At 70.2% G+C, this 52733-nt stretch carries 47 protein-coding genes; 23 read left to right on the top strand and 24 right to left on the bottom strand.

The window, feature by feature from the left end; genetic code table 11:
* Nucleotides 1-55: 55 nt before the first annotated feature.
* The gene (manD, locus tag HZZ10_RS11700; RefSeq protein WP_179913645.1) at nucleotides 56-1264 is read right to left on the bottom strand and encodes a D-mannonate dehydratase ManD; all 1209 of its coding nucleotides are present in this window, start codon (nucleotides 1262-1264) and stop codon (nucleotides 56-58) included.
* Between the two features lie 136 nt (nucleotides 1265-1400).
* On the opposite strand from manD, the gene HZZ10_RS11705 reads away from it, so the two are divergent.
* The 3 genes from HZZ10_RS11705 (at nucleotide 1401) to HZZ10_RS11715 (ending at nucleotide 3617) form a co-directional block, all read left to right on the top strand.
* Nucleotides 1401-2114 (top strand): GntR family transcriptional regulator, encoded by a 714-nt coding sequence (locus HZZ10_RS11705; protein ID WP_179913646.1) that lies wholly within the window; start codon nucleotides 1401-1403, stop codon nucleotides 2112-2114.
* Between the two features lie 337 nt (nucleotides 2115-2451).
* On the top strand, nucleotides 2452-3018 hold the full coding sequence (locus HZZ10_RS11710) for a manganese efflux pump MntP (RefSeq protein ID WP_179913647.1): 567 nt from the start codon (nucleotides 2452-2454) through the stop codon (nucleotides 3016-3018).
* Nucleotides 3019-3107: 89 nt separating this feature from the next.
* Entirely contained in the window at nucleotides 3108-3617 is a 510-nt protein-coding gene (locus HZZ10_RS11715; protein ID WP_179913648.1) for a mycothiol transferase, read from the top strand.
* Nucleotides 3618-3907: 290 nt separating this feature from the next.
* Here HZZ10_RS11715 and HZZ10_RS11720 read toward each other — a convergent pair whose 3' ends face one another.
* The 6 genes from HZZ10_RS11720 to HZZ10_RS11745 all read right to left on the bottom strand — a co-directional run bounded on the left by HZZ10_RS11720 (nucleotide 3908) and on the right by HZZ10_RS11745 (nucleotide 11816).
* A complete protein-coding gene (locus HZZ10_RS11720) occupies nucleotides 3908-4684 on the bottom strand; it encodes a class I SAM-dependent DNA methyltransferase (protein WP_179913649.1) in 777 nt (258 codons plus the stop codon).
* Nucleotides 4685-4811: 127 nt separating this feature from the next.
* Nucleotides 4812-5012: a hypothetical protein gene (locus HZZ10_RS11725; RefSeq protein ID WP_179913650.1), complete on the bottom strand. Its 201-nt coding sequence runs from the start codon at nucleotides 5010-5012 to the stop codon at nucleotides 4812-4814.
* Between the two features lie 313 nt (nucleotides 5013-5325).
* Nucleotides 5326-5529 carry a cold-shock protein gene (locus HZZ10_RS11730; protein WP_012865286.1) on the bottom strand — a complete coding sequence of 68 codons (204 nt, stop codon included), beginning with the start codon at nucleotides 5527-5529 and terminating at the stop codon, nucleotides 5326-5328.
* Nucleotides 5530-5842: 313 nt separating this feature from the next.
* Complete coding sequence (locus HZZ10_RS11735) at nucleotides 5843-7351, bottom strand: carboxylesterase/lipase family protein (protein ID WP_179913651.1); 1509 nt, start codon at nucleotides 7349-7351, stop codon at nucleotides 5843-5845.
* 322 nt (nucleotides 7352-7673) lie between these two features.
* Nucleotides 7674-7877 (bottom strand): cold-shock protein, encoded by a 204-nt coding sequence (locus tag HZZ10_RS11740; RefSeq protein ID WP_042437666.1) that lies wholly within the window; start codon nucleotides 7875-7877, stop codon nucleotides 7674-7676.
* A gap of 153 nt (nucleotides 7878-8030) precedes the next feature.
* Nucleotides 8031-11816 carry a TM0106 family RecB-like putative nuclease gene (locus tag HZZ10_RS11745; RefSeq protein WP_308507563.1) on the bottom strand — a complete coding sequence of 1262 codons (3786 nt, stop codon included), beginning with the start codon at nucleotides 11814-11816 and terminating at the stop codon, nucleotides 8031-8033.
* Nucleotides 11817-11901: 85 nt separating this feature from the next.
* Between HZZ10_RS11745 and HZZ10_RS11750 the strand changes: the two genes are divergently transcribed.
* On the top strand, nucleotides 11902-12321 hold the full coding sequence (locus HZZ10_RS11750) for a hypothetical protein (protein ID WP_179913652.1): 420 nt from the start codon (nucleotides 11902-11904) through the stop codon (nucleotides 12319-12321).
* 82 nt (nucleotides 12322-12403) lie between these two features.
* Here the strand turns inward: HZZ10_RS11750 and HZZ10_RS11755 are convergent, their stop codons facing one another.
* Nucleotides 12404-13063 carry a GNAT family N-acetyltransferase gene (locus HZZ10_RS11755; protein ID WP_308507564.1) on the bottom strand — a complete coding sequence of 220 codons (660 nt, stop codon included), beginning with the start codon at nucleotides 13061-13063 and terminating at the stop codon, nucleotides 12404-12406.
* Nucleotides 13064-13186: 123 nt separating this feature from the next.
* On the opposite strand from HZZ10_RS11755, the gene HZZ10_RS11760 reads away from it, so the two are divergent.
* Nucleotides 13187-14026 (top strand): aldo/keto reductase, encoded by an 840-nt coding sequence (locus HZZ10_RS11760; RefSeq protein WP_179913654.1) that lies wholly within the window; start codon nucleotides 13187-13189, stop codon nucleotides 14024-14026.
* A gap of 276 nt (nucleotides 14027-14302) precedes the next feature.
* Complete coding sequence (locus HZZ10_RS11765) at nucleotides 14303-16831, top strand: helix-turn-helix transcriptional regulator (RefSeq protein ID WP_179913655.1); 2529 nt, start codon at nucleotides 14303-14305, stop codon at nucleotides 16829-16831.
* Here HZZ10_RS11765 and HZZ10_RS11770 read toward each other — a convergent pair.
* Nucleotides 16791-18053, bottom strand: a complete 1263-nt coding sequence (locus HZZ10_RS11770) for an MFS transporter (protein WP_308507565.1) — start codon at nucleotides 18051-18053, stop codon at nucleotides 16791-16793. The two genes, HZZ10_RS11765 and HZZ10_RS11770, sit on opposite strands and share 41 nt — an antisense overlap.
* 71 nt (nucleotides 18054-18124) lie before the next feature.
* Between HZZ10_RS11770 and HZZ10_RS11775 the strand changes: the two genes are divergently transcribed.
* Nucleotides 18125-19036, top strand: coding sequence for a LysR family transcriptional regulator (locus tag HZZ10_RS11775; protein WP_179913656.1), 912 nt, complete (start codon nucleotides 18125-18127; stop codon nucleotides 19034-19036).
* Between the two features lie 85 nt (nucleotides 19037-19121).
* Here HZZ10_RS11775 and HZZ10_RS11780 read toward each other — a convergent pair whose 3' ends face one another.
* Nucleotides 19122-20123, bottom strand: a complete 1002-nt coding sequence (locus tag HZZ10_RS11780; protein ID WP_179913657.1) for a glycoside hydrolase family 43 protein — start codon at nucleotides 20121-20123, stop codon at nucleotides 19122-19124.
* Between the two features lie 336 nt (nucleotides 20124-20459).
* On the opposite strand from HZZ10_RS11780, the gene HZZ10_RS11785 reads away from it, so the two are divergent.
* Both HZZ10_RS11785 and HZZ10_RS11790 read left to right on the top strand, forming a co-directional pair.
* Nucleotides 20460-21479: an ATP-binding cassette domain-containing protein gene (locus HZZ10_RS11785; RefSeq protein ID WP_179913658.1), complete on the top strand. Its 1020-nt coding sequence runs from the start codon at nucleotides 20460-20462 to the stop codon at nucleotides 21477-21479.
* Complete coding sequence (locus tag HZZ10_RS11790; protein WP_179913659.1) at nucleotides 21476-22462, top strand: ABC-2 family transporter permease; 987 nt, start codon at nucleotides 21476-21478, stop codon at nucleotides 22460-22462. Before HZZ10_RS11785 ends, HZZ10_RS11790 begins: the two co-directional genes overlap by 4 nt.
* A 107-nt stretch (nucleotides 22463-22569) precedes the next feature.
* On the opposite strand, the gene HZZ10_RS11795 is transcribed toward HZZ10_RS11790, so the two are convergent.
* Nucleotides 22570-23718: a GmrSD restriction endonuclease domain-containing protein gene (locus tag HZZ10_RS11795; RefSeq protein ID WP_179913660.1), complete on the bottom strand. Its 1149-nt coding sequence runs from the start codon at nucleotides 23716-23718 to the stop codon at nucleotides 22570-22572.
* A gap of 131 nt (nucleotides 23719-23849) precedes the next feature.
* Between HZZ10_RS11795 and HZZ10_RS11800 the strand changes: the two genes are divergently transcribed.
* The gene (locus HZZ10_RS11800; RefSeq protein ID WP_179913661.1) at nucleotides 23850-24002 is read left to right on the top strand and encodes a hypothetical protein; all 153 of its coding nucleotides are present in this window, start codon (nucleotides 23850-23852) and stop codon (nucleotides 24000-24002) included.
* Here HZZ10_RS11800 and HZZ10_RS11805 read toward each other — a convergent pair.
* The 4 genes from HZZ10_RS11805 to HZZ10_RS11820 are packed head-to-tail and all read right to left on the bottom strand — an operon-like array spanning nucleotide 23954 to nucleotide 27675.
* On the bottom strand, nucleotides 23954-24979 hold the full coding sequence (locus HZZ10_RS11805; RefSeq protein ID WP_056135315.1) for a sensor histidine kinase: 1026 nt from the start codon (nucleotides 24977-24979) through the stop codon (nucleotides 23954-23956). The genes HZZ10_RS11800 and HZZ10_RS11805 overlap by 49 nt on opposite strands.
* Nucleotides 24976-25692, bottom strand: a complete 717-nt coding sequence (locus HZZ10_RS11810; RefSeq protein ID WP_179913662.1) for a response regulator transcription factor — start codon at nucleotides 25690-25692, stop codon at nucleotides 24976-24978. Before HZZ10_RS11810 ends, HZZ10_RS11805 begins: the two co-directional genes overlap by 4 nt.
* Complete coding sequence (locus HZZ10_RS11815) at nucleotides 25689-26357, bottom strand: DUF3060 domain-containing protein (protein ID WP_056135321.1); 669 nt, start codon at nucleotides 26355-26357, stop codon at nucleotides 25689-25691. Before HZZ10_RS11815 ends, HZZ10_RS11810 begins: the two co-directional genes overlap by 4 nt.
* Nucleotides 26358-26415: 58 nt before the next feature.
* Nucleotides 26416-27675 carry an OmpA family protein gene (locus HZZ10_RS11820; protein ID WP_179913663.1) on the bottom strand — a complete coding sequence of 420 codons (1260 nt, stop codon included), beginning with the start codon at nucleotides 27673-27675 and terminating at the stop codon, nucleotides 26416-26418.
* A gap of 191 nt (nucleotides 27676-27866) precedes the next feature.
* On the opposite strand from HZZ10_RS11820, the gene HZZ10_RS11825 reads away from it, so the two are divergent.
* The 3 genes from HZZ10_RS11825 (at nucleotide 27867) to HZZ10_RS11835 (ending at nucleotide 30663) form a co-directional block, all read left to right on the top strand.
* A complete protein-coding gene (locus HZZ10_RS11825) occupies nucleotides 27867-28451 on the top strand; it encodes a DUF2231 domain-containing protein (RefSeq protein ID WP_308507566.1) in 585 nt (194 codons plus the stop codon).
* 244 nt (nucleotides 28452-28695) lie between these two features.
* Nucleotides 28696-29730 (top strand): LLM class flavin-dependent oxidoreductase, encoded by a 1035-nt coding sequence (locus HZZ10_RS11830; protein ID WP_179913664.1) that lies wholly within the window; start codon nucleotides 28696-28698, stop codon nucleotides 29728-29730.
* A 96-nt stretch (nucleotides 29731-29826) separates the two neighbouring features.
* On the top strand, nucleotides 29827-30663 hold the full coding sequence (locus HZZ10_RS11835; RefSeq protein ID WP_218928708.1) for a hypothetical protein: 837 nt from the start codon (nucleotides 29827-29829) through the stop codon (nucleotides 30661-30663).
* 18 nt (nucleotides 30664-30681) lie between these two features.
* Here the strand turns inward: HZZ10_RS11835 and HZZ10_RS11840 are convergent, their stop codons facing one another.
* Together HZZ10_RS11840 and HZZ10_RS11845 are read right to left on the bottom strand one after the other, a co-directional pair.
* Complete coding sequence (locus tag HZZ10_RS11840; protein WP_179913665.1) at nucleotides 30682-31431, bottom strand: hypothetical protein; 750 nt, start codon at nucleotides 31429-31431, stop codon at nucleotides 30682-30684.
* A 73-nt stretch (nucleotides 31432-31504) separates the two neighbouring features.
* Entirely contained in the window at nucleotides 31505-32443 is a 939-nt protein-coding gene (locus HZZ10_RS11845) for a type IV toxin-antitoxin system AbiEi family antitoxin (RefSeq protein WP_179913666.1), read from the bottom strand.
* 160 nt (nucleotides 32444-32603) lie between these two features.
* Here HZZ10_RS11845 and HZZ10_RS11850 point away from each other — a divergent pair, with 160 nt between their 5' ends.
* Entirely contained in the window at nucleotides 32604-32765 is a 162-nt protein-coding gene (locus HZZ10_RS11850) for a hypothetical protein (RefSeq protein WP_218928709.1), read from the top strand.
* 109 nt (nucleotides 32766-32874) lie between these two features.
* Here HZZ10_RS11850 and HZZ10_RS11855 read toward each other — a convergent pair whose 3' ends face one another.
* Together HZZ10_RS11855 and HZZ10_RS11860 are read right to left on the bottom strand one after the other, a co-directional pair.
* On the bottom strand, nucleotides 32875-35058 hold the full coding sequence (locus HZZ10_RS11855; protein ID WP_228087496.1) for a GmrSD restriction endonuclease domain-containing protein: 2184 nt from the start codon (nucleotides 35056-35058) through the stop codon (nucleotides 32875-32877).
* A gap of 161 nt (nucleotides 35059-35219) precedes the next feature.
* A complete protein-coding gene (locus tag HZZ10_RS11860; protein WP_179913669.1) occupies nucleotides 35220-36602 on the bottom strand; it encodes a glycoside hydrolase family 27 protein in 1383 nt (460 codons plus the stop codon).
* A gap of 226 nt (nucleotides 36603-36828) precedes the next feature.
* Here HZZ10_RS11860 and HZZ10_RS11865 point away from each other — a divergent pair, with 226 nt between their 5' ends.
* The 8 genes from HZZ10_RS11865 (at nucleotide 36829) to HZZ10_RS11900 (ending at nucleotide 47328) form a co-directional block, all read left to right on the top strand.
* Nucleotides 36829-37824: a LacI family DNA-binding transcriptional regulator gene (locus HZZ10_RS11865; RefSeq protein ID WP_179913670.1), complete on the top strand. Its 996-nt coding sequence runs from the start codon at nucleotides 36829-36831 to the stop codon at nucleotides 37822-37824.
* On the top strand, nucleotides 37821-38825 hold the full coding sequence (locus HZZ10_RS11870; protein WP_179913671.1) for a LacI family DNA-binding transcriptional regulator: 1005 nt from the start codon (nucleotides 37821-37823) through the stop codon (nucleotides 38823-38825). The genes HZZ10_RS11865 and HZZ10_RS11870 overlap by 4 nt, the downstream gene beginning before the upstream one ends.
* A 127-nt stretch (nucleotides 38826-38952) precedes the next feature.
* Nucleotides 38953-40887, top strand: coding sequence for a glycoside hydrolase family 127 protein (locus HZZ10_RS11875; protein ID WP_179913672.1), 1935 nt, complete (start codon nucleotides 38953-38955; stop codon nucleotides 40885-40887).
* Nucleotides 40888-41081: 194 nt separating this feature from the next.
* Nucleotides 41082-42698 carry an ABC transporter substrate-binding protein gene (locus tag HZZ10_RS11880; RefSeq protein ID WP_179913673.1) on the top strand — a complete coding sequence of 539 codons (1617 nt, stop codon included), beginning with the start codon at nucleotides 41082-41084 and terminating at the stop codon, nucleotides 42696-42698.
* A gap of 9 nt (nucleotides 42699-42707) precedes the next feature.
* Nucleotides 42708-43682: an ABC transporter permease gene (locus HZZ10_RS11885; RefSeq protein WP_056135347.1), complete on the top strand. Its 975-nt coding sequence runs from the start codon at nucleotides 42708-42710 to the stop codon at nucleotides 43680-43682.
* 10 nt (nucleotides 43683-43692) lie between these two features.
* Nucleotides 43693-44601 (top strand): carbohydrate ABC transporter permease, encoded by a 909-nt coding sequence (locus tag HZZ10_RS11890; protein ID WP_179913674.1) that lies wholly within the window; start codon nucleotides 43693-43695, stop codon nucleotides 44599-44601.
* Nucleotides 44598-45308, top strand: coding sequence for a YesL family protein (locus tag HZZ10_RS11895; RefSeq protein ID WP_179913675.1), 711 nt, complete (start codon nucleotides 44598-44600; stop codon nucleotides 45306-45308). Before HZZ10_RS11890 ends, HZZ10_RS11895 begins: the two co-directional genes overlap by 4 nt.
* Nucleotides 45301-47328 carry a glycoside hydrolase family 31 protein gene (locus HZZ10_RS11900; protein ID WP_179913676.1) on the top strand — a complete coding sequence of 676 codons (2028 nt, stop codon included), beginning with the start codon at nucleotides 45301-45303 and terminating at the stop codon, nucleotides 47326-47328. The genes HZZ10_RS11895 and HZZ10_RS11900 overlap by 8 nt, the downstream gene beginning before the upstream one ends.
* A 592-nt stretch (nucleotides 47329-47920) precedes the next feature.
* On the opposite strand, the gene HZZ10_RS11905 is transcribed toward HZZ10_RS11900, so the two are convergent.
* Nucleotides 47921-48304: a hypothetical protein gene (locus tag HZZ10_RS11905; protein WP_218928710.1), complete on the bottom strand. Its 384-nt coding sequence runs from the start codon at nucleotides 48302-48304 to the stop codon at nucleotides 47921-47923.
* A gap of 290 nt (nucleotides 48305-48594) precedes the next feature.
* On the opposite strand from HZZ10_RS11905, the gene HZZ10_RS11910 reads away from it, so the two are divergent.
* Nucleotides 48595-49182 carry a TetR/AcrR family transcriptional regulator gene (locus HZZ10_RS11910; protein ID WP_179913677.1) on the top strand — a complete coding sequence of 196 codons (588 nt, stop codon included), beginning with the start codon at nucleotides 48595-48597 and terminating at the stop codon, nucleotides 49180-49182.
* Nucleotides 49183-49327: 145 nt separating this feature from the next.
* Here the strand turns inward: HZZ10_RS11910 and HZZ10_RS11915 are convergent, their stop codons facing one another.
* From HZZ10_RS11915 to HZZ10_RS11930, 4 genes are all read right to left on the bottom strand, one after another.
* Nucleotides 49328-50023: an ABC transporter ATP-binding protein gene (locus HZZ10_RS11915; RefSeq protein ID WP_179913678.1), complete on the bottom strand. Its 696-nt coding sequence runs from the start codon at nucleotides 50021-50023 to the stop codon at nucleotides 49328-49330.
* 11 nt (nucleotides 50024-50034) lie between these two features.
* Nucleotides 50035-51165 carry an ABC transporter permease gene (locus HZZ10_RS11920; protein WP_179913679.1) on the bottom strand — a complete coding sequence of 377 codons (1131 nt, stop codon included), beginning with the start codon at nucleotides 51163-51165 and terminating at the stop codon, nucleotides 50035-50037.
* Between the two features lie 202 nt (nucleotides 51166-51367).
* Nucleotides 51368-52495 (bottom strand): glycosyltransferase family 2 protein, encoded by a 1128-nt coding sequence (locus HZZ10_RS11925; RefSeq protein ID WP_179913680.1) that lies wholly within the window; start codon nucleotides 52493-52495, stop codon nucleotides 51368-51370.
* Nucleotides 52492-52653: a hypothetical protein gene (locus HZZ10_RS11930; protein WP_179913681.1), complete on the bottom strand. Its 162-nt coding sequence runs from the start codon at nucleotides 52651-52653 to the stop codon at nucleotides 52492-52494. Before HZZ10_RS11930 ends, HZZ10_RS11925 begins: the two co-directional genes overlap by 4 nt.
* Nucleotides 52654-52733 lie beyond the last annotated feature (80 nt).

Genomic DNA, 52733 nt, shown 5'->3' on the forward strand with positions numbered 1-52733 from the left:
GGGGGGCCCAGGGTCTGCGTCGACCCGGGGTGCCGAGGGGTTCAGGCGGAGGTGGTCACCAGTCGTGGACGGAGCCGTCGAGGCGCCGGGCCACGGGCAGGTAGCGGGGGTCGTAGGGGAAGCGCGCTGCGGCCTTCTCGTCGTACTCGACGCCGAGGCCGGGCGCCTCGCTCGGGTTGAGCATGCCGTCGGCGAGGGTGACGCCGCTGCGGAACACCTCCATGGTCTCGGGGGCGTGCTCCATGTACTCCTGGATGCCGAAGTTGGGCACCGTGAGGTCGAGGTGGACGGCTGCTGCGAGGGTCACCGGCGAGAGGTCCGTCGCGCCGTGGGAGCCCGTGCGCACCTGGTAGAGGGCGGCGAGGTCGAAGATCCGCCGCAGGTGGCTGATGCCGCCGGCGTGCACGACCGTCGTCCGCACGTAGTCGACGAGCTGGTTCGTGATGAGGTCCTTGACGTCCCAGATGCTGTTGAGCACCTCGCCCACGGCGATCGGGGTCGTCGTGTGCTGGCGGATGAGTCTGAAGGCGTCCTGGTTCTCGGCAGGTGTCGGGTCTTCCATCCAGAACAGGCGGACAGCCTCGACGCTCTTGCCGAAGGCCGCAGCCTCGATCGGCGTGAGGCGGTGGTGCACGTCGTGCAGCAGGTGCAGCTCGGGTCCGGCGTGCTCGCGGACTGCCTCGAGATAGGTCGGGGCGAAGCGCAGGTAGGCCTCGGTCGACCACGGCTGCTCGTCGGGGAGCGAGGTCGCGGCGGGCTCGTAGATCGCACCCTTGCGGACCCCGTAGGAGCCGCCGACGCCGGGGACCGCCGCCTGGGCGCGGATCGCCTTGTAGCCGAGCTCCTGGAACCGGGTGACGTCGTCGAGCAGCTCGGCGGTGTCGCGGCCGCTCGCGTGGCTGTAGACCATGACGCCGTCGCGGGAGCGCCCGCCGAGCAGCTGGTAGACCGGCATCCCGGCGACCTTGCCCTTGATGTCCCAGAGCGCCGTGTCGACCGCGGAGATCGCCGTCATGGTGACGGGGCCCCGGCGCCAGTACGCGCCACGGTAGAGGTACTGCCACATGTCGTCGATGCGCGCGGGGTCGCGGCCGACCAGCAGCGGCACGAGGTGGTCCTGGAGGTAGCTGGCGACCGAGAGCTCGCGCCCGTTGAGGGTCGCGTCTCCGATCCCGGTGACCCCGTCGGAGGTGGTGATGCGCAGGGTGACGAAGTTGCGGCCCGGTCCGGCCACGAAGACCTCGGCGCGTTCGATCGTGCTCATGGTGTGTGTCTCCTCGGACGGCGTCATCGGCGTCAGCACCGCGGAAGTCTGCGATACATCTCTTGTATGTAAGACCATGCATGCCAGAACCGTCAAGTCCCAGATGTCGACCAGCGCTGTTCACTACGATGGGTCCATGCCCGCCGCACCTCCCCGCACCTCCAGCCGCAGAGCCGTCTACGACGAGCTGCGTCGGCGCATCATCACGCTGGACCTCGCGCCCGGGGAGCCGTTGTCGGAGAACGAGCTGTCGGCCGCGCTCGGTGTCTCGCGGACCCCGGTCCGGGAGAGCCTGATCCTGCTGCAGCAGGAGGGCCTCGTGCAGGTGTTCCCCAAGGTCGGGTCCTTCGTCTCGCGGGTCGACCCGGCACGGGTCTCGGACGCGCAGTTCCTCCGCGAGGCCGTCGAGCTCGCCTCCCTCGACGACCTCCCCGGCACCCCGGACGCCGACGTCGTCGAGCGCATGCGCGCCAACCTGCAGGAGCAGCAGGAGGCCGGCGGCGACATGGACAGGTTCTTCGAGCTCGACGAGGCGTTCCACCACGACTTGCTGCGGCTCGCCGGGCACGAGCGCACCTGGCCGACGGTCTCCGCGGCCAAGGGGCACCTCGACAGGGCGCGCCACCTCGGGCTCCAGGAGAAGGCCACCACGCAGGGCTTCCTCGACGAGCACCGCGGGATCTTCGACGCCGTCCTGGAGAACCGTCACGACGAGGCCCGTGCGCTGCTCCGCGAGCACCTGCGGGGCGTGTTCGACGACATCGAGAGCGTCAGGCGGCACTCGCCCGAGCTCTTCGCGACCAACACGGGTGTCGCGCCGCGCCGCAAGAATGTCGCCGTCTGGGGCTGAACGACCGTCCGGGCGGGGCTGGGATTCGCCCGACCGAACTTCTCTTTCCGTGGTGCGGGTGCATTCTTCGGGTGCTTCCCCCGACCGCATTCTTCGGAGATCAGCCTCACACGGCTGAGCGCCTCCGGGGCCTACCCAGCGCGATAGTGTCGGTTCTCGGACGCGACGGTGCCGCACCGTCGGGAGCCGCTGGACCGTCTCCGGACCAGCGACGACGTCCGTCCTCCCCCCGATCGCCCCGCCACGGCTCGTGTCGTCCTGGGCTGCAGGCACGTTCTCGTGTCGCGCCGCAGAATGCCTGAGGACCTGCTGCGCGCCCACGAAAGGCCCCCCTCCGATGAGCTTCTGGACGCTCGTTCTCGTCGCGCTCGGCGTCTCCGCGGACGCCTTTGCGGTGGCCCTCGGAAAAGGCCTTCACATGAAGACCTTCAACCTGCGGCACGCCGTCGTGATCGCCGTCGCCTTCGGTCTGGCCCAGGCTGTCATGCCGGTGCTCGGCTGGGCGCTGGGGACCCGGTTCGCCGACTCGATCGTCAGCGTCGACCACTGGGTCGCCTTCGGTCTGCTCGCGGTCATCGGAGCCAAGATGATCTGGGAGGCAGTCCGTCCGGGTGAGGACGACGCCGTCGACACAGACTCTCTCGACCTGCGCGAGCTCGGGCTCCTCGCCGTCGCGACGAGCATCGACGCCCTCGCGGTCGGGATCAGCCTCGCCTTCCTCGACGTGCCGATCCTCGGTGCGGCGGCGCTCATCGGCGTCACCACGGCTGCGCTGGCCTTCGTCGGTGTGGTGGTGGGCCGACGCGTCGGTGCGCGGGTCGGGCGGCCTGCGGAGATCTTCGGAGGGCTGGTGCTCATCGGCATCGGTACGTCGATCGTGCTGGAGCACACCGGCGTGCTCTGAGCAGGTGCCTGTGCGAGGGTGAAGAGGACAGCGGGTGTCGTACCGGCCCGGTGCTCGACGCCCAGGACCGAACTTCTCGGAGGACCTCCATGACTGCTCTCGACGTGCTGACCGAAGGATTCGAGCGGGTCCGTGACGGTGTGCGCGAGGCCGCCGACGGGCTGTCGGCCGAGCAGCTCGAGGCGCGCCCCGACGAGGACGCGAACTCGATCGGCTGGCTGCTCTGGCACACCTCGCGCGTGCAGGACGCCCAGATGGCAGCGCTCGCCGAGTCTGAGGAGGTCTGGCTCACGGAGGGCTGGGCCGACTCCTTCGGGCTCTCCCTCGCCCCCTCCGACACGGGCTATGGTCACGACCACGACCAGGTGGCAGCCGTGCGGGGGATCACCCCGGAGCAGCTCGTCGGGTACCAGGACGCGACCTTCGAGCGGACCCGGGCGATCCTCGCAGGCCTCAGCGAGGCTGATCTCGCGCGGGTGATCGACGAGTCCTACGACCCGCCGGTGACTGTCGGCGTCCGGGTGCTGAGCATCTTGGCCGACGACCTCGAGCACGTGGGCCAGGCCGCGTACGTCCGGGGGATCGTCGAGCGGGGCTGACGCCCGGGGCTGCACGGCTGACGCACAGGGCTGGCGGCTGACGCACAGGGCTGGCGGCTGACGCACAGGGCTGGCGGCTGCCGGCTGCGGGCCTGCCGGTTGCTCGGGTCTGGCTGCAGGACTGCCGGTTGCTCGGGTCTGGCTGCGGGGCTGGCGGCTGCACGGGTGCCGGCTGCAGGACTGCCGGTTGCTCGGGTCTGGCTGCAGGACTGCCGGTTGCTCGGGTCTGGCTGCGGGGCTGGCGACTGCACGGGCGCCGGCCGCCGGATCGGCGGGTGCGGACCGGAGCGTCAGGCCTGTCGCGGTGCGGTGGCGACGACCACGAGCTCCGTGGTGCCCAGGCCCACCGGCTCTCCGGCCCAGCCGCCGTGCACGGTGACCTGCTCGAACCCCGCGCGCTCGACGGAGTCGAGCACCTCGCGCTGGTCCCGGAACCTCAGCGTGCTCGTGCTGACCCTGTCCACGCCGTCCTCGAGCACCGTGTGCCCGTCGATGGTGACGAGGCCACCGTCGACCGACGTGACCTCCACCCACGAGGTGCTCGTGCTGCCGTCGTCGGTGACCACCCGCTCGTGCGTGAGCTCGGGTGTCCACCGTTCCCAGGCCGCGGCGGCGGGGTCGCGGGTCTCGAAGGCGAGGTGACCTCCGGGGCCGAGCAGGCGGGCTGCGGCCTCGAGGACCTGCGCCCAGTCGTCGTCGGTGAGGAACACCTGCGCGACGTGGCCCGTCATGACGACGAGGTCGACCGATCCCCGCGGCACGAGCTCGACGAGGTCGTCGGCTGTCCCCTCGACCCAGGTGACGAGGTCGCCGTCAGGTCGCGCTCGGGCGACGTCGAGCATCGCGCCTGCGGGGTCGACGCCGACGACAGCCCGACCGTCGCGTGCGAGGTCGACAGCCAGGACACCGGTCCCGCACCCGATGTCGACGACGGTGCGTGCCTCGAGCTGTGCGGCGAGCCGGAGGTAGAAGTCGGTGTCGTCACGCCCCGAGTTCTCTGCGTCGTAGAGGGAGACGAGGAGGGGGTCGGTGTAGTGCGCGTCCAGCGGCACAGGTCGGGATCCCATCCAGGGAGACTAGCGGGTGGGTGCCGCAGAGCTGGGCACCGCACGACGGTGATCGAGCGCGGTGGTGTTCCGCCGCACAGCCGGCGTCGTTGACGACCGTGCGACGAGCGTGGGGGTGTGCCGGCCGTCAGGCTGTGGCGGAGGTGGAGCGGCGTGCCGAGGTGCGACGGGGGAGCGGTCCAGCGTGGGGCAGGACCAGCTGGCCCGGAGGCACCAGGGCGGCCGGGACGCGGAGCTCGGCCAGCCGGAGGCCGGCGAAGCCGGCGCGCGCGAGCGAGACGAGCGTCGCGGGTGCCGCGTCGGTGGTGGAGAGTGTCTGCCTGATCACACTGCGACAGTAGGACGACCTGTCGTGACCCTCAACGGCTGATGGGGTGGTCTGCATGGGTACTTCTACCCATGAGGGGTGACGAACGGCGGAACTTCGCGGATTCCGACCGAGATCAATATCGCGGGTGGCGTGGCCCGGGTCGTCGTGACGCTGAGCAGGGCTGCCGGGCTGCCGGGCGAGCCGAGCACGGGTCTGTCGGGTCCTGCAGGTCTGGGGCCAGACGGCTCGTGCCGGGACTGCCGAGACGGCGAAGGGCCCTCGCCGTCCCGGCGAGGGCCCCACGTCAGATGTCTAGATCACCGCGTGGCGATCAGAGCGGGCGGATGTTCTCCGCCTGCGGGCCCTTCGGGCCCTGGGTGATGTCGAACTCGACCTTCTGGTTCTCGTCGAGCGAACGGTAACCCGAGCTCTGGATCGCAGAGTAGTGGGCGAACACGTCAGCGCTGCCGTCCTCCGGTGCGATGAAGCCGAAGCCCTTTTCTGCGTTGAACCACTTCACGGTCCCAACTGCCATCTCGATACTCCTTCAAGAGTTGTCGGACGGCCTCCCCTGTGGAGGCCGCTCGTCACGGTGTTCGTCGTCCACTCCTGAAGACCAAGAACTACCCCGACTCGCGTCGGTGCAGGTAAGACGTGCGAGGCACTGCAACTTCGCGGCCTACTTTAGCCACATCTCCGGCGCGGAGGCTAGACCTTGTGGAGAACTTGTGCGGTGCTCTGAGTGGCAGTCCTTAGCACACGCTCGTCGCCCCGCCGTCCACCAGGGGGCGGCGAGCGGCGTCTGAGTGGTGTCTGCCCAGGTCAGAGGGGCGGGATTGCCCGCGCGGTCAGCGGTACAGCGCCACGCCCTCCCAGGCGCGGCGACGCTCGCGACCCGGGTCGCTGATGACGCGGTCGTGGGCGGCGAAGATCTTGGTGGGGCGGTCGTCGTCGTCGTAGGCCGGCCAGCCGGCGTCACCCGAACGGGCGAAGGCGAGCCAGTGGTCCTGCATGCGTCCGCTGAGGGCCGCGAGCTCCTCTGCTCCGCCGAGGAGGGTCGCCGAGCGGGCGCGCGAGGAGTCGAGAGAGCCCAGGACCGCGAGCATGTCGGTCCCGTGGGACGCGCCCTGCCCCTGCAGGTTGAGGATGGGCGTCGTGAAGTCGTAGCGGTACACGAAGGTCGGCGCTGTGCGGGAGTGGTGCTGCGCGGCCTGGACCGCCGGGACCCAGAACGTGGCGTCACCGACCAGCTGCGCTCGGGCGCGGTGGCTCGGGTAGCCGGGGTAGGCCGACAGCACCTTGAGCTGGGCGCCGGGGTCGGTGATCTCGAACATGAGGTTGATGGACTCTGAGCTGGTGGGCAGCAGCGAGCCGTGCGCGCCGAAGGCTGCGCCCTCGTGCTTGGTCGAGCCGACGAGCAGCGGGACCGCTGCCGCGCGCCCCGACGCGAAGACGTCGCTGGGGTGCTCGGGGATCAGGTCGCCGTCGACGACGGGGCTCATGCACAGAGCACCGGGCGCCTCTCGGTGGGAGAGGGCCACGAGGCGGGCGCCCGCGGAGACGAGCTCTTCGGGCGGTGCCGAGAGCAGCGCGTCGACGGCGAGGCTCTCGGTGGTCTTGAGCCAGGTGATGAAGTCACGGGCCCAGCCGGCCGCGCGCTCCGGGCCGTAGGCGGCGCCGAGGGCTGGGCTCTGCGCGATCGCGCGGTGGAACAGCCCGGCGGCCGACGGGATGCACATGAGCGTCGTGACCGAGGTGGCTCCGGCCGACTGCCCCGCGATGGTCACGGCGTCGGGGTCCCCACCGAAGGCTGCGATGTTCTGCTGGACCCACTCGAGGGCTGCGATCTGGTCGCGCAGGCCCAGGTTCGACTCGAAGGTCCGGGTGGGCGTCGAGAACTGGCTGAAGTCGAGGAAGCCGAGCGCCCCCAGCCTGTAGGTGACCGTGACGACCAGGACGTCCCCGCGCTCGACGAGGGAGTCGCCGGCGTAGGCGGGGGCGGAGGCCGACCCCTGGGAGAACGCGCCGCCGTGGAACCAGACGATCACGGGCCGCAGCGTGTCAGAGGGCTCGGCCGGGGCGAGCACGTTGAGGGTGAGGCAGTCTTCGGACTGGTCGGTGTCCGGACCGGCGGCCGAGAAGGCCTGCGAGACGCGCTGCGGCGCGACGGGACCGTGGTGCATCGCGTTGCGGACACCCGTCCACGGGGCAGGGGGCTGCGGCGCGCGGAAGCGCAGGTTGCCGACAGGGGGAGCCGCGTAGGGGATCGCGCGGAAGGCTCGCAGGCCTGTCGGTGTGGTCGTGCCACGGACCGTTCCCTGGGCAGTGTCGACCTGGGTGCTCACGGGGGTGGACACGGGCGGCTCCTCGCTGTGCTCGGGGACCCGCTGGTGAGCGGGTGACTCTCTCTTGACGAGGCTAGCCGCTCGGGCCCCTGTCTCGCTGGGCGTGGAGGTGGGGCCGTGGGGTGATCCGGTGCAGGTCGACGCTCCGGGCTTCGCGGGGAGGCCGGGCGGGTCAGGGACTCTCCGTCCGGCTCCAGCCGACGGCCAGCCCGCGGTGCGGTGCGGTACTCCTGACCCCGGACGCACGAGTGCCCCGGGTCCGATGGACCCGGGGCACTCGTCAAAGATTCAGGCAGCGACCGTCAGCCGAGGGCTGAGGTCAGCAGATCCAGAATCAGAGGGGGCGGATGTTCTCAGCCTGCGGGCCCTTCGGGCCCTGGGTGACGTCGAACTCGACCTTCTGGTTCTCGTCGAGCGAGCGGTAGCCGGAGGAGGCGATCGCGGAGTAGTGCGCGAACACGTCAGCCGAGCCGTCCTCGGGTGCAATGAAGCCGAAGCCCTTTTCAGCGTTGAACCACTTCACAGTTCCAACAGTCATTTCGATACTCCTTCAAGAGTTGTCGGACGCCCTCCCGTGTGGAGGACGCTCGTCACGGTGTTCCGTCGTCAACTCTTGAAAGAACAAGATCCGCGTGGGCATGTGGCCCGGTGCGGCAAAGACATGAGAGGCACTGCAACTTCAAGAACGACACTACAGGGTCGAGGGCGTCGTGGCTAGACCCAGGGTCGACGAATCTCCACCGGAGGCGCACAGACCGATGAAGGCCCCGAGCTCGCAGAGCGCCTCGGGTGTCGTCGGCACGTAGTCCGTCAGGGCGGGGGACCGCACGATCACCGCAGCCCACTGACCTCGGGAGACAGCCACGTTGACGCGGTTCCGGGACAGCAGGAACCCCATGCCGCGCGGCACCTCCTCGACCGACGAGGCGGCCATCGTCACGAGGACCACAGCGGCCTCCTGGCCCTGGAACTTGTCGACGGTCCCGACCCTGACACCCTCGATCCCCGCTCGCCGCAGGTGGGCCTCGACGAGGGCACGCTGGGCGTTGTACGCGGCGACGACGAGCAGGTCCTCGGGGGCGAGCGGACGCTCGTGGTCACCGTCGTGCCACGTCCGGCCCAGCAGACCCTGCACCTGCTCGACGACGACGGCGGCCTCCTCGACCGACGAGACAGCGTTGCCGCGGTGCTCGACCTCGACGACGTGCACGCCCGGCGCGACGCCGTCGAGCCGCCGTGCTGTCGTGGCCTCCTCCTCCGAGTGCAGGCGTCCCTCGTAGCTCAGGCGCGAGACCGGTGCGCAGAGCTCGGGGTGCAGGCGCCAGGTGCGCTCGAGGAAGTACCCGAGGTCGGCGGGGAGGGCGTCGTGGCCGTCTGCGACCCAGCCGAGGGCCGATCCGTCGACGGGCTCGGGGTGCGTGCCCTGGCTCACCTGCGGCAGCTGCTGGGGGTCACCGAGGAGCAGCAGGTTCTCCGCGGCGACGGACACCGCGACAGTGTTGGCGAGCGAGAACTGACCGGCCTCGTCGACCACGAGGAGGTCGAGCGCCCGGCGCCCGATCTTGTTCGCGTTCGCGAAGTCCCAGGCTGTCCCGCCGATCACGCAGCCGTGGTCCTTGTGCTCGCCGAGGAACTTGCCCTGCTTCTTGTCGCCGATCGCCGTCCAGGCCTTGGTGTGCTCGCCCGAGCCCTGCGGCTTCTTGCCCACGCGGTAGGCGGGGACGCCGGCCTCGACGACCTTGTCGAGCAGGTGCTCGACCACGGCGTGCGACGGCGCGACGACACCCACGTGCCACCCGCTCCGCACCAGCCGCTCGATCACGCGGGCGGCGACGTAGGTCTTGCCCGTCCCGGGCGGTCCCTGCACGGCGAGATAGGAGCGGTCGAGGCGTCGGACGGCGTCAGTGATCGCCGAGATGTACGCACCCTTGCCGCTGCCGACGGGCGGCAGGCCGAGGTCGGAGCCGTCGACGTCGGCCGAGACCTCGGCGCGCTCGTCGGCCTTGAGCTGCGGGGGTAGACGGCGCAGGACGTCGAGCGCGGGCTGGGCGGGGAAGCGTCCGGCGCCACCGTCGAGGGAACGCACGGCGTGCTCCGCGACCTCGCGCACGGCTCCCTCGACGAGTCCTGTCGGCACCGGGCTCCCCGGTCCCACACCCATCGGGACCTCGGGGTACGGCTCGAGGCCCTTCTTGAGGACCTCTTCGACGACGACCACGTCACGACCCAGCGCGTCGGTCTCGACCGACAGCACTGTCGACGTGCCGCTCACCTGGCGGACACCGCCGATCGGGGGCGTGAGCCCCTCGGGGAGAGGGGCGTCGTAGATGCACCAGACGCCCGAGCCGACGCCGAGCGCACTGCCTGTCGCGAGGGCGCCGACGAACCTCAGCTCCCGGCGCAGCGACCGTTGTGACCCCTCCTTGAACCAGTCGCGCAGCACCGTGGCCTCGTCGGCGACGAGAACGTCGCGGCTCGAGGCCCACTCGTCGGGCGGTGAGGTCAACCTGTCGAAGTGCGCCCACCAGAACGGCTTGTCCTCGCGGCGGTGGTAGCCGAGCGCCGCGGCGAGCAGCAGGACAGCCTGGTCGTCAGGACCGCGCTCACCCGCTGGGAGGTCGCGCGCGTCTCCGGCGACAGCGTGCAGGGCGTCGACGAGCGGGTCGGACGGCTCGTCCTCGACGTCAGCGAGGTCGACGAGGTCTGCAGGGTCGTCGGCCTGCCGGAGCGTGACGCCGTTCTTGGTGGCGAGGGTGCGCAGCCAGTCCCGCAATCGCAGCGTCGACTCGCAGTCGTAGCGGTTGTAGCCCTCGATGAGCTGCAGGGTCGCGGCGGCCTCGTCGCCCCGTCCCTCGTCCCGCGCGGCGCAGGCCAGCGCGTACTGCGCGATCGAGTCGGCGGCGTTGTCGAGCTCGGCGTCGCGCAGCTGGTCGCCCATGTACAACGGCTCGAGCTTCTTGAGGGAGTACGAGGGCTGCGACACCCGCACGCTCTGACGGACCGTCGCGTAGAGGTCGACGAGCACACCGTGGCGCAGCAGGTCGTCGAGCTGCTCCTCGCCCACCCCGTGCCGGCCGACCAGGCGGCCCAGCGCCGTCTTCTCGTAGGGGGCGTAGTGGTACACGTGCATGCCGGGGAACTGCGCCCGGCGGTCCCGCAGGTACGCGAAGAAGTCGAGGAGCGCCTGCTTCTCCTGCGCGCGGTCGTGCGCCCAGAAGGCGCGGAACACAGGCTCGGCTCCGGGCTCGGTCGGTGCCTCGACGACACCGAAGAGGTACTCGAGCCCCCAGTCGGTCGACCCCGGGGAGGTCCACAGCGGGTCGCCCTCGAAGTCGAAGAACACGTCACCCGGGTCCGGGACCGCGAGAGCCTCGAGGGCGACGGGCGAGACGACCGCGGCCCGCACGTCAGGGCGGCCGTCGGGCAGCGGCGGCCGGGCGTCCTGCGCCACCTGCATCGCGGCCTGGTCGCGCAGGTCCGCCAGGATGCGGTCCGGTATGCCCTCGACAGGTCCGGTGCTCGAGGCCAGCGCGTCGATCGTCGAGATGCCGGAAGCGCGCAGGCGGGTGCGCTGGGTCGTGCGGAGGCCTGCGACGAGCAGCAGGTCGCGCTGCGCGACCACGTGCCGGGTGCAGGCCGTGCAGCGCCCGCAGGCGGAGAACCTCTCGTCACCCCAGGCGACAGGTCCCTCTTCGGCGAGGTGCGCGTCTACCACCCGCTCGAGCCGGGCGCGGCGCTCGCGGTACACCGGCAGCACGTCGGCGAGCGGGTGCTCGGACTCCGACCCGTCACCGTGGACGAGGCGCAGCGACGGTGCGACGGGGACCCCCGCGCGCTCGAGCTGGTCGGCGTAGGCGGCGAGCTGCAGCAGCGCCGTGACCCGGGCGTGCCGGGCGAGCTTGGTGTCGACGACCGTGACCAGCGGGGAGGTGGTGCCGCCGGGGGAGTCCGGGCTGCCGGGCTCGTCGGTGCCGTCCTCCCCGTGTGCCTCACCGTTCAGCAGGGAGCTCTCCGCGCCGTCGGCCGGCATGGCCCGGGCGAGCGCGGCATCGTCGACGAGGAAGTCAGGACGGCCGAGGAACCGGCCGTCGAAGAGCACCCCCTGGTAGACGAGCGCGGCGCCGTCGCGCAGGGCGGCGACGGTGCGGTCGTGGGCTGCGCGCAGGTCGTCGAGCGTGGACCAGTCCTGCCCGACGAAAGAGACGTAGCCGGGGACGGCAGACGCTGTGGAGGCGTAGTCCTCTGTGCCTGCTGCATCGGCTGCGGCAGCCGCCAGGCGCGAGAGATAGCCGCTGAGCACCCGGTCTTCGTGCTCGAGCCCCAGGCTCGACGTGCGCTCCAGCATCGCGTCGGGGGCGACGGTCCGCGGAGAGCGGCCGAGCCGCTCGTCCATGTCGGTCAGCAGCGCGAGCTCGCACTCGGCGGCGACCGCCAGGTCGGTCGCGCTGCTGATGAGGACCTCGTCACGCAAGAACACAGATGGCCTTTCCGCCGGGCAGGGATGCCTGCCCCGAAACCTACCCCGCGCTCCTGACGGTCCGGCGCAGACCTACGATGACGCCATGCTCTCGATGCGCAGGCCCCAGCCGTCCACCACGCCGGTCGTCCCGTCGCGCACCGTCGCGCGCGGGCTCAGCCTGGTCGGGGCTGGCGGCGTCATCGGGTCTGTCGTCGGGTTCGTGCTCGCGCTGCTCGACTCCTCGGGCGGTTTTGCCGCCTGGGCTGTCCTGCTCTGGGGCGGGACGGGCCTGCTCGTGGGCGCCACGAGCGTGCTCGCGGCGGCGACCGTCGTGGTCTTCGCGCCCGTCCGCGGTCCTGCGAGGTCTGTCGGCGCACCGCTCGCGGCCTCGGTCGCGGGCGCGCTCACGGCAGCCGTCCTGCTCGCCGGCCTGACCCCGAGCCTGCGGGGCGCTGTGGCCGCGGGCGTCTTCGTCGCGGTCCTCGCTGCTGCGGCGACCGTCGCGCGACGCCCGTCGACGTAAGCCAGCCCAGCCCGGTTCAGCCTCACCAGACTCGACTCGACTCGGCTCAGAACAGCCCGGCCCAGCCAGACCCGGCCCAGGCTCAGCGCCGCAGGTCCAGGCCGAGCTGCCAGCCGCCGTCGCCGAGGCGGCGGAAGCCGAGGTGCTCGTAGAAGCCGATCGCGCGGGTGTTGTCGGCGCCGACGCCGAGGTGCACCCCCGGTACACCGAGGTCGCGCAGGGCGTCGAAGAGCGTCTCGAGCATGCGCCGTCCGTTGCCGCCGCCCTGCCCCTCCGGCAGGAGGTCGACGTGCAGGTGGGCGGGGAACTCCGCGACGACGGCTGGGTCCGTGCGTGACCTGTCGTGGACGCGGCTGACGATCCCGGCGTCGTAGGACCCCTCCGGCGCAGAGCCCGCCGGGTACCGCTGCTCGACCTCGGGCCACCACTCGCGCTCGAGGGTCTCCTCGAAGGCCGCGGTGTCACGGGTGCCGATCACGTAGCCGACCACGGCCTCGGGGCCTTCGACCGATCCGTCGACCAGCACGAAGGCCAGCTCGGGCTCGAGGCGCAGGTACGCACCGAGGTAGACGTCGCCCAGCAGGCGCGGTCGCTCGGACAGCGGTGACGCGTCCTCGCCCGACGCACCCGTCCGCAGGCAGATGTCGTACAGGCGGTCGACCTCGGCGGGGTCCGTGGTCTGCGCGGGGCGGATGGTGAAGCGGGGCTGCGACGTCGTCGTCGTGGGGGTGGTCTCGTTCACACGGAGCAACCTACAGCCCGGGTGGTGCCCCATGGGAGAGCGGACGGGCGGGGCGGAGCTCGACGGGCGGAGGCCCACACCGTTCCGGGTGAGAAGCCCGGCCCCCTGGGGTAGGAAAGATAGATGACACAGATCCCTGACATCACCCTCAACAACGGCGTCACCATCCCCCAGCTCGGCTTCGGCACCTTCCAGGTGGCCGAGGACGACACCCAGCGCATCGTCGAGTCCGCGATCGAGACGGGCTACCGCCACATCGACACCGCCGCTGGCTACTACAACGAGGCGGGCGTCGGTGCTGCCGTCCGCGCGAGCGGCCTGGCCCGTGAGGACGTGTTCGTCACGACCAAGCTCCGCAACGGCAACCAGGGCTACGAGGAGGCGCTCGCGGCCTTCGAGGCGTCCCGTGCCGCCCTCGACATCGACTACGTCGACCTCTACCTCATCCACTGGCCGGTCCCGAGCAAGGGCCTGTACATCGAGACGTGGCGTGCCTTCGAGAAGCTTCTCGCGGACGGAGCCGTCAGGGCGATCGGGGTGTCGAACTTCCTGCCCGAGCACCTCGAGAAGCTCCTCGCGGAGACCGACGTCGTCCCCGCCGTCAACCAGATCGAGGTGCACCCCACCTTCCAGCAGTCCGAGCTGGTCCGCGTCTCGCGGGAGGCCGGGATCGCCGTCGAGGCCTACAGCCCGCTCGGCCGCGGCGCTGACCTGGAGTCCGACGAGGTCACGACGATCGCCCAGGCTCACGGCGTGACCCCCGCGCAGGTCGTGCTCCGCTGGCACCTGCAGCAGGACACCATCGTCATCCCGAAGTCGAACAACCCTGAGCGCATCGCCGCGAACCTCGACGTCTTCGGCTTCGAGCTGAGCACCGACGAGATCGCCCAGATCGACGCTCTCGAGGCCGGGAACCGCACGGGCGCCGACCCCGCGACTGCGGACTTCACGCAGATGCGCTGAGCCCGGACCGGGGGACGGCCGGTCGTCGACGAGACCGGCGAGGTTGACGCCGGTCGTCCCCTGCCGTCCCGGCCAGGGCGCCGGGCGGGGTGACTCCGGTGCGGCGTCCACAGGCTGGCGGACGGGGCTACTCGCTGCCCCGTCGACGTGCGATGCTGTCGAGGTACGGTTCTATCCCTTTCGCGAAGTCTCGACGCGTTCGCGAGGGGTGAGGGTCACGTGTGCGACCCCGGCGACGTAGCGCCGGGGCGCACCTCGATCGACGGGGAGCACCTCATGAGCACATCGAGCTCGGCAGCGGCGCGATGGTTGGCGGTCGGCCGGGACGTCCTGCTGACCGGTGACGCCGGAGCCGGCAAGAGCTGGGCGCTGCGGGACGTCGCGACGACGGCCACTGCCCGGGGGAGCTATTCGGTCCTCTCGATCCGCGCGCAGCACACCCTGCGACCCTTCGGGCCCTTCCGCGCGCACGACTCCGCCCCCCGCGGGGAGCTCTCCGAGAAGTCCTGGGTCGCGTGGATGCGCGAAGAGCTGTCCGGTCGACGTCCGCTCCTCCTCGTCGACGACCTCGACAGGGTGGACGACGCGACGGTCGCGGTCGTCCGGACCTTCCTGTCGGTCGTCGACGCCCGGATGGTCGCGACCGTGGGGACAGACGTCCGCGCGCTGTACACGTCACCGGCGGCCCTGCTCGTCGCCGAGCGCGCACCCGCCCGGGTCCGCGTCGAGGCCATGGGGCTCTCGGAGACGTCTCGGCTGCTGACCTCGGCTCTGGGTGGGCCAGCGAGCATCGGTGTGGTCTCGGCCATCGCCACCCGGTCCGCAGGCAACCCGCGGGTCGCCCTCGCGCTCGCGGACGCCGCGAGGGTCGAGGGCGTGGTGCGGGTCGAGGGCGGTGTCTGGGTCAAGGCCGGGACGATGGACTCGATCGCGGTCGACTCGGTCGCTCACGGTCTGCTGCCGCAGGTCCCTGCCGAGCAGCTCGAGGCGCTCGTCGTGCTCGCCGAGCACGGCACCCTCGACGAGCGTGACGCCGCCCTGCTGGTGGGTGGCGACGTGCTCTCTGCGCTCGTCCGGCGCGGTCGAGTCGTCATGCACAGGTGCGACGGCACGCACACCGTCGTCGCCGTCTCCCCGCCCGCGCTGGGTCGTGCACTGCGGACAGGGACCCTCGGTCCACGTGCGCTCTCGGGCGCCTCGTCCGCGCAGAGCGAGGGCCCCGGGGTGCGCGCGACCGAGGAGGGCGCACGCTGCGCAGGCCGTGTCGCGGGGCCCGGTGCGGAGCGCCTCGACCACCTCGACCGCTCCGCTGTCCAGACCCGTGCCTCGGCCTCGCTGCCAGCGGCACCCGAGGAGTACCCGCGCTGGGCTGCGGAGATCGCCGTGCTGGTGCACGCCAGGTCCGAGGACGAGGTCGCGCGCCACCGCGCCACCTGGTTGCTGGCACCGACGGTCGACCACGCGAACGCGTTCCTCGCGGTCCTGCTGCGCCGTCCTGCCGACCCTGTCGAGGTCGAGACGATCTTCTCCGCCACCGAGCAGACCGACGGCGACACCCCTGAGTCGCGTGCCCTCTTCGACGTGCTCGCGACCCGGTGGGCTGTGTGGAGCGACAGCTCTGCCGGCTCTGACCCCACGACCCGTCCCGGCTCCGTCGCCGCCCAGCGCGCCCGGCTCGCCGCCGAGCGGGCAGCCGCACGGCCCGGCGAGGACGAGGACATCCGTGCGGCGACGCGGGAGGCAGCAGCGGGCGTCCCCGTCGCAGGCTGGGCGCGTGTCCTGGAGTCCAGCGCACTCCTCGAGGCTGGGCGGCCTGATCTGGCGCTGGCCGTGTGCGAGCAAGTCGACGGGACCGTCGAGAGCACTGAGCAGATGCACTATCTCGACGGGATCCAGAGTGAGTCCCTCCTCATGCTCGGCCGTGTCAGCGAGGCGGAGCATCACGCTCGTGCCGCTCTCGAGCGCGCCCTCGACTCCCTGGACGGGCTCGGGATCCGGGTCAACGCCTGCGCTCTCGCCGTGGTCCTGGGCACCCACGGTCAGTCTGAGGATGCCTGGCGGACGCTCACGGTGTCCCTGCGCCTCGGGAGCCCTGGTCCGCTCGAGAACACGTACTACAGGAGGTCGCTCGCCCTGGGCACCCTGCTGAGGACCCGGGTGGGAGACAGTGATCTCGCGCGGGCTCTGTCGACCGAGCTCGACCTCACGCCGAGCGGGTACAGCCCCCTGCTGCAGTCCATGGGCGAGGTGGCCCGGACGGCGCTGGACCCCGACCCTGAGAAGGTGGAGGAGCTCTGGGCGGCCGGAGAGCGGCACGTCGAGGCCGGTCTGCTGCTGCCCGCGCTCTGGTGCTGGCTCGCACATCCAGGACCGCACAGCCCAGAGCGGGTGCGCCAGGTCCGTGACCTCTACGCCAGGTGCCGTTTGCCGCTGCTCGACTCTCTCGTGAGGCTCCACGAGGCGCTCTCGGCAGGGGACCTGGCGGTGCTCGAGGTGCTGGCTGGTCCGACGACGACCATCGTCAACGACGCTCCCCGCCGGACAGCGTGGACCATGCTGGGAGGCAGGCACGGAGACGGTTCGGCGCTGGCACCTGCAGAACCCGGCGACCCGGGAGAAGGCCCACCGCTGCTCACCACCCGGGAGCGGCAGATCGCCCTGCTGGCTCGTGACGGGCTGTCCAACCGCGAGATCGCGACAGAGTTCACGCTGAGCGTGCGGACCGTGGAGAACCACATGTCGAGCCTGCTGCACAAGCTCGGTTTCACGAGCCGGCAGGACCTGACGCTGCACATGTTCGTGTGACGGTGGGCACGGACAGCACCAGCATGAGCGCCACAGCGGCCAGTGCGACGACCAGACCGACAACCCCCACCCATCCGACGAGTCCCCAGGCGTGGCCGGCCACCCAGCCGAACAGGCTGGCGCCCGCGTAGTAGACGACCGTGTAGAGGGCTGTCGCCTGCGCCCGGCCCGTCGTCGCCCGGGCACCCACCCGGCTGGCCGCGACGGCGTGCCCGACGAACAGCCCGAGTGTCAGCACGGTGACACCCGCGACGACCACGAGCAGCGGCCGGGCCAGCGTGACCACAGCGCCGACGCCCATGAGGGAGCACGCGATCACCAAGACCGTCCGAGGGCTCCATCGGTCGCTGAGCGCACCGGCGAGACGTGATCCGACGGTCCCTGCGAGATAGGTGAGGAACACGAGAGAGACGACGGTTGGGGCGAGCCCGTAGGGTGGGGCCTCCAGCCGGAAGGGCAGATAGTTGAAGATGGCGGCCAGCCCACCGACCAGCAGACCGCCGACGCAGAATAGCGCGACGAGGGTCCTGTCGCGCAGGTGCGCCCGCAGGTGGGTCAGCTGGCTCGGGCGTCGCGCGCCGACCTCCAGGTGCGGACGCCGACCACGAGGGGACCCGGGTGGGAGCAGGAACACCAGCAGGGCCATCACCGCGGTAAGGCACGCACCGACGGCGACGAGCCCGAGCCGCCAGCCCAGGTGCTGCGCCACAGGGACCGAGACGAGCCGGCCGACAAGGCCCCCGACCGAGGTCGCCGCGACGTAGGAGCCGGCCAGCGCACCGGCTCTGGCCGGGAGCGACCAGTCGTGCACGAGGGCGATCGCGAGGGCCGGGATGCCGCCGAGCGCCGCGCCCTGGAGGAACCTCCCGGCGACGAGCATCTCGAAACCGGGCAGCCACGGCACGAGGACGGCGAGCACCGCCGAGGCGACCGCTGCGACGCGCATGGCCTCGGGTCGGCCGATCCGGTCCGAGAGCCATGCCCAGGGGATCACCGAGGCCGCGAGGCCGAGGGTTGCGCCCGACACGAGGAGGGCGGCGCGGGACGGGCTGACGGCGAGCGACGCCGAGACGTCCGTGAGCAGCCCCTGCGGTGCGTAGAGCAGCGCGAAGGTGCCCAGGCCCGCACACCACAGAGCAGCAGCGAGCCGGCGCTCGCCGATCACCTGCGGGAGCTCGCGGGCGGGCGTCAGAGCCGTGGGACGGGTGGCTGTCGTGGTCACCCGGACGACGCTAGGTGTGCGGATCTGATACCTCTAATGCATCGGGCCGCTCCTTCTCATACGCTCACGACATGAGAGACGATCCGGTAGCCGCACTCCTGCCGCACCTGCGGATGCTCGTCGCGCTCGGCGAGGTCGAGCACGTGACCATCGCCGCCGCCATGCTCGGTGTCCCGCAGCCGACGGTCAGCCGCACGGTCCGACGTCTGGAGCGCCAGATCGGGGCACCCCTGCTCGAACCTGACGGGCGCGGGGTCCGGCTCACCGCCGCCGCTCGCACCCTCGTCCCGTACGCGCAGCGAGCCCTCGACGTGCTGACCGACGGCCTCGCCGCGGTCGAGACGGAGGGGCGCCGCGCGCAGACGACGGTCCGTCTGGCCTTCCAGACCTCCCTCGGCGAACAGCTCGTGCCCGAGCTCATCCGGACCGTCCGGGACGACGACCCGTCGGTCCGCTTCGTGCTGAGCCAGGGTGCCCGCGCCTCGTGCCTCGAGTCGCTCCGTGCCCGCGAGGCCGATATCGCCCTCGTCTCGCGGCTCGACCCTGCCCCCGACGGGCTCCGCGTGGTCCCGCTCTTCGAGCAGCGGCTCGTGCTCCTCGTCCCGGCAGGCCACGCGGCCGCGGGTGCTGGAGCAGTCTCGGTCGCTGCGCTCGCGGACGAGCCCCTCGTGACGCTCAAGGTCGGCTACGGGCTGCGCGGATCGGTCGACGAGCTCTTCGCCGACGCGGGGGTGTCGCCGTCGATCGCCTTCGAGGGCGAAGACCTGCACACCCTCACAGGTCTGGTCGCCGCAGGGCTCGGCGTCGCGGTCGCGCCGCAGACCACGACGACCCCGGCCGGGTGCGTCCAGGTGCCGCTCTCGGACGCAGGGGCGCGCCGCGACATCGGCGCGGCCATGCTGCCGGACGTCACGTCCGAGGTGGTGCTCGCCGTGCTCGGCACGCTGCGCTCGCTCACCAGGGCCGGAGGCCAGGCGCAGTGAGGTAGCGAGCCGTGCCTCGGTGAGGAGCTGTTCGCCGTGCTCAGACCCGCTGTGCTTAGACCCGCCGCGCCGAGGCTCGTCGTCCTCAGAGACGCGTCGCGAGCCGCGCGTACTCCTGCGCCGTCACGGGAAGGACCGTCCCGTGCTTGATCTTGCGCGGGAAGGTGTATCCCTCGACGGGCTCCCAGCGCTCGGCGGTCAGCGACGACGCGTGGAAGGGGACGTAGCCGCGGTCGGCGCCCGTGTACTCGTCGACCCACAGGTACCACTCGCCGTCGGTGAAAGACCTGAAGGCGAGCGGACCCTCGACGATCCCCACCTCCGTGCCCGTGGTGACGCTGTCCGAGACCGGGTCCCAGACCTCGGCGTGGAGGTCGGTCGAGCGTTCGGAGAACACCAGCCCCGCGGCCTCGTCCTTGACGAAGCGCACGTAGCCGCCGTCGCTGTCGGGGTCGGGCACCACGAGGGCGTCGATCACCGACCGGGTCGGGTGCCCGTGGTCGACGGCCTCGGTGAAGGTGACGAAGTCTGTCGTGTGCGCGCCGAGCAGCCTGTGGTGACCTGAGCCCGTGTGCTCGGGGTCGTCGTCGGCGTAGAGCCGGGCGGACCACAGCACCAGGAAGGCCTCGGCCTCGGGGTCCCACACGGCCTTGGGTGCCCAGGCCATGCCGGCGCTCGGCGGGGACACCTCGACCTGGCGCTGCGGGCCCCACGTCATGAGGTCGGAGGACTCCCACACGTTGATGGACCTGCTGCCGTGGCGGCCGAGCCAGTCCCAGAAGCTGCCCGTCACGCCCGGGCGCTCGGTGACGCGGATGTCGAGGTCTGTCGCGAGCAGGTAGAAGGTCGATCCGTCGGCCGAGCGCAGCAGGTGCGGGTCGCGCAGGCCCTGCTCGCCCATCGTGGAGGCGAGGATCCCGGCACCGCCGTCGAGGGCGCGCCACGTCGTCGGGTCGTCGCCGTCGGAGAGCATGGCGTGGACCTCGTGGGTCGCGTCGTCGTGGTGGACCATGACGTACCCGGCCCAGTCCGGAGCGGCGGCGGTGCCGCTCGAGGGGGTGGGTGTGGTGGTGCTGTTCTCGGTCACGAGCACGTCCTCCGAGGGTGCGGCGTGGGGCGCAGCCAGGCTGCGCGGGCGCGTCGGTGCGCACTGTGAACGTTAACAAGGGAGTGGGTCAGGGGCCAGGTGGCCGGGCCCCTCGACCTTCGACCGTCGTCGGTCTGTCCGTCCAGCGGACGGGCGAGCACTCGCCGGTGTGACCTCGGGCCCTGTCGAGGGTTGACGACCCTCCTCATACCTCGTCGCGATCGCCCTGACCTGGCGATATCCACCCAGAGGACTACAGACGGGGAGGTCTGCGACTGGCTACGCTCCGTCAGGGTGCCCCGCAGCGGGGCGCCGTGCCGCCAGCAGGGGGAGCCGATGCCCGCACACGCCCAGACCACCAGCCCGCCGCCCGACGTCGATCCCCGGTCGCTCGCGATCAGCACGCGCGGGTTGCGCAAGACCTACCGCAACCGGCACGGTCGCCACGTCGCCGTGCAAGGGCTCGACCTCGACGTCCCGATCGGCGGGGTGCACGGCTTCCTCGGGCCCAACGGCTCGGGCAAGACCACGTCGATCCGCATGCTGCTCGGCCTGGTCCGCGCGGACTCGGGGACGATGACGATCTTCGGCCAGGAGGTCCCGCGGGCGCTGCCCGACGTCGTCGGCCGCGTCGGCGCGATCGTCGAGCAGCCGAAGTTCTTCCCGACCTTCACGGCGCGCAAGAACCTCGACCTGCTCGCGAGCGCCATCGGTGTCCCCGCGTCCGAGGTCGGGATGGTCCTCGAGGCCGTCGGCCTCGACGACCGCGCGGGCGACCGCTACAAGACGTACTCGCTCGGCATGAAGCAGCGCCTGGCGATCGCCGCGACGCTGCTCAAGGACCCCGACCTGCTGATCTTCGACGAGCCGACCAACGGCCTCGACCCCGCGGGCATCCGGGAGATCCGCACGACCATGCGGACGCTCGCCGACCAGGGCAAGACTGTCCTGGTGAGCAGCCACATCCTCGCGGAGGTCGAGCAGGTGGCCGACACGGTCTCGATCATCGGGCACGGACGGCTGCTGGCCAGCGGCCGCGTCGAGGACATCGTCGCGGGATCTGCCACGACGGTCCGGGTGGGCGTCCGCCAGCCTGGCGACGCGCGCGAGATCCTCGAGCGCGCCGGGCTGACCGTCCGCGCCGACCACGAGGCGCTGCTGGTCGACGGTGCGGCCGACCCCGCTGACATCACGCAGGTGCTCGCCCAGCACGGTCAGTACGTGCACGAGCTCGTCGCGATCAAGGCCGGGCTCGAAGCGGTGTTCCTCGAGCTCACCGCAGGCGAAGGGCCCGGGACGCGCGCCGACGAGTCCGGGAGACCGACCCGCCGCTCACGCCGAGGAGGCTCCCGATGATGCGTCTGCTCCGGGTCGAGATCGACAGGTTCTTCAGCCGTCGCACCACCCGTGTCGCGAGCCTCGGGCTCCTCGGGGTGGTCGTCCTCGCGCTCGTCGCCGTCTGGCAGTCGTCTGCGCCGGCGAGCGAGGAGGAGAAGGCGCTCTCGCAGCAGTACTACGAGGAGGCCCTCGCTGACTGGGAGGTCAACGGCGAGGCGACGCTCGCCGACTGCTACGAGCAGGAGGAGGCCGCCCAGGAGACCGACCCGACGGCGTCCTTCGACTGCGAGACGTGGGCGCCTCAGTCCGAGACGTACCTCTGGCCCGACCAGCTCTTCACCGACCAGGCTGAGTCTGTCCTGACAGGGATCGGGTACGCGGTCCTGCTGTACGCGTTCTTCGTCGGCGTGAGCTTTGTGGCGGCCGAGTTCGCGACGGGGTCGATGGGCAGCTGGCTGACCTTCGAGCCCCGCAGGACCCGTGTCTACGCCTCGAAGCTGGCCGCGGCAGGCCTCGGGGTCGTCGTCCCGGCGATCCTCGCCGCCGTGCTCGTGGTCGGGGGAGCGTGGGCGATCTTCAGGATGTGGGGGACGCTCGGCGACGTCACCGGCGAGCTGTGGTCCGACCTCGCCGTGGGCGGTCTGCGGCTGACGCTCACGGCCATCGGGGTCGCAGTGCTCGGCGCGGCCGTCGCGATGGTCGTGCGCAGCACCGCTGCCGCGATCGGTCTGCTGCTCGGGTACGTGATCGTCGTCGAGGGGATCATCGGCTCGGCGGTCGACGCCCTCAAGCCGTGGTTGCTCACCCTCAAGGTCGAGGCCGTGCTGCAGGGCGAGTCCACGTACTGGGTCGACGACTGCACGACCGACGCCTCCGGCACGATGTGCGAGTCGATCGGGAAGACGGTTTCGCTGACGAACGGTGCGGTCAGTCTCGTGGTGCTGCTCGCCGTGGTGGTCACCGTCGGGCTCGTGACCTTCCGCCGGCGGGACGTGGGCTGAGGCGGCGTCGGCTGATCGGCCACGTCTGCTGACGGCACGAGAGACGGCTGCGGGCCGGCACCCTTCGAGGGGTGCCGGCCCGCAGCCGTCTGGAGGTGGGTCTGCGGCTACTCGCAGCCGACGCCGTCTCCGTCGCGGTCGAGCTTCTTGGCGTAGCCCGGGTCGCCTGCGTAGACCGGGGCTGCTCCGGCGGCGCGGGCCGCGTCGCAGTTCTCGTAGTACACCTCGACCGGGGCCGGCGCGGGCTCCGGGACGACGACGGGCTCGGGCGCCGGGGCGGGTGCCTGCTCGACGACGGGAGCCGGGGCGGGCTCGACAGCCGGCGCCGGGGCTGGTGCCGGTGCGGGAGGAGCGGTCGTCGGCTCGGGTTCCGGGGTCGGCTCGGGCGCGGGGATCTCGGGCACGGCCGAACCCTCGGGCAGCGGCTGGTCCGGGCAGGTGCTGAGCACCGAGGCCATCGCGACCTGCTCGGCGTCGGTCACCCACAGACCGTAGGTGAACTTCACGCCGACCTGGCGGGCGACGTACTCGCAGCGGAAGTCCTTGTTCGGCGGCAGCCACGTCGCGGTGTCACCGTCGCTCTTCTGCCCGTTGAGCGGCCCGTCGGCGGCCCAGAGGTTGAGCGGGTCGTTGGCGAAGGCCGTGCGCTTCGCGTCGTCCCAGCCTTGGGCGCCCTTCTGCCATGCGTCCGAGAGAGCCACGACATGGTCGATCTGCACGGCGGTCGACGTCTTCTCCCCACGCTCGAAGGCGATGGTCGTGCCGCTGTAGGGGTCGGCGAAGGTCCCGGTGAGGACGACGCAGTCCTTGGTCCCGTCCTTGTACGTCACGTCGGTGAGGTCCCGGGCGAGGATGTCGTTGCGGGTGTCGCAGCCGTTGCGGTCGACGTCGGCCCACGCCGCGCCGAAGGCGTCGCGGGAATAGCCGGTCTTGGGGGCGCGGCCCTTGACCTCGAGGAGCGGCACCGTCGCGAGCGCAGTCTGTGGGGTCGCGGTCGAGGTGACAGCCGCGACGTCGACGGGTTCGGCGAGCTCGGGCGACGGCAGCGGTGCGGGCGTCTCGGTCGGCTCGGGAGCCTCTGTGGTCGCGGCAGCCATCGGGCGGGCCTCGTCGGCCTCGGCCGAGCAGCCGGCGAGCAGCACGGCGGCGAGCAGGACGGCGGCGGTCACGCGGAGGCCGCGGGAGGTCGGTCGCGCGGGGTGACGACCGGCGGGAACGGCGGCGCGGGACGCGGGGGCAGGCAGACGGGCAGACATCGGCGGCTCTTCCAGGGGGTCGGCCGCGCGGTGAGGAGGGCAGCACCGGGCCAGACCCGCGAGCTGCCCACGCGCGGAGATACGACTCGCATCGTAGGGCCGGTCGGAGGTGCGCTCGGGGAGCCTGCCGGGTGATCCTCACCGCAGCCGCAGCCGCAGCCGCAGCCGCAGCCGCAGCCGCAGCCGCAGCCGCAGCCGCAGCCGCAGCCGCAGCCGCAGCCGCAGCCGCGGCCGGTCAACCAGGCTGTGCTGTCGGGAGCCTGAGCCGCACGCTCGTCCCGTGACCCAGGCGGGAGGTGAGCATGGCCTGGCCGCCGTGCCTGCGGACGATCGCGTGGACCGTCGCGAGCCCGAGACCCGACCCCGGCACCCCGAGCGTGTTCGACCCGCGGGCGAGCTCGTCCCACACGAGCGAGAGCTCGTCGGCCGGGATGCCCGCTCCGGAGTCGGCGACCTCGACCACCACAGCGCCCTCCTCCTCGAAGCCGCGGACCTCGATCGGGGCACCGTCGGCCGAGAACTTCACGGCGTTCGACACGATGTTGTAGAGCGCGACGAACAGCAGGTCGACATCCCCGCGCACCGGCGGCAACGGCCACGGGACACGCGGGAACGCGACACTCACGTCGGACAGGGCACCGGGGACCGTGCCAGCACGGGCGGGCCGGGTGACGGCGAGCTCCTCGTGCAGCGCGGCGACCACCTCGGCGGTGAGGTCGGCGACGTCGACGGGCTCCTGCTCGATCTCCTGGGAGTCCAGGGAAGAGATCTTGCGCAGGTCGCCGACGAGCCGGCCCATGCGCGCGGCCTGCGCGTCGATCACGGCCACGGGGGAGAGGTGGACCGCTCCGGTGCTGCCGGGGGAGCCTGGCCCCGAGCCGTCGGCGAGGCTGGTCGACGACACCGAGGCGGCGGCGGCGTGGATAGCAGTCAGCGGGTTCTTGAGCTCGTGGTCGAGGCGGGCCAGGAACCTGTGGTGCGCGGCCTTCTCCTCCTGGCGCGCAGATGCTGCCCCCACCTCACCGGCCCGGCGGACCGCCCGGCGGAGCAGCAGCACGAGGAGCGCGACGATCCCGGCGCCCACCCCGGCAGCAGCGACAGCTGTCGCGAGCGGGACGGTGAACCGCAGACCGCTCGGGTTGCCCGCGGCGACCAGCACAGCGGCGACCACCAGCCCGACGGCGACCGGGACGATCACCCACGGGCTGGCCCACGGCGAACCGGCGCGCCCCCGAGCGCCTCGGTGCACGGACCCGGTCACCCGCGCCTCACCTGACCGCAGAACCTGTATCCGAGGTTCGGGACGGTCTCCACGAACCGCGGTGCCCCGGCGTCGTCGCGCAGCACGCGGCGGATCTCCGCGACCCTGTGGTCGACCGCGCGGGTGCTCGGCACGAGGTCGAAGCCCCAGAGCGCCTGGAGCAGGCGGTCCCGGGTGTGCAGCTCGCCGGGGTGCGCCATGAGGTAGTCGAGCAGCACCGAGGCGCGCGGGGTGAGTACCACCTCGCTCCCGGCGAGGAACACCCGCCGGGCCGACCTGTCGACCACCAGGTCACCGCTCACCAGACGCTCTGCGGTGCTCAACGGCTTCTCACCACCCAGGGCCCGGCGCCGCAGGACCGCACGGATCCGTGCGGCGAGCTCTTGCGGGTTGAAAGGCTTGTTGAGGTAGTCGTCAGCCCCCTCGTCGAGAGCCGCCGACCGCTCGAAGGACTCCCCGACCTGGGTGAGCAGGACCACGGGCGTCCAGTCGTCGCGCGTGCGCAGCCTGCGCACGAGCTCGCGTCCGTCGACGCGCGGCATCATCACGTCGGAGACCACCACGTCGGCGTGCCACAGGTCGAGGGTCTCCAGAGCCGCCTGACCGTCCTCTGCGACGCGGACCTCGAAGCCCGACCGCTCCAAGAACGGTGCGAGCGCCGCAGTGATCGCCTCTTCGTCGTCGACGAGCAGGACCGTCGGACGGCCTGTCACGATGCCACCAGCACGTTGCCCGCGCCCTCGTCCGACACCTCGGGGGAGCCCTCGTCCCACGTCACGGTGTTGTCCGCGCCGGCGACCGAGACCGTGCCGACCGACGTCACGTGCACGACGACACCGGCCGCCGCGATCTCGAGCGTCGTGATCTCCCGAGCCGTCAGCTGGACGTCCGCCGCAGAGATCGTCACGTGCTCGCAGGCCTCCGTGAGCTCGACAGCCTGCGACGCCCGCCAGAGGTCCAGGGTGCCGTCCGCGCCGCAGCCGACCGTGGTGGTCGGCGGGGCCGGGGTGGCGACAGGCGAGGGATGGGCACCTGGCCCACCGGGGGCCTCGTCGGGCGCAGACGCCGCCGGGTCGTCCGAGGGGTCACCGCCCTCGGAGGTCTCCGGGCTGTCGGGCGTGGTCTGCCCGCCGTCCGTCGCTGCGTCGTCCGTCGTGCTCGCGTCCTCCGGCGCGGACGTGCCCGACGTCGTGCTCGTGCTCGAGGGGCTGCTCGCGTCGTCCGACGCGCTCGCGGTGTCGCGGCGGTCGACCACCTCGACCGTGCACCCGGCGAGCAGCAGCGCAGCCGCAGTGGCAGCGGCGAGGCACGCGAGGGCCGACGGGCGGGTGCGGCCGTGAGGGGACGTCGCGCTCGCGGTCTGGGGCCGGGGCGTCATCTGTGCTCCTTCGGGTGCACGGCGTCGGGTGGGGTGTCGTCGAGCCAGAGGCAGTCTGTCAGAAGGTCGGGACGAAGATCTCGACCCGGCGGTTCAGCTGGCGACCAGCCGGGTTGTCCGAGCCGTCGGCCGTCGTCTCGGGGGCGACAGGGCGGGTCTCGCCGTAGCCGGTGGTCTCGAGGGTCGCGGTCACCCCTCGCTCGACGAGTGCGTCGGCGACGGCCTGGGCGCGGTCCTCGGAGAGCTGCTGGTTGAAGGCCTCGTCGCTGATCGAGTCCGTGTGCCCGCCGATCTGCAGCGTCGGGGCGCCGGTCTCGGCGAGCGCCGCGGCGAGAGAGTCGAGGGTCTGCTCGGACTCGGGGCGCAGGTCGCTCGTGCCGAAGTCGAAGAGCGCTGCGTCGGAGAGCGAGATCGTCGTGCCGCACGACGTGATCGGCTCGATGGTGCCCATCGGCGGGAACACGCCCATCGCGGGGACCGGCGGGACGGGGTCTGCCGGGACGGGGACGCCGTTCACCGTCGCTGTGCCCTGACCGTCGTTCTGGATGGTCACGGAGCCGTCGGAGTACAGGCCTGAGCCGTCGCCGTAGTTGGTGATGGTCACGCCGTCTGCCCCCGCGAAGACGCCGCCGCCGTCGCCGTAGTTGGTGATGGTCCCGGTGCTGTCGGTCCGGGTGCCCGAGCCGTCGCCGTAGACCGCGAGCGAGACCTCGGCGTCTGCGTACACGCCCGACCCGTCTCCGTAGTTGGAGACCGACACGTCGCCGCTCGCGAAGACCCCTGAGCCGTCGCCGTAGACCGTGACCGAGACGCCGTCGACGACGTAGGTCCCCGAGCCGTCGCCGTAGTTGACCGTCGTTCCGTCGGGCCCCGTGTACACGCCCGACCCGTCGCCGTAGAGCAAGATGCTGCCTGCGCCGGAGCGGACCGTCCCGGAGACGTCGCAGGACGCCGGGGCGACGGTCAGCCCCGGGTAGTCGCCGACGAGCTCGGTGATCTCGTGCGTGAAGCCTGACAGCGAGGCGTCGAGCATGGAGAGGTCCGGGATGGTGATGAGCGGGATGGGCGGGATCTCGCCGGGTGCGTAGCCGGCGACTGCTGTGGTGCTCGACGCCGGGTCCGTGGTCTGGTCGTCTGCAGGGTCGGTCGACGGCTCGTCGGTCGGGTCGGGCGTCGGTGCAGCGGCTGTGGTCGCCGACGCTGCCGGGACCGGGGTCGCGGTGCGGTCGGAGTCGGCCTGGCACCCTGTGAGGAGCACGGCGAGAGCGAGGGCGGCGCAGGTGCCGCGGAGTGTCGTCAGAACCGTCGTCGAGGTCATGAGGACGACGGTAGCGACGTGCTGCCTGCTGCAGGTCGCGGGGGTGTCGCGGCGATGTCGCAGGTCTGAGACATCTCGCGACCTGTGGCGAGGTGCCGGGTGCGCTGCGAAGGTGGGACGAGGTCGAGACACGTGCCTGCACCATCCTCGAGGGCCCTCGCCGGCCTCCCCTCCACCGATCGGAGCCCCCAGTGATCGACGACGCGAACGCCACGGACGCCCGCCACCGCCAGGACGGCGGCGCCCCGCCCTTCAACCACGACGACGCCGTGTCGCCGCTGCTCGGCGTCGCCCGGGCGCTCGAGGAGAACGAGGCCCTCGACGGTCCGGCCGACCTCGCCCGTCCGTGGGCCCAGCGCCTGACAGCCGGTCCGCTGCGGCGCGCCGCGCTCCAGGGGGTGTGGCTCGGTCATGCGCTGCACCCGGTGATGTCCGACCTGCCGATCGGGTTCTGGACCTCCGCGACCACCCTCGACGTGCTCCAGGGCGAGAAGTCCGCGAAGGCTGCCGACGCGCTCGTCGCGCTCGGGATCGCCACAGCGGTGCCGACGGCGCTGTCCGGGTGGGCGGACTGGGGGTCGGCCCCGAAGAAGACGCAGCGGGTGGGCGTCGTGCACGCCGCGGCGAACGCGACGGCTCTGACGCTGTACACGGCGTCGCTCGTGCAGCGTCGGCGCGGGAAGCGGACGTCGGGGGTGCTGCTCGGGCTCGTCGCGGGCGGAGCGCTCGGGGTGGGCGGGTTCCTCGGTGGGCACATGGCTGTCGCGTCGGCGTGATGCTCGGGCGCTGGACTGGTGAGGCGCTCTGCTGAGTCGACCCGATGAGCCGGCGTGGTGGACCGGCGTGCCAGCTGGACCGGCGGCGGGCCGGCTCAGGGGGAGCGGCGTCATCGCGGTCCAGCGCTCGCCCGCGGGAACAACTGCGGACCCTGTGAGGTTGTGCGAGTCGTGATTGGTTGAATCATCAACTACCATCGAGGTGTCGGCTGGTCGTCGGCACCGCGGCGAGCAGGAGACGGACATGAGCAGCGCACTCGAATTCGGCATCGACACCTTCGGAGACGTCACCCCCGGGCCGGACGGGCAGCTCAAGAGCCACGCCCAGGTGATCCGCGACGTCGTCGAGGAGGGCGTCCTCGCCGACCAGGTCGGTCTCGACTTCATCGGCATCGGCGAGCACCACCGCCCCGACTACGCGATCTCCGCCCCCGACACCGTCCTCGCTGCGATCGCCGCCAAGACCGAGCGCATCCGCGTCGGTTCTGCGGTCACCGTGCTGTCGAGCGACGACCCGATCCGGGTGTTCCAGCGCTTCGCGACCATCGACGCGATCTCGAACGGGCGCGCCGAGGTGATCCTCGGGCGCGGCTCCTTCATCGAGTCCTTCCCGCTGTTCGGGTACGACCTGCAGCAGTACGAAGAGCTCTTCGAGGAGAAGCTCGACCTGTTCATGAAGGTCCGCGAGCAGAACCCCGTCACGTGGTCGGGCAGCACCCGCCGTTCGCTCAAGGACCAGGACGTGTTCCCGCACGTCGAGAACGGGCTGCTGCCGGCGTGGATCGCCGTGGGCGGCAGCCCGCAGAGCGTCATCCGCGCCGCCGGCCACGGCTTGCCGCTCATGCTCGCGATCATCGGCGGCGACCCCCTCGCCTTCAAGCAGTTCACCGACCTCTACCGCCGCGCCCTCGGCGAGCTCGGCCAGCCCGTCCTGCCCGTCGGCGTGCACGCACCGGGGCACGTCGCCGAGACCGACGAGCAGGCCTTCGAGGACTCGTGGCCGCTGTTCGGCAAGTACTTCTCGAAGATCGCGATCGAGCGCGGCGGCCGCGCCATGGGCGAGGGCCAGTTCCGCGCGCAGGTCGGGGCTGACGGTGCGTACTTCATCGGGTCCCCCGAGACCGTCGCCAAGAAGATCGTCCGCGTGGTCAAGGGCCTCGACCTCGACCGCTTCGACTTCAAGTACGCCAACGGCCCGATGGAGCACGGCAAGCTCATGAAGAGCCTCGAGCTGTACGGGACGAAGGTCGTGCCGTTGGTGCGGGAGATGCTGGCCTGACGTACGCAGCGCAAGGCAGATCAGACCTGAGATTTAACCCCACCTGGGTCTTCGCCGAGAAGGTGATGAATGTGGTCGCACCGCTAGCATCTGTTCATGGCCAAGAACCAAGATCTCGAGCAGCCAGGATTCAGCTTTCCTCAGGTGTTGGACCTGGCGGCGAAGCTGCCCGGAGTGCGGATCGACCGCGAGACGTACCTTCGAGCGGCGCTCAAGCGACACTGCACAGCGGAGCAGATCGATCGGGCGGTGGCTGAGAGTCCCGCGGCTGCAGGTGTCTCTCTGAAGGTCATCACCGAGGTGGCGAACGGATCGATCACATACGAGACCAGCAAGGTGACGGGGATATCAGCCCTCGCGGGCCTTCCCGGTGGGCTCGCGATGCTCGGAACAGTGCCGGCAGATCTTGTGCAGTACGTCGGTCACATGCTGCGTGTCGCGCAAAAGCTTGCGTACATCTACAGCTGGCCCGATCTTTTCGCCGGTGACGGCGAGGAGATCGACGAGGCCACCGAGGGTATCCTCACGCTCTTCGTGGGCGTGATGGTCGGGGTGCAGGTCGCGCAGGGTGGCGTGTCGAAGGTGGCCACGATGATCGCTGCTCAGGTCGCGAAGAAGCTCCCTCAGCAAGCGCTGACGAAGGGCGCGATCTACCCGATAGTCAAGAAGGTCGCTGGGTATCTCGGCGTGTCGATGACCAAGAAGCTCTTCGCGAGCGGAGTCGCGAAGGCCATCCCGGTCGTCGGTGCGATCCTCTCGGGAGGCCTCACGCTGGGCACCTTCCTCCCGATGTCCAAGAAGCTTCAGAAGCACCTCGCCAGCTTGGAGCTCACGAAGCCCGGACTCCGGAGCGTAGAGGGCGACGCGCTGGCGGCCGAGGCCTCCGAGCTGTGGGAGGGAGCTTCATCTCCCTCTGGTTTCGGTACCACTTGAGCCCACCCTGGCGATGCCCTATTCAGCCCCGATCACGTCCTGGACTGCCGAGGCGTAGGCAGCGACGCGAGCGGGGCCGTCAGTTCCGTCTGGCCACGGGTTGAGTGAGCGATTCGGAAGGTGACGGGCGAGTAAAGCGTCTCCGCCCGAAAAGTGCTCCCATGTACTTCGGAGTTCGGCACGTCGGTCTGCCGAGAGCAGGCGCAGAGCGTCGTCGACGAGGAGACGGACGGCTGCGATGTCGGGGTCAGTGTCTGCTGCACGGAGGTGCCCGATGCCGTAAGGCTCCGTGTACAACCTGTCGCTGACGGCGGTGTCGTTCTGGTACCAGAACATGGTGCACGCCAGATCGCCGCCGTCCTTGTACTGGTGGAAGGTCGAGCGGTCCGCCCACGCCTTCAGTTTGAGTAGCGTGTATCCCGCGACGGAGGGGACATGAACCTTGTTCCCCGACTTCAGCTCAACAGTCCGGCTAGCCGCCAGGACATCCTGAAACCCGAAGACGCTCATAGGTTCCACAGGAGCGACCACGCCGTCCGGTTCCTCGACTCCTGGTCCGAACGGCACGAGATCAACCGCCATGCCGGCTATCCGGTGTCGAACCAACCCCGCAGCGTAGCGACGCAGGGAAAAGTTCGCGCTTATCTGCTCGAACTGGTCCAGGTCAGCGACGGCCAGCGCGAGGTCTAGGTCGTCGGTCCCGCGCAAGGAGAAGGTGTGACCCTGGCCGATGTGGAGCGCATCGCGACAGGTGGCCCCGACGAGCATGATCGGTGGGAGCGGAGAGCGGACGGCGGCCAGTGAGTCGATGACCTCGCCGACGCTGTCGGAGATGAACTAGTCAGCGTGCGCCATGCTCACGGAGCGACTCCCTCATCGTCAGGGCGACCTCTCGCTGGCGGGGGTCACGCGACGACAGCAGGTCTGCGTAGATCAGGAGATCGGGCGCGGTCTTCGCGCCACGTTCCGCGCCGTACGTTTGGTCAGGGGCTTCCCAGAACGTCCGACGCACGATGATCGCTGGTTCTTCGTCTGCTCTCAGCGGCCGCCATCGTGAACTGATGACCGCCGGCACGCTGATCTTCGGGACGTACATCGTCAAGGTCGTGCCTCTGATGCTCGGGACCGCGCTCTCACCGCTGAGGTACACGGGGATCCCTGAATCGACCCATGCACGTGGGTCCGTATCGCCGGCGAACTGGCCGAGAGTCAGGTCTCGGCCGAGGCCGAGAGGGAAAGCCTCGGCCCAGCGCTCGAGAAGTTCGTCGTACCTCTCGAGGCGCGCGCCCCCCGGGTATCCGTAGCCCTCCTCCCGTAGGGCCTGACTGGTCTGGTTCGCGATTGCAGGGGAAACACCAGCTGCACGGGCGACCGTTCGCACTGGTGCGGTCAGCAGCTCCGGCCACGTGAGGAGGCAGAAGACCACCTGCGCGCGCCGTGGACTGAAGAGGTTCTTCGCGCGGGCCGAGCGCATTGGAGTCTCAGGTGGGCGTTGGCCTCGGATGTCTACCCGGATCCCTGGGGAGCTGATGAAGGCGTTACCGAGCGCATCGACGTACCAGTCACCGTTCCTGCGGATAGACGCGACCAGTCGCGGCGGGATACGACTTCCGATCACCAGTGTGGGTATCCGGTCGGTGGGGCGGTAGCCCGTCTCCGTGACCCATCGCCTCTCGACGGCCTCCCCGTCTACCTCGACGCGCGCGACGCCTCCCTGAAGCGTGAGCCTGATGTCGTGGTGCGCGAGTGCGGCGATCGCCTCGACTGCTTCGCTCTCCATAGCGCCTCCTCCTGTGAGGGTGCATGTCGAGCGTAGCGTCTGTTCGCAGTAAACGTCGGTTTTCGATCAGCAGGTTTCGGCTGGCCACTGCAAAGTGCTGGCCCGACGTGGTGCGACAGCGGGACCCATGACGAGAGACAGGCGCAGTTGGCTCGCGGTCGTGTTGAGCGCGATCACCGCCATCGTGCTCGACATCTTCCCCGACGCGGCGACATCGTTCCCGATGCTGCACCGCTGGGTGATCGCAATCATCCTCGGCGCCGCCGTGGCCGCCGTGGTGCTGCGGTCTCGGCCGCCGATGGGCGGCGACTCCCGGGATTGACGTTCTGAATCGGCGAGTCACTTGATGACGGAGGACGAACGATCACTGCGTCCTTTGCCTGTCCTGCCGCAGCGTACTCAGCTAGTTCGGGTGTTGGCAGCCCGAGATCTCAGGTCCCGAAACCTGGACGTAGGTCTGCGATCCGTGTGCCATCTTCGGTGTGCCAGAAGATCCATCCGTTGGCTGAGGGTTGGTGTGTAAGTGCTACGGCAGCTGCAGACGGCGATGAGTAACTCTTCCCTCCCGCCTCGAGGCGACCATCGGCGCTTACGGTCACGGAGATCGTCTGGCCGTGATATCTGCCTCGGAGCGTTGCGCCCGGTTGGAGTCTGCCCAGAGCGAGCAGGTCGGAGACGCCGACACCGTAGCTCCGCTTACTCGCCCCGCCATACAGCGGGCTGTATCGAGGAGGTGCGGGGGGCGCAGTCTCGCCTGACCATCCCGGCAGCGGCGGCGAGGGGGTGCGCGGTCGGGAGTCTTCGAGGGCCTGAGGTTTCGTTGGTCGGGGGAGCCTTGTCTCTATGTTGTGAGTCGCGCCGTCACGTGTATACCCACCCAAGAGTTCGACAAGGCGTCGCCGCAGGATTGACCGTCGGCGTTCGTAGAAGCCTAGGAAGGCGTGGAAATCTTCTGGGATGCCGTGGAGGTCGTGGCCGGCTAGCCACGCTTCTCGGGCAGCTGCGTCCGGGAAGTGCTCGCGAGCCCATGTAGCCGGGAGCTGAGCGCGCTTTTGGGAGTTCTCCGGCCCTGACATGAGCTGCAGGTTTGCCAGGCGCTCGACCTTATCCCTGATGTCGTCCACGGCACTGGCGCTGACTCCCTGCGCGCGCAGCCTCGCGGCTGTACTGAGGCTCCTGGGGAAGATGTGGTCGATGTGGAACTGGTTTCGCGGGTCGACCCAGTCGTAGAGGAGGGTCTGCAGGGCGAACATTCGTTTGTGCTTGTAAGGCGTGTCGAGAAGATCGTCGATCAGCGCGTCGTCGAAGGCGAGCGACTTCCCGCGACGGGCCATCGCGGTCTCGATCGCATCGAGAGGGAACGCACCGGATGTCTCGCTGATGCACTGGTGCAGCGAGCGCAGGAGGCCGTCGAGGCCGCTTCCCCAGACGCCCGGTCGGAGAATGGTGCGGATCGTCCAGCTCCGGACTCTCTCGCGATCGGCTCGGACCGCTGGGACTGCTGAAGTGACGTAGGAGCTGGTGAGTCCTCGACTATGGATGTAGTCCGCCAGCGGGATGAGCACGCTCGAGGCGGGAAGCGTCGACTCCGAGAAGCCGAACGACGCCAGAAGGTGCACACCCGTGCGGAGAGCGTCCTCGACGTCCTCCCACTGGGAGTCAAGAATCTTCATGTTGTCAGCGGTGAAGCTCTCGACGCGGAATCCAATGTCGCTGATGTCGGTCAGCACGAGGCCGGCCTTGAGCACCAGGTCTTTGGTGATCTTGAAGCCAGGTTGGGTCGCGTTCAGGTCGTCGACGAGCCTGTGGATCTCCTCGCGAGCGTCGCGCAAGGTGAATTGAGCAGTGGCGATCGACAGGAGAAGGTCGCTCTTCGTGAGAGCAATGCCGCCGCTGTTGACTCGGACGAAGATGTCCAGGACCTTGGACAGATCTTGCTGCTTCTCTTCGAAATACGACACAACTCCGTCCTCGTGCACCGCTTTCCAGAGCCGCGACAGCACGCGGAACGCATTGCGGTTCCCGGTGAGCGCATGGCGTTCTACGTAGTCGTAGACCGGCTCTCCAGGTTCTTCGAGATCGAGGATGTCCCCAACCCGATACCAGTGTGATTCGCCTGATCGCCGCGCCTGCTCGTCTGTCAGGAACTCGAATCGGTAGTGCACGTCATCGTCTTCAGATGGTTCGAACTTCAGGTCAACGAAGAGGCGCTTTTCGGGGTACGCGCCAGCGCTGTCGCGACGACGATTAGGTAGCTTGTGGGCGAGGCTCCCGTAAAGCCCTACGTTGAGGGAGGTGAGGCGCTGCTGACCATCGAGGATCGCCGTGAGCTCTCTCGGTGTCGAGACGTGCAGCCGCTCGTTGTGCCGTTGCTTCAACTCGTGCCACTCTCGCATGAACTCGTAGAAGTGGAACGACCGCGAGTTTTCCGGAGTCACTCTCCAGAAGAGAAAAGTGCCGATCGGGTAGCCGCGCAAGAGGCTGTCGAAGAGCTTCGTCATCCGTTCAGGCTCCTGCGCCCACACCAGCTCGCGCTGGATGGCAGGGAGGACGAAGCTTCGCTGAGAGATCTTCTCGAGCGTCTCCTTGATCGTGAGCGGAGTTTGATAAGCCATTAGCGTGGTTCCCGAGCCCTCTCGTCCTGTGTTGTGCACACCGTAGCGTGCAGCCCAGTCGCTTCGGGCGGTCTCGTCAGCTTCATGCAGCAACTCTCGTTCCTGCGTCGTAGGTCTTCGACATCGCGTACGACGACCTTGGTGCGGGACGTCGGTCTACCTCAGACCTCCCACCGCAGCAACCGTGCCCCGTGCCATTCGATCGTCACCGGGATCGCGACGCTTCCCGGCGCGACACCGCGTGCTTCGTCGCTCTGCACCGTCACGACGTGCGTCACAACTTCCTCGCCCGTCCACAGCTCGCGGACCCGCACGGCCTCGTCGGCCGGGACCCCGACGTCCCCAGCGTCGAGCGCGACGCTCAGCGGCTCGGTCCCGAGATTGAAGGCCGCGACCCAGCCAGACTCACCGGCAACCCCGTCCGCCGTCCACAGCACGAGGTCCCCCTCGCGGAACACCTCACGTGACCCCCGTGACTCCAGTACCGCGAGCACGTCGGCATTCGTGAACAGCGCGAGCGTCTCCGGGCTCGACGTCGGCAGGTCGCCGCCGATCATCAGCGGCGACCGGGCGACAACCCAGAGCGTCATGAGCGTGACCCGCTCCGCCTGCGTCAACCGGGAGTCGCGGGGTTCGCCGCGCTCGGCGCGGATGCCGATGTGGCCGAGCGGGAGCATGTCGCCGTCGGGCCAGCCGTGCTCGCTCGCGGTGGGTGCCCAGCGGGCGAAGCGTGCGAAGTTGGCCTCGACGTCCTCCCACACGTCCCACAGGTCGTCGCAGATGCGCCACATGGTCGCGTGCTCGCGCAGGTGGTCCAGGCGGGTGAGCGAGAGGTCGCGCCCGGGGGACAGCGACAGCTCGATCGGACGGCCGGACCGTTCGATGGCCAGCGAGAAGGCCTCGATGTCGGCGGCCTGGTAGGGCCAGAGCATGTCGTCGGCCTTGATGAAGTCGACACCCCACGAGGCGTACAGCGCGACGACCGAGTCGTAGTACGCCTGTGCGCCCGGGTGGCCGCGGCGCAGACCGTCCATGTGGGGGTTCCACTCACAGCGGTTGGTCTCGTCGGCGATCTGATCGGCCGTCACCGGCGAGCTCGAGGCCCCGGCGCCAGCACGAGCGCCGGTCCCGACTGCAGCATCAGCAGCCGCGTCACCAGCACCCGCGACAGGCAGCCGCTCAGCCGTCGCGCGACGCGGGATCCCGCGCATCACGTGGATGCCGAACTTCAGGCCGAGACCGTGGATCTTGTCGGCGAGTGGCCCGAAGCCAGCCCCGCCAGCAGAGCTGGGGAACCGCTCAGGGTCGGGCATCAGCCGCCCGAGGTCGTCGAGGTGCAGCGGCGCGCCCTCGTTGTACCCGTGGGACCGGGCTGTCGGGTCGGACCAGTCGATGTCGACCACCACGGTGTCCCAGCCGAAGGGCAGCAGGTGCTGCGCCATGTGCTCGGCGTTGGCGAGCACCTCGGCCTCCGTGACGGTGGTCCCGTAGCAGTCCCAGCTGTTCCAGCCCAGGGGTGGGCGGGGTGACGGCGTCTTTGCCATGCGTGAGCTCCTCGTGAGGGGTGCGGTCTGTGAACGTTAACAACACTGGTCGGATGTGTCACCCCTCTCGCTGTCGTCGTGAGCCCCCGGCCGGTCGCGATGCCCGCCTCGCCCGGCCGCCGGCCCCACAGCCCGCCCGGCCGCCGGTCCCGTGGCCCGCCCGGAGAGCGGTCTCACCCACACCCAGCGCCCTGTGTCCCACCTGCTCAGCCCTACGATGGTGCCCATGGCAGCGACGATGCGCGATGTTGCGGCGTTGGCCGGGGTGTCCGTCAAGACCGTGTCGCGTGTCGTGAACCTCGAGCCTCACACCCGCCCCGAGGTGGTCCGCCGCGTCCGTGCGGCCATCGCCGAGCTCGAGTGGGTCCCCAACGGCAGCGCCCGCACCCTGCGCACCGGACGGACCGGCGTCATCGGCGTCGGCGTCTCCGAGCTGCGCCGGCCCTACCTCTCGATGATCACCGAGGCCGTCGTCTCCGAGCTCACCCGCCGCGGTCTCCAGGCGACCGTCGAGCCCACGCACGACCAGCCCGACCGCCTCGCCGCTCTGCTCGCCGCCCGAGGGCGGCTCTTCGACGGGCTCGTGCTCATCGGCCCGGCCGACCCAGCTGCACCGACAGCCCTCGCCGCGCTCGTCCCGACCGACGCCGTCGTGCTCGTCCACCACGGGGAGACGGCTGTCGCCGACTCGGTCGACCCCGACCTCGTCGAGGCGGCGTCGCTCGTGGCGCGGCACCTCGTCGTCATGGGGCGCTCGCGGCCGGCCCTCGTCGGGCAAGACCGCACCGCGCACGGGGACGAGTCGATGACGGCTGCCTTCCTCGCCGCCGGGATCGCGGCCCCTGCCCTGCGGGTCGACGGGGTGACGAGCCGGGCCGACGGTGCGCGCGCGGCGACCGAGCTGCTCGCGGCGGACCCGCAGATCGACGCCCTGGTCTGCGGCAGCGACGAGCTCGCTCTCGGCGCGCTCTACGCGCTCCTCGGGTCGGGGGTCGCTGTGCCCGACCAGGTCGCGGTCTTCGGCTTCGACAACCTCGACGACGCGTCCTTCTCGACGCCGTCGCTCACGACGGTCGACCCCGGTGCGGCGCGGCTCGCCCGCGCGGCCGTCGAGCTGCTCGCCGACAGGCTCGCGGGGACCGGTGGTGACATGGCCCGGCGCGTGATCTCGCCGGTCGAGCTCGTCCGCCGCGAGTCGACGCTCGGGGCGGGGCTCCGATGAGGCGGCCGACCCTCGCCGACGTCGCGGCGGTCGCGGGCGTCTCGGCGAAGAGCGTCTCGAACGTCCTGCTCGAGCGGCCCGGGGTCTCTGCCGCGACTCGCGAGCGGGTCCAGGCTGCGGTCGTGCAGGTCGGGTATGTGGTCAACGCCGCGGGGCGCGGGCTCGCCTCCGGGCGCACCGGCCGGGTGGCCGTCGTGGTCCCGATGCTCTACCAGCCGTACTTCGCGGAGATGGCCGAGCGGACCATCCTCGCCCTCGAGGCGCGCGGCTTCTCGACGACCCTGCGGATCGCCCCCGACAAGGCGTCCGAGCGTGCCGCTGTGCTGGGGGAGAGCACCCCGGACGTCGACGGGGTGATCATCTGCCCGCACGAGTTCGTCGGGCCGATGATCGAGGGGGTCACGCTCAGCAGACCCGTCGTGCAGCTCGGTGGCGCGCCGATCGACCGGCTCGACTGCGTGGTCATGGGGGAGCGCGAGGGCGCGTACCTCGCGGCACGGCACCTGCTCGAGTCTGGGCGGCGGCGCATCGCGCTCGTGTGGAACTCACCTGACGGCGAGCTGCCGAGCGGCGACAGGTACGACGGCTACCGCCAGGCGATCGGGGAGTTCGGCGTCGAGCTCGACCCCTCGCTCTACGCGAGCGGGTCCGACTGGGACCGGCGGACCTCGGGCTACGAGGCGATGGTCGCGCTGCTGCGCTCGGGGGTGCGCTTCGACGCGGCGCTCTGCGTCAACGACGCGATCGCTGTCGGGGCCTTGCGCGCACTGCGCAGTCACGGCCGGCAGGTGCCCGACGACGTCGCCGTGACGGGCTTCGACGCAACCGACGAGGGCGAGTTCACCGTCCCGTCGCTTACCTCGGTCAGCCCGCGCAAGTCCGAGATGGTCGAGCACGCGGTGTCGATGCTCGTCGAGCGGATCGGCGGGCTGCAGGGCCCGGGACGGCACGTGCGGATCGGCGCGGACCTCGTGGTCCGGGACTCGACCGCGTCCCGCTGAGCGCGCTGGCGCGGAGCCGGTCTCGATCTGGTGACGCCAAGATCTCGTTCTTGTCTCGCTGTTGACAACGCTGAACCATCGGGTCCAGACTCCAGTCAGCCACTTCAACGATGAAGGACCTAAACCCGTGACAGCACTCCCTGCTCCCCTCACGACTGCGCCCCGAGCGGCCGCAGCACCGGCCCTGCCGGTCGCCGACGTCGCCGCGCACCGCCCCCTCGACCTGCGCTCCGTGCGCCTGACGACCGGGACCCTCGCCGACTGGCAGAGCCTCAACGCCGCCGCGACCATCCCGCACTGCATCGAGAACCTCGAGACCTCGGGCGTCATCGACAACCTGCGCCGCGTGGTCGGGGAGTCGGGCGCCGAGTACCGGGGCTTCGTCTTCGCAGACTCTGACCTGTACAAGGTGATCGAGGCCGTCGCGTGGGAGATCGCCCGGACCGGCACGACCGAGCACGACGCCTGGCTCGACAGCGTCATCGGCCTCGTGGCCCGTGCCCAGGAGCCCAGCGGCTACGTCATGAGCTGGATCCAGGGCGTGCACCCCGAGAAGAAGTTTGCCGAGCTCGAGTGGACGCACGAGATGTACGTCCTCGGCCACATGGTCCAGGCGGCCGTCGCCCTCGACCGCGCCAACGGGCGCCACGACCTGCTCGACATCGCCCGGGCTTTTGTCGACCTGGTCGACCGCCGCTTCGGACCGGGCCGCGACGACGGCATCTGCGGGCACCCGGAGATCGAGACCGCCCTCGTCGAGCTCTACCGCCACACCGGCGAGCAGCGGTACCTCACGCTCGCCGTGCGGATGATCGACCTGCGCGGCACCGGGCTGCTCAAGGTCGGCGGGCTCGGCGCCCGGTACTTCCAGGACCACGCGCCGGTCCGCGAGGCCACCGACGCCGTCGGCCACGCCGTCCGCCAGCTGTACCTCGACGCCGGTGTCACCGACGCGTACCTGGAGAACGGCGACACGACGCTGCTCGCCGCGATGGATGCCCAGTGGTCGAGCGTGCACGAGCGCAAGATGTACCTCTCCGGCGCCTTCGGCTCGCGGCACCGCGACGAGGCCTTCGGCGACGACTACGAGCTGCCGAGCGAGCGCGCCTACGCCGAGACCTGCGCGACCATCGCCGACCTGCACTGGACGTGGCGCATGCTGCTCGCCGGTGGCGCGGCCGGCACGGCGCGCTACGCCGAGACCATCGAGCGCGAGGTGCACAACGCCCTCGCCGCCTCGGTCGACGCGACGGGCACCAAGTTCTTCTACTCCAACCCCCTGCAGCAGCGGCCCGACCGGTTCTCGGAGGAGAACGCCCCGCGCGAGCGCACCCCTTGGTACGCCTGCGCATGCTGCCCGCCGAACATCGCCCGGACCGTCGCGCAGATGTCGTCCTACGTCGCGTCGACCACGCCCGCCCAGGGCGGCCAGCCCGGCGGCGAGCTGTGGCTGCACCAGATCGCCGCGGCCGAGATCGACCTGCCCGAGCACCTCGGCGACGGCGTGCTGCGCGTCGAGACGACCTACCCGGCAGGGGCGACCGTCGAGATCACCGTGCACGGTCGTGTCGAGCCTGGCGCCCGGCTCGCCGTCCGCGTGCCGAGCTGGTCGGCGGCGAGCACGCTCGCTACGCCGGGTGGCGCAGTCGCCGCGAGCGACGACGGCTACGCGCACGTCGACCTCGTCGAGGGCGCGACGTACACGCTCGAGCTCGACGTCTCGCCTCGGTGGACGCGCGGTCACCACAAGGTGGACGCGATCCGCGGGTGCCTCGCTCTCGAGCGAGGACCCGTCGTCTACTGCATCGAGCAGGCCAGCCTGCCCGAGGGTGCCGTCGTCGACGACCTCGTGCTCACCGGCGACGCCGCCGTCGACGCCGGTCCGCGCGAGCTGCACGTCACGGTGACGTCGGCCGCGGCCGAGAGCGAGCTCTACCCCTCGGGGGTGGCCGGAAGCCAGGCCCCTGACGCCACGACCTTCACAGTCCCGGCCATCCCGTTCTCGACCTGGGGCAACGCTGCTCCGGGCGCGATGCGGGTGTGGCTCCCCGTCCGCACCTGACCACCTGAGGGCCCGGCCACCCGGCCGGGTCCGTGACCGCACGGACCACCGCCGTGCACCGCACGTCCGCACCTCCGCAGGACAGCCCGTCTGCTCGTCCGGCTCTCACCTGCTGCTCTCACGCACTGCTTCTCACCACCCCTGCTGCACCCCCACCCGCGCCAGCGTCGGCGCGCGTCTCAAGGAGGAGACCCATGTCCCAGCACCGAAGCGCCCGGTCGCGGAAGGCCGCGGTCACCGTGGCGTTCATGGCCACAGCGTCGCTCGTCCTGTCTGCCTGCGGAGGTGGCGGCGACTCCGACGCCGGGGGCGGCGACGGCAACGAGGTGACGATCCTCGTGACCAAGCACCCGCTGACCAAGCCGATGAGCGAGATGGCGTGGGTGACCGAGCTCGAGGAGAAGGCGGACGTGACGATCCGCTGGGAAGAGGTCTCGGCCGACTGGGACCAGAAGAAGAACCCGCTGCTGGCCGCAGGTGACGTGCCCGACCTCATCATCGGCCCGAACGCGATCACCGACTCCGACCTCGCGACCTTCGGGACGCTCTTCGAAGACCTCGGCGACGACATGGACGCCCTGCCCAACGTGCAGGCCATGTTCGACGAGGTCGACGGCGCCGAGGCGATGGCCACCTCCCTCGAGGGCCCGGTCTACTCGCTGCCCTCGTACAAGCGGTTCTGGCCGCAGGCGATCACGCACCAGTACATCAACCAGCAGTGGCTCGACACCCTCGGCCTCGAGACGCCGACCACCTGGGACGAGCTCTTCGACGTGCTCGTCGCCTTCAAGGACGGCGACCCCAACGGCAACGGCCAGGCTGACGAGATCCCCCTCGACTTCTCGCCTGTGGGCACCACGGGCTTCGGGTACTTCCAGCCGACCGCGCTGCTCGGCAGCACGGGCATGACCATCTCGGGCGGTGGCGGCTCGGGGATCTTCGTCGAGGACGGCACGGTCGCGAACTTCTTCGTCGACGAGCGCTACAAGGACGTCGTGGCCTTCCTCAACCAGTGCTGGGAGGCCGGGCTCATCAGCGAGGAGGCCTTCACGCAGGACTACTCGACGTACCAGTCGGTCGCCCGTGGCACCGGCGACGAAGCCCGGGTCGGGTTCTCGTGGGGCTGGTCCGGCTCGGACCGCTTCGGTCCCGGGGTGTACGAGCAGTACGCGCCGATGGCACCGCTCATGGCCGAGGCCGGCCAGTCGGAGACGCCGTCGTGGTCCTACGACTACGAGAACCTCACGCGCAACCACCTGACGATGTCCGCCCAGGCGGCCAACAAGGACGCCGTGCTGCGGGTTGTCAACGAGCTGTACAGCGCGGACACCTCCATGCAGGAGCTCTTCGGGGACATCGGCCCCAACGTGGAGAAGGTCTCGGACACCGAGTACAAGGTGCTGCCGCCCGCTGACACGAACCTCGACCCGTCGACGTGGAAGTGGACCTCGTCCCTCGCGGACAACGGCGCGTTCTACATCCGCGAAGACGCGACGGTCGAGCTCCCGGCCGACCTCGCCGAGGCCGTCGAGGACGCCGTGCCGCTCCAGCCCGCCTTCGACGCCCTCGACGTCGACGCGAACGTGTGGCCCGGACCGTTCATCAAGATGTCGTCCGAGGACCTCAGCACCATCTCGCTCAACAACACCGCGATCTTCGGTGTCGCGATGCCCAAGTTCGCCGAGTGGATCACCTCCGGTGGCGTCGAAGAGCAGTGGGACGACTACGTCACCCAGCTCGAGGGCCTCGGCGTGACGCAGAACGACGAGCTGCACCAGAAGTACTACGACGACTACATCGCGTCGAAGTAGGAGTGCGTCATGGCACTGACGCTCGACAAGCCCCCGAAGGCAGGGAAGATCACGGTCGTCGGGAAGCCGACCGGGGCTGGCCCCCGGATGAGGCGGCACTTCTCCCGGCAGTGGCAGCTGTGGGTCATGCTCATCCCGGCGATCGGGTTCACGGCGCTGTTCGCCTACGGGCCCATGTACGGGATCCAGCTGGCGTTCCGGGAGTTCGACTTCACCAAAGGTCTGACCGGTGGTGAGTGGGTCGGCCTGAAGTACTTCGTCAAGTTCTTCGAGTCGCCCCAGTTCTGGACGCTCATGCGCAACACCGCGACCATCAGCCTCACCACGCTGGTGTTCGGGTTCATCGCGCCGATCATCCTCGCGATCCTCGTCAACCAGGTGATCAGCCGACGCCGCAAGCGCTTCACGCAGACCGCGACGTACCTGCCGCACTTCATCTCGATCGTCGTGATCGTCGGCATGCTGCAGGTGTTCTTGTCGCCGAGCACGGGGCTCATCACGCGGTTCCTCGGGTTCTTCGGCATCGAGGGGGTCAACTTCCTCGGGAGCACGAGCACCTTCGTGCCTGTGTACGTGATCTCCGAGGTGTGGCAGCACTGCGGGTGGAACTCGATCATCTATCTCGCGGCGCTGGCCGGCGTGAACACCCAGCTGTACGAGGCGGCGCGGATCGACGGGGCCAACAGGTTCCAGGTGATCCGGCACATCGACTTCCCGGCGCTCGTGCCGACGATGGTCGTGCTGCTGATCCTCAACATGGGCGGCGTGCTCAACGCGGGCTTCGAGAAGATCTTCCTCATGCAGAACACGTTGAACCTGCCGGTCTCCGAGGTGATCTCCACGTACGTGTACAAGATCGGCATCATCGGCTCGCAGTTCAGCTATTCGACGGCGATCGGGCTGTTCAACACGGCCATCAACTTCGCGTTCCTCGTGATCACCAACCAGATCGCGAAGCGCGTCTCCAACACGAGCCTGTGGTGAAGGGAAACCCATGAGCACGCTCACACGGCTCCGGAGCCGCACGCCCGGCGACATCGCCTTCACGGTCCTGGTCACGGTCTCGCTCGTGGTCATCGTCTTCGTGACGCTGTACCCGATCTACTTCGTCATGATCGCCTCTGTCAGCGCCCCGGCGCTGGTCCAGTCCGGCGACGTCTCGTTCATCCCCAAGGGCATCAACTGGTTCGGGTACGAGCAGATCCTCAACGACGCCCGCATCTGGAACGGCTACAAGAACACGCTCATCTACACGGTGCTCGGCACGGCCGTGAACATGCTCGTGACGATCCCGGCGGCCTACGCGCTGTCGCGTCGCGACTTCGCGGCACGGCGTCCGCTCATGCTGTTCTTCGCCTTCACGATGTTCTTCAACGGCGGTCTGATCCCCACGTACATGCTGTACAAGGAGATCGGCCTGCTCAACAACATGTGGGTGTTCATCCTGCCGTCGGCCCTCAACGTGTACAACCTCATCATCGCGAGGGCGTTCTACGAGAACTCCCTCCCGGAGGAGCTGTACGAGGCGGCGACCCTCGACGGGGCGAACCACTTCCAGTTCTTCTTCAAGATGGCGATCCCGCTGTCGAAGGCGATCTTGTCGGTCATCATGCTGTACTACATCGTCCAGCACTGGAACGACTTCTTCACGGGTCTGATCTTCATCCGGGACTACGACAAGCAACCCCTGCAGATCGTGCTGCGCGACATCCTCATCTCGAACACCGCCTTCGCGGGCGGTGCCGGTGGGGCCGGTGGCACGGGTGGTGGGTATGGCCAGCAGTTCGCGGACCAGATCAAGTACGGCGTCATCGTGGTCTCCACGTTGCCGGTGATCATCCTCTACCCCTTCTTGCAGAAGTACTTCGAGAAGGGCGTCATGATCGGGTCGGTGAAGGGATGAACCGCGTCCTCGGGTGGCACACCCGCATCGGCGACGCCGGTCTGCGGCTCGCGTACCTCCAGCTGCTGTGGATCATCCACACGCTGCTCGGCGCCGTGGTCTTCGGCGCCTACCCGGCCACCGCGGCTGTCTTCGCGGTGCTGCGGCGGGACCGCATGGAGGCCGACGGGTGGGCCGGCGCGGCTGACCGCCCGTCGGTCTGGCGGGAGTTCCACGACGCCTGGCGCTCCGAGCTGGTGAGCGCCAACGTCATCGGCGTGGTGCTCACCGCGGGGTGGGCGGTGGTCGTCTACGACCACCGGCTGCTCCGGGCTGTCGACATGGGTGTCGCTGGGCCCGCGCTCCAGGGCGTGCTGTGGCTGCTCACGCTGCTGCTGCTCGTCATGAGCTCGACGGTCTTCGTGCTGCACGCGCACTTCGCGGAGAGCCCCGGGCGGATCTTGCGGCGCAGCGCCGTGCTGACGATCGCTCGGCCCGTGCTCGCGCTCATGTGCGCGGCTGTGCTCGCTGTCGCGCTCGGGCTGTACTACCTGCTGCCCGGTCTGGGGATCGTGTTCGGGGTCGTCGCCCCGGCCTTCGCGATCGTCGGGTACGTGTGGCAGACGGGCGTGCTGCCGCGGGCGGCGGGTGATGCGGTTCCTCTTCCTCCCTCCCGCGACGGTGCGGGTGCGACCACTGATCTCAGCAAGGAGACCTCACGTGTCTGACGCCTTTGTCATCAAATCCGACCGTCTCGTCTGGCGGGGGAGCGGCGAGACCGTCGTGGTCGAGCCCTGGGGGGCCGACTCGGTGCGCGTGCGCGCCGCGCTCGGTGGGCCGGTGACAGACACCGACTGGGCGCTGCTGCCGCAGGAGGCTGCGTCCGGGGTCAGCGTGACTGTCGACGGTGACGTCGCAACGCTCACCCACGGTGAGATCCGGGTGGTGGCCACGTCGAGGGAGTACTACGACTGGCAGGCCCAGTACACACGGTCGCGGTGCCGGCTCGAGTTCTTCGATTCACGTGGAACCTTGCTCTTCGCCGAGGAGGAAGACGGCGGGGCGCTCAAGCTGCGGGCCCGCGACTACGACGCGCTGCCCGGCGGGACGCACCGCGCGAGGGTGTCGTTGGTCGGGGCGCGCGACGAGAAGCTCTACGGCATGGGGCAGTACCAGCAAGACCTGCTCGACCTCAAGGGCTCGACCGTCGAGCTCGCGCACCGCAACTCGCAGGTCTCGGTGCCCTTTGTCATGTCGAGCGCAGGCTACGGCTTTCTCTGGCACAACCCGGCGATCGGACGCGCGACCTTCGCGACCAACCGCACCGAGTGGGTGGCCGAGTCGACCACCCAGATCGACTACTGGGTGACGGCCGGCGCGACGCCCACAGACATTGCGCGGAACTACGCGACCGCGACAGGGCACGCGCCGATGATGCCCGAGCACGGTCTCGGGTTCTGGCAGTGCAAGCTGCGGTACTCCTCGCAGGAGGAGCTGCTCACGGTCGCGCGCGAGCACCACCGGCGCGGGCTGCCGATGGACGTGATCGTCGCGGACTTCTTCCACTGGCCCAAGATGGGCGACTTCAGGTTCGAGGACGAGTTCTGGCCGGACCCGGAGGCGATGGTCGCCGAGCTGGCTGAGATGGGCATCGAGCTCATGGTGTCGGTGTGGCCGCAGGTGTCGCTCGAGTCGGAGAACTTCGCCGAGCTCGACCGCCTCGGGTACCTGGTGCGGTCGAACCGGGGGGTGGACATCCAGATGAGCTTCGAGGGACCGAGCCGGTTCCTCGACGTGACCAACCCCGCCGCCCGTGAGTGGCTGTGGGCGAAGCTGCGCGTCAACTACCCCGGGGTCAAGCTGTTCTGGCTCGACGAGGCCGAGCCGGAGTACGCCTTCTTCGAGTTCGGCGCGTACTCGTACTACGCCGGGCAGGTGCTCGAGGTCGGGAATGTCTATCCACAGCTGTTCTCACGGGCTGTGTATGACGGGCAGGTGGCTGACGGCCAGAGCGACCCGGTGAACCTCGTGCGCTGCGCGTGGGCTGGGTCGCAGCGGTACGGGGCGCTCGTGTGGTCGGGAGACATCCACTCGTCCTTCCCGTCGATGCGGCGGCAGGTGACTGCTGGGATCCACATGGGTGTCGCGGGGATCCCGTGGTTCACCACGGACATCGGCGGCTTCGGGGGAGGGCGGGTCGACGACCCGGCGTTCCACGAGCTGCTGGTGCGGTGGTTCCAGATGGGGACCTTCATGCCGGTGATGCGGCTGCACGGGGACCGGGGGCCGTCGCACGAGGTGCGTGCTGCTGACGGGTCGCGGCGCTGCAACTCCGGGGCGGACAACGAGCTGTGGTCGTACGGGGACGAGGTGTACGGGATCTTGTCGCGGTACGTGCACCTGCGCGAAGAGATGCGGGAGTACACGCGGGGGTTGATGGAGGCTGCGCATGTCGACGGGCAGCCGGTGATGCGGGGGCTGTTCCACGACTTCCCGGAGGATGCTGCGGCGTGGGATGTGGCGGACCAGTTCTTGTACGGGCCTTCGTTGTTGGTGGCGCCTGTGCTGGAGGCTGCGGCGCGGACGCGGCGGGTGTACCTGCCGGCGGGGGCGTCGTGGACGTCGCTCGCGACGGGGGAGCGGTTCGACGGTGGGGTGTGGGTCGAGGTTGAGGCTCCGCTCGACGTCATCCCGGTGTTCGCGCGGGACGAGGCGCTCGCGGAGCTGGTCGGTCGGACCGTCGGCTGACGCAAGGTACGAACGGCTGCCCGCTTCGGGGCAGTATGCATGTCGGTCGTGCGGAAGGAGTTTCCGCACGGCCGATACGCTTTGGGTCATCCTCGGACGTTCCTGGTTCTCCGGACTCTTCGCGTGAGCGCGACGACCGCGGTGACGCTCGTTGCCCCCGCAACGAGGATGAGCACGGTTGACCCCCACCCCGGATCACGGGTGACGTGGCGCCCGTCGGAGAGGACCCAGGTGCACGCTGGTCCGTACGGGACGATCGACAGGTGCATCTCCGGAGTCGTGCCCTCGGACGCCTCCCCATGGTCGGCGTAGACCTCGTCAGGTTCCGTGACGTTGTGGCACAGGCTTCCTGACGACGAACCCAGTGCGGGGGCCAGCGGGGCCACGATCGCGATGGTCGTCGCGATCATGCAGAGCAGGGCTGTGACGACGAAGGCCACCATAGGGGCGACGTCTTGGCGGGCCCGGGCCCGATCTTCCGTCCGTGACACCGTTCGGCGCCCCCTCTGCTCGTTGGATGTTCCTCGGGAGGCGACGATGCTCGCCCTGCGGCCCCGCTGTCAGTCAAGGGTGCACTGAGCCCCTGAGCGACTCAGTAGTACGACGGAGCCGCCTCCCCGAAGCTGGCTCGCACGACATCGAGGTGGGGATCATCGACCAAAGCGCTGATCGCCTCGTCGCTCCCGGCGATCCCGGCCCAGTGCGGGTCCACGTCGCTCGTGAAGCACCAGGCTCGGTCTTCCGGCCAGGCGAACGCAGGGAGAGACCCGCCCGATGAGGACGGCCATGAGTCGATATCGGTCACTCGTCCGCTGAGAAGCGCGAACCGACGATGCTCGAGGGTGACCAGCGGAAGGTCCGGTGGCGCTGAGTAGTCCGGGTCACCGTCCCACCAGCAGAAATACGCCTGGTCGGGTGTCGAGGTGAAGGTCGAGAGCAACGTGATCGCTCGGCGTGCCTGCATCTGGTCGCTCACGTGGTCGTCCGGGAGCGTCGCGTCCGTCTCGTCCTGACCCGGCCTCACCGGATCGGGGATGTAGCGCAGGCGGGCGCACGAGCTGAAGCTCTCTGGTCCCCACGTCACCAGGAGATCCGATGGGACCGTCGACCGGACGATCCATGCCGCTGGCGACAGGTCTGCCTGGAGCTGTAGTCCCATGAGACGAACCTACTGGTGCTCTCGCGGCCCGGCACGGGCGCGGTGGTCGAGGCCGATGCGGCTCGCCGTCCTCCCGGCTCGGCCCGCCGGACCTGAGAAGATAAGGCGTGCCCAAGATTGATGCCCCGACAGTCGTCGAGCACAGGGCTGCCCGCGAGCAGGCCCTGCTGGAGGCCGCCCGCGGGTTGCTCACCGCGCAGCCGGGTCGCGTGCCGTCGCTCGCAGAGGTCGGCGCGGTGGCCGGGCTCTCCAGGTCGAGCGTCTACCAGTACTACGCCTCCCGCGACGACCTGCTGGCCGCGGTGGTCGCGGACTCTTTCCCGCGGTGGCAGCAGCGGCTCAACGCGGCGGTGGCCGCAGCAGACAGCCCGCGGACCCGGATCCTCGCATTCCTGCGGGCCAACCTGGAGCTGGTCGCGGACGGTGAGCACGCCCTGGCGCGTGCCCTCGCGGACGTGGCACCGTCGGAAGACCTCGCCCGCAGGTCGCGGGAGTTCCACGACCAGCTGTTGTCTCCTGTCGTCGACGCGCTCGTCGAGCTCGGAGCCCCGGACCCGGAGACCACGAGCGAGCTGGTGAACGCGCTGCTCAACGCGGCCTCGCGTCGGGTCGAGCACGACGGCGGCCTCGAACGGTCCTACACCGCAGCCGCTGCGGTGCTAGACGCCTACCTGCGAGAGCTCGAGCTCGGCTGACACTGCGATCCTCGGCTCGCTGGCTCGCTGGCTCGCTGGCTCGCTGGCTCGCTGGCTCGCTGGCTCGCTGGCTCGCTGGCTCGCTGGCTCGCTGACGCCCAGCGCGCGGCGGCGCCAGGCGTCAGCGGGAAAGGCTCCGTCCAGGTCAGAGCGGTCGCAGCTGACCGTCGACCATCTCGAGGACGCGGTCGCAGTGCTCGAGCACGTCGTGGTCGTGGGTGACCATGACTGTCGCGACGGAGAAGGTGTGCGTCTGGTCGGCGAGCACCTCGACGATCTCGTGGCTGCGTCGCCGGTCCAGCGCGGCCGTGGGTTCGTCGACGAGGAGGACCGAGGGGGAGGCGACCAGGGCACGGGCGATCCCGACGCGCTGGCGCTCACCTCCCGACAGGCGGCCGGGTCGGCGGTGAGCGTGCTGCTCCATGCCGACGGATCGGAGCAGCTCGAGCGGCGGGGTCGCCGCACGTCGGCCGGTGATCTTCTCGACCAGGCGCAGCTGGTCGAGGGCGGTCAGGGCAGGCACGAGGTTGCCGGACTGGAAGACGAAGCCGACGTGCTCGCGGCGGAAGGTCGCGAGGTCGCGGGACGAGAGCCCGACGAGGTCGGTGCCGTCGACGACCACAGCGCCTGAGGTGGGCTGGGTCAGGCCCCCGGCGACAGCCAGCAGGCTCGACTTGCCGGCGCCTGACGGGCCGACGATCGCGACGAGCTCACCCGGCGCGACAGCCAGGTCGACGTGGTCGAGGGCGCTCACCTGGTCGTCGCCGTCGCCGTAGGTCAGCATGACGTCGGTGAGGTTCAGACCGGTGCGGGTCTGCGTGGGATTCGTGGTGGTGGTCATCGGTTCTCTCTTCATCGGTTCTCTCCGAGTGCCGTGACGGGGTCGATCGAGGCGATGCGGACGGTCGCGACGGCTGCGCCGGCCAGGCCGAGGCCGAGCAGCAGCCCGGCGCCGGTGAGGATCGGTCCGGTCTCGAGGGCGAAGGGCATGCCCGTGCCTTCCAGGAGGCTGCCGAAGACGAGGCCGACGCTCACGCCGACGGTCAGGGAGATGACCAGCAAGATGGCGGCCTGCAGCACCCCGTCGGTCAGCAGGAAGCGGGTCGAGGCACCCATGGCGCGCATCACGGCGAGCTCGCGGGTGCGCTGGACCGTCCAGAGCGTGAAGAACGCTCCGACCACCAGGGCTGAGATCGCGTAGAGGAAGGCCTTGATGAGCTCCATGGTCATGAGCTCGGCGCTGTAGCCAGGGGAGGAGTCGAAGGCGGCCTCGAGGGTCCGCGCAGACGTGCCGGCTGCGGCGTCACCCGCGGCGAGGTCGGGGGTTTGGCCGTCCACGCCGCGCAGCGCGACGACGCTCGCGACGTCGTAGGCCGCGGGGTCGGGCTGCTCGCCCGCCGTCGTCCCGGCGTGGACCTCCTGCCAGGTGCTGAGCGGCACGAAGGCGATGTCGACGTGGCCGAATGTGCGCTGGTCTGCGGTGAAGCCCACCACCGTGAGCGTCGTCCCTAGACGGTCGAGCGTGATGACGTCGCCGATCTCCACGCCCTCGTCGCGGGCGGAGGAGCTGAGCACGGCGTCGCCCGGGGTGGTGAGCCCACGGCCGTCTGCGGCCTCGGGGACGACGAACCCGTCGGGCACCACGCCGAAGAGCGTGAGGTCGAGCGCGGTCCCGTCGTCGTTCTTGGCGTTGACGATCGAGGTGCCGAGCAGCTCGGCGTCGGCGACGTCGTCCTGCTCAGCCCACGTCTGCGCCTGGGCGGCCGTGACCTCGGACCGGGTGAAGGCCGAGTCGGTCTTGGTGCCCTCGGAGAAGGCGACGGCGTCGACGGGGCTGCGCATGAGACCGGAGACGCCGTCGACGACGAGTCCTGAGGACAGGCCCGACAGCAGGACCATCAAGACCGCGATGAGTGCGATCACGGCACCCATCAGGCCGAAGCGGGTACGCGCGAAGGCGAGCTCGCGCAGGGCGAGGAACATCAGAGACCTCCAGAGAGTGAACAGTTTCCCGACGTGCTGTTGGCATCATACCGACATGATGTTGGGATCATTCCCAGGCAGGCGTGGGCTGGCCGGACTGCGCCGGTCCGGACCGCGCAGGACCGGACAGGACGGCGCCGGGTCAGGCCGGGCCTGGTCGGCTCGAAGGGCCGAGACGTGTGAGGGGTGAGCGGCGGAGCCGTCAGACCGTCGAGCCGACCAGGTCGCCGGCCGCCTGCTCTGCCGCCGGGCGAGGCGGCGTCTCCCGGTGCACGTGGTTCCACCCGGCGTCCCGCGAGGTGGCGGTGAGCCAGCACGCTCGCAGGAACGCGAGCTGGAGGAACATGTCGTAGCTGAGCTCCGGCAGCACAGCAGCCGCCAGGAGTCGCCCGCGGGGACCGCCGCGCCACACCGTCACGAGCCGTTCGGCGACGATCACCCCGCCGACGCCCAGCCAGAACGGCACCACCTGGAAGGTGCCGGTGACGAGGGTCAGGGCTGTGAGCACCACGAGGCTCATGAGCATGAGCGTGCTGACGGCGAGCATGACCTGCTGCCCGTAGTACCGGGCGGTGACCCGCGTCAGCCCGTAGGCGCGAAGGTTGTCGAGCATGCCCTTGTACCAGCGCACCCGCTGACGGTGCAGGTCACGGGGTGTCGGCATGAGCTCGGTGGTGCACGACATGCTCAGCGGCGAGGCGAGCTCGTACCCGAGGGTGCGCAGCGCGAGCGTCAGCTCCGAGTCCTCCGTGATCGCCCCGGGGTCGTAGACCGCCCCCGGTGGGCCGGGCAGGGTCACGCCGCGAGCCCGGGCGACAGCGGTGAGGGCTTCCGTCCGGACGAGCGCCGCCGTCCCGGTGAGGACTGCGGTGCGGCCCGTCACGTCGATCTGCACGGCGTAGCGCTCGTACTCGTTGTGCTGCAGCTGCTCGAGGACCGACGTCGGCTCCGTGCCCCGGAACACCCCGCCCACAGCGCCGAGGGCGGGGCGCGCGTCGAGCAGCGCCAGACCCTCCTCCACGAAGGTCGGGGCGATCGACGTGTCAGCGTCGAGGACCAGCACGTTCTCCGCCTCGATCAGCGCGAGCGCCTGGTTCAGCGCCCCAGCCTTGCGGCCTGTGTTCCCCACGGTGCAGACGACGTCCGCCCCGAGGGAGCGGGCGACGTCGACCGTCGTATCGGTGCTGTTGTCCGAGACGACGACTATTCGGTCGACCGGACGGGTCTGGGCGCGCAGCGACGCGAGGGTCGCGGGGAGGGCGTCCGCCTCGTCGTGCGCGGGCACGAGCGCGACCACGCGCGGCGTGGTCGCGCCCAGGCCCCGGCTCACGACCGTGCCGCCCGGCGGCGCGCGAGGACACGCCCCGTCGTGAGGGCCGCGAGCCCCGCGACGAGCAACGTCCACGCGCCCACCGCGTAGTACCCGGTCGCCATGGCTCCTGTGGTAGCGAGGAGCGGTGCTGTCTGAGCACTTCCCAGCTGGTACATCGTTCCCACCTCCATCGTGTCGTGCGATGAATCCACCGTGCGGCTGGAGGCGTGGTGCTCAGGGGTGGTGGGGGTGGGGT

Source organism: Sanguibacter inulinus, from assembly GCF_013415325.1.
GTDB lineage: Bacteria > Actinomycetota > Actinomycetes > Actinomycetales > Cellulomonadaceae > Sanguibacter > Sanguibacter inulinus.

Excerpts from the sequence above, each read along its gene's own strand:
- HZZ10_RS11835 (WP_218928708.1), top strand. The coding sequence starts at position 29,827 with ATGGCCAAGAACCAAGATCTCGAGCAGCCAGGATTCAGCTTTCCTCAG.
- HZZ10_RS11860 (WP_179913669.1), bottom strand. The coding sequence starts at position 36,602 with ATGGCAAAGACGCCGTCACCCCGCCCACCCCTGGGCTGGAACAGCTGG.
- HZZ10_RS11865 (WP_179913670.1), top strand. The coding sequence starts at position 36,829 with ATGGCAGCGACGATGCGCGATGTTGCGGCGTTGGCCGGGGTGTCCGTC.
- HZZ10_RS11880 (WP_179913673.1), top strand. The coding sequence starts at position 41,082 with ATGTCCCAGCACCGAAGCGCCCGGTCGCGGAAGGCCGCGGTCACCGTG.
- HZZ10_RS11705 (WP_179913646.1), top strand. The coding sequence starts at position 1,401 with ATGCCCGCCGCACCTCCCCGCACCTCCAGCCGCAGAGCCGTCTACGAC.
- HZZ10_RS11785 (WP_179913658.1), top strand. The coding sequence starts at position 20,460 with ATGCCCGCACACGCCCAGACCACCAGCCCGCCGCCCGACGTCGATCCC.
- HZZ10_RS11750 (WP_179913652.1), top strand. The coding sequence starts at position 11,902 with ATGCTCTCGATGCGCAGGCCCCAGCCGTCCACCACGCCGGTCGTCCCG.
- HZZ10_RS11855 (WP_228087496.1), bottom strand. The coding sequence starts at position 35,058 with ATGGCTTATCAAACTCCGCTCACGATCAAGGAGACGCTCGAGAAGATC.
- HZZ10_RS11760 (WP_179913654.1), top strand. The coding sequence starts at position 13,187 with ATGACACAGATCCCTGACATCACCCTCAACAACGGCGTCACCATCCCC.
- HZZ10_RS11740 (WP_042437666.1), bottom strand. The coding sequence starts at position 7,877 with ATGACTGTTGGAACTGTGAAGTGGTTCAACGCTGAAAAGGGCTTCGGC.
- manD (WP_179913645.1), bottom strand. The coding sequence starts at position 1,264 with ATGAGCACGATCGAACGCGCCGAGGTCTTCGTGGCCGGACCGGGCCGC.
- HZZ10_RS11765 (WP_179913655.1), top strand. The coding sequence starts at position 14,303 with ATGAGCACATCGAGCTCGGCAGCGGCGCGATGGTTGGCGGTCGGCCGG.
- HZZ10_RS11870 (WP_179913671.1), top strand. The coding sequence starts at position 37,821 with ATGAGGCGGCCGACCCTCGCCGACGTCGCGGCGGTCGCGGGCGTCTCG.
- HZZ10_RS11830 (WP_179913664.1), top strand. The coding sequence starts at position 28,696 with ATGAGCAGCGCACTCGAATTCGGCATCGACACCTTCGGAGACGTCACC.
- HZZ10_RS11715 (WP_179913648.1), top strand. The coding sequence starts at position 3,108 with ATGACTGCTCTCGACGTGCTGACCGAAGGATTCGAGCGGGTCCGTGAC.
- HZZ10_RS11710 (WP_179913647.1), top strand. The coding sequence starts at position 2,452 with ATGAGCTTCTGGACGCTCGTTCTCGTCGCGCTCGGCGTCTCCGCGGAC.
- HZZ10_RS11890 (WP_179913674.1), top strand. The coding sequence starts at position 43,693 with ATGAGCACGCTCACACGGCTCCGGAGCCGCACGCCCGGCGACATCGCC.
- HZZ10_RS11915 (WP_179913678.1), bottom strand. The coding sequence starts at position 50,023 with ATGACCACCACCACGAATCCCACGCAGACCCGCACCGGTCTGAACCTC.
- HZZ10_RS11840 (WP_179913665.1), bottom strand. The coding sequence starts at position 31,431 with ATGCTCGTCGGGGCCACCTGTCGCGATGCGCTCCACATCGGCCAGGGT.
- HZZ10_RS11920 (WP_179913679.1), bottom strand. The coding sequence starts at position 51,165 with ATGTTCCTCGCCCTGCGCGAGCTCGCCTTCGCGCGTACCCGCTTCGGC.
- HZZ10_RS11820 (WP_179913663.1), bottom strand. The coding sequence starts at position 27,675 with ATGACCTCGACGACGGTTCTGACGACACTCCGCGGCACCTGCGCCGCC.
- HZZ10_RS11895 (WP_179913675.1), top strand. The coding sequence starts at position 44,598 with ATGAACCGCGTCCTCGGGTGGCACACCCGCATCGGCGACGCCGGTCTG.
- HZZ10_RS11730 (WP_012865286.1), bottom strand. The coding sequence starts at position 5,529 with ATGGCAGTTGGGACCGTGAAGTGGTTCAACGCAGAAAAGGGCTTCGGC.
- HZZ10_RS11885 (WP_056135347.1), top strand. The coding sequence starts at position 42,708 with ATGGCACTGACGCTCGACAAGCCCCCGAAGGCAGGGAAGATCACGGTC.
- HZZ10_RS11815 (WP_056135321.1), bottom strand. The coding sequence starts at position 26,357 with ATGACGCCCCGGCCCCAGACCGCGAGCGCGACGTCCCCTCACGGCCGC.
- HZZ10_RS11845 (WP_179913666.1), bottom strand. The coding sequence starts at position 32,443 with ATGGAGAGCGAAGCAGTCGAGGCGATCGCCGCACTCGCGCACCACGAC.
- HZZ10_RS11795 (WP_179913660.1), bottom strand. The coding sequence starts at position 23,718 with ATGTCTGCCCGTCTGCCTGCCCCCGCGTCCCGCGCCGCCGTTCCCGCC.
- HZZ10_RS11775 (WP_179913656.1), top strand. The coding sequence starts at position 18,125 with ATGAGAGACGATCCGGTAGCCGCACTCCTGCCGCACCTGCGGATGCTC.
- HZZ10_RS11720 (WP_179913649.1), bottom strand. The coding sequence starts at position 4,684 with ATGGGATCCCGACCTGTGCCGCTGGACGCGCACTACACCGACCCCCTC.
- HZZ10_RS11790 (WP_179913659.1), top strand. The coding sequence starts at position 21,476 with ATGATGCGTCTGCTCCGGGTCGAGATCGACAGGTTCTTCAGCCGTCGC.
- HZZ10_RS11930 (WP_179913681.1), bottom strand. The coding sequence starts at position 52,653 with ATGTACCAGCTGGGAAGTGCTCAGACAGCACCGCTCCTCGCTACCACA.